This is a genomic window from Hydrogenispora ethanolica (assembly GCF_004340685.1).
GTDB lineage: Bacteria > Bacillota > UBA4882 > UBA8346 > UBA8346 > Hydrogenispora > Hydrogenispora ethanolica.
Genome location: NZ_SLUN01000038.1, coordinates 1 through 56646 on the forward strand (window position 1 = coordinate 1; position 56646 = coordinate 56646).

The window sequence follows — 56646 nt, forward strand, 5'->3', positions numbered from 1 at the left end:
TCTCTTGGTTTGGTTCGAACTTTTTTAGGTTTTTAAAAATTTTGCTTGACGTGGCACTTCCATATCAGGGATGGTCTTCATCCTTGTAAGGGATCGTATGATCCTTTCATAGGATCCTGCGATCCTTTCTTCCCGAAAGGTCATCCTAGCTTCCCGGAGCCTCGGGGAACCTTCCCCAAGGTTCCGGGATAAAGGACCAATCCTTCGGGATGCTTCCCCAAACCTCCGGGAAAGAGGACGGAGCTTTCGGGAAGCATCGACAAGCCTTGAGGAAACATCCCCGAGATTCCGGGAAGCTTCCCCGGGTTCCATCCCCGGATCGGGAGAAGATAGCCGGGTTGATTTTGAAATCTTTTCGGGAGAGGGATGCGGCAAAAAATGATACCCAAACGACCTCCGTTGATACAAAGAGAAAACAATCGTATGAAGCAGCAACCGGCAAATCTGCTGTCATAAGATTTGCCGGTTGCCGTTTCCTATCGGAATGATTCTTTGGACGTTTGCTGATCGCTTATCCCAGACTTGCGTGACTTCTATATAAGTTGAATTAAATATCTGTTATGCATCATGTCCCTAAAACCGGCCATGATGGATAAATTAAGGAATTTATTTCATCCTATCTATCAAGATTTTTCAATATCTCTTCGTAACGCTCAGTCCCCAGGTCGCTGGTTTCCCCTTTATTACAGAAAACCAACCCGGCTAACTTCTGATTCGGACGTTCCACAATCAGCTTGCCCTTCATTAGCTTGGACTCTAAAACACCAAGCGCTTCTAGAAATCTCGGGTCTTTCTTTGCCTTATCATAAAAAGACAGCACATAGACATAGAAGAAAAGGTTGTAATTGAAGAAAGGGTACGCCACTTGCATGAATAGGGTGCCGATTCCATAGTGGCAAGGTCCGAGAGGGGCACGGGTTTCCCAATGATCGAGCAAGAATTCTACCGTTTTGTCGAGAGAATCATGGGTATTGCGAAAAGGTGTAAATCGGAAGGCATCCAAAGCCGCCAGCGTGGGGCCGGGATTGGAGAATTCTGTTTCCGGGCCTCTTCCGAAGCTAAACTTATTACAACGCCAGCCGCCATCGCGATGCTGAATTTCCAAGAGGTGCTCAAAGGTTCTCTTGAGCCTGCTATCCGAAGCATAACCCAAATGACAAAGCGTTCGGGCGGCGTGAATGGTATGGCAAGGATATATTGCGCCTTGCGGGGACAGCTTAAATCGCCCGTCTTCCCGCCACGCACTGAAGATCAGCTCGGCAGTCTCTTTCAATACCGGTTCGGAACGGTCCATTCCCAGGTCTGACAGCATCAATGCGCAATCGAGGGTGGTAAATGGGCTTCCTTTCATGAGTCGCCGGTCGGGAGTGGCCCAATAATCAGCACCATTGTCATGGCGTTTTGCCAAAATCGCTTCCACATCGGATTGATACTGCTTTGCGATGGCCATTGCTATCGAACCCCTTTATCTTGCTTGTAGCTACTTTCTTCCCTTCTTCTCCAGCGCCACCTGGCAACGATTTTTCTGCAAAATGACCTTTACCACGTCCAATACCAACCGCTGATCCTCGGATTCCATCCGATCCACTTCCACCATGGCTTCAAATACTTCCGGATTGCGGACCGGGAGCGCGGCCGTTTGCTCTTCTCGCTCGGAGACCAGATATTCAATGGGCACTTGAAAGAAGTCGGCCAATTTGCGGAAGGTTTCCATGGAAGGTCTGACGCCCGATTCGACTTTGGCGATATAGTTCTCCGAGAGACCGAGCAACCTACTTAACTCCGACTGAGTCAGGTTTTGTTCCTTCCGGAGCTTTTTTAACTTGGCGCCCAAGACGTTTTGCGGCATAAAAAGATCCTTTCACAAAAACATACTTATTATTAGTATAAAATAATGGAATGTTATTGACTTATATATAAATTATTAGTATAATTTATTTGGAAATATTCTCCTGAATTTCATCAATTAACTGTATATCGCGGAATCCGGGATCAACCGGAAGAAGTATCATGCCGTTCAGAAAAAAGCGGAGCCGCCATTCATCAATAAAAGCCGGTAATATCCCTCATTCTCGATTCATTTTACCATAAACAGGATTCTGGCTCAAGGCGGAGAACCGTTCCCGCCGGAAAAGAACCGTTATATCACGGTATGTCTCCTTAATAAACCATTAAGCCAGGAGGTCCCGCCATGTTAACCGATAACAGCAAAGGCATTCAAAAATTTATCCTCCATCGTCTCTGGCAGATTCATGAGGAGATCGTCAAACTTGACCCGGAATACGGGGAGCTTGGAGAGGAACCAGGTCAATTGCTGAAACAGCTCGCCGCCAAGTTGACTCCGGAAGACCAAAAACTCCTGGACCGTTATGATTGCCGCCGGATGGATCAGATGAACCGGCAGGACGAATTGATCTATAGTGAGGGATTGATGGACGGGATGTTATTCGGGTATTGGGTCGCCATGGCGGGGCAGGGAGTGGAAAGGATCAGGGTCTGATGCAAAGGCGGTCGGCGCCGCTTCCATCGTCCCGGGTTGCGTTCTGACACGCAAATAGCGGATTTTCAAAATAGAGACAATCTATGCGTAACAGGGTTTATAATGGATTAAAGCCATCGTTGTATGCTACTTGCGAATGATGAATTCATTTTGAAAGGAAGTGCGCTTATGGATACATCAAAAAAGCCATTATTCAGTCATATTGACTGTATAGAACTCTACACTCCGGACATACAGCAGGGAATTGAATATTATTGCAACAGTCTTGGGTTGAAAGTTTTATGGAAATCCGCTTCCGAAGCGGGCCTTGGAATGAGTGAGGGAATCACCGAAATTGTCATTCAGAACCAGCGCAAAGAACAGAATATTGATATCAAAGTCGATTCCGTAATCGAAGCGGTGAAAGAAATCGAAAAGGCGGGAGGTCAAATCATCTACGGGCCTTTTGACATTCGAATCGGGAAATGCGCAGTTGTAAAAGATCCCTGGAACAATCGATATGTAATCTTAGACACTACCAAAGGCACCTATATTACTGACCATGACGGGAATATTATTGGACAGAACAAACCTTGAGTCCGTCCCTGAATCATGAGAGGATAGCCGGGTTGATTTAGGAATTCTTTTTGGGGGGAGCGAACAACCATCAAAAAACCAATTCCTGCGATCGGAACTGGTTTAGGGAAAGTGAAGATATGGAATGAGGAGAATGAGAAGTATATTTCAGGCCGGTAGGAGTTCCGGGAGTGGACTTCCCGGTTGTGGCGGGAGCTTATTCTTCCCATTCTTCTTTTCCCGCCTCGTTCATCAGCCGGGCATATATGCAATGAATCCTTGATGGATATGATTTGCGAAAATAACGAATGCTTCACCGTGGGGAACTATGAATCGGACGAAGGCGATGGAGGAAGTGAGGGTGTTGTTGGAATTTATTAGATTTAAGTATTTGTGAGACGGAAAATAATTTTAAACCAGTCCTCTTTTGATTCTTAATCACTTAACTTATCATATTTATATTTTATCCTTCGAATATCATAAACATTCACAGTTGAACATCTATAAAGGGTTTCATCAAATATCGCCAGATTATAACCATCTTTATTCATTGTACTTTGATACTCTATACCCGCAAATCCACAGCTTTTGATAAAATCACTGATATATTGAGTAGGTAGATAATCAAGCAAACTATCATGTCTACGCATGGGTTTGGCGATATCATGACTTATTTTTTGTAGATGTTTTTTATTTACTGCATGAAACTTTTTATCGCTCCCCCAAAAAGGGCTAATCTGATCCACATGTGTTAAATCAATTACCTCGATATCCTGTTTTAAAATAAACTTTCCAACCGCCACATAATCATAAATGCCTGCCCTAATTTCATTGATAGCCGTTACAGCTGTATCGGCAAGGTACAGACAACTTATACCTGCAGAATTAGCTCTTCCAGCTGTAGCTTTATCTGAGGGTGGCGCACCCATTTCATCAGTATTAAAGCCGGTCTTATCGGTACAAATTCTTGCTCTGTAAAATACTTTTCTCGTCTTATATGATTTCTTAATAAGATTACATAAACTAAAGAATTTTTCTTTATTTATACAATCCGTATGGAAACGGTTAATCGTTTTTAATCCTTCAACGAAATCCTCCCACTCGCAAGTTTTCATAATTGAATTTTCTTGAAGATATTCTTCTTGATTCAATTCCAAAATCCCAATCGGTGCATTAAACAATTCGGGATGTTCTTCATATCTCTTATGACAGATACCAACTATAGCCTTGTCTGCTAGATCACTATCGAGATTAAAAATATTCCATCGTATACAAAGTTCATCTTTTAATAAGTTCCTATCCTCGGAAGGATAGTTATTAGGCAAATCGTCATTAATAGTATAGATATCTAATAGATCATCAAACATCCCTTCTAATTGATTATTGGTATCAGTATTGTATATAAAAACATTTTCTTTTCCACATAATTCACAAGCACCAATTTGATTTAACTTTTCAATGGTAGCTCTTATTATTGTATCTTTAAAACATTCTTTACAACATATCATCACTATTCCACCTCATCAAGGTATTGTCCAATCAGCTCAATGTGGTGCATTATTGTAAGCTTTTTAATTGTTCCCAGCCCGGGATATGTTTCATTTTTAAAATGCATTAAAAGTTCCTTCAATCCCAATGTATTCATTTTATGTGTCATATCCCAATTATTGAGTTTCTTCAACGCCTCATAAAATTTTCCCGCCGGATTTGTGATATCCTCATTGGAATCAGAAACAAAATGCTTAATACGCAAACTCTTATCTTCTGCAAAATAAACGACATGTAAAGCTACGGCATAGGGTGCAAAGCCAGCTTCTAAAAAATTATCTCCTACAATAGAAAAGTCCGAAAAACCAATGAACTCATCATCTTGATAAAATAAATGATCATCGGAAAAGGGCTCATCAATTTCTGCATAATCAGTATTTCGATTCTGTTTTTCAAACTTGTCATCAAGTAAAATCCTATTGCTTTTAATTTTACGTCTAAAAACACTTTCATCGGGAATCAACGAATAACGAGGAGATTCTGTGGAAAACTCTTCTGAATAAAGATCAATAAAATCACGATTATTACATATGACCATTAAATCTTTTTTATTGAATTCTTTTATTTTTAACTGAGTAAGTTCTGACTGTGAACTGGTATTAAAAATATGAGCTTTTATTACCAGCTGGTTTCTTAATAATTCTTCATACTTTTTCGAAATTTCGCTTTTCTTTTCGTCTTTTAAATCTTTGAGGAACGAACCCACTTGAGGATTATGGATGATGGCTATTTCATTTTCATTTTGAATATACGAATTTAAAGTATTAATCAATGTTGAAGATAATTTTATCGGCTCAATAACAGGCATGACATGTTTTCCAAGACGTTTAGAATCCACTAACTCACTCAAAGCCAGCAACTCGTATTGTCGACCCCGTAAGTACGGAAAATACATATCATTAACCCCCAAACTCGTTATTCAAGAACAAATTCAGCTGTTGATACTCACCTTTTTTAAACTTCGCAAAATAAGCCAGAAATTTCAATTCATAAGGTATATTTTTGTATTCCTCAATTTCTATATTAGTTCTCTTTTTTAATTCATTCAACATATAATAATAAGATTTTTCGAGGTGAATATTCTTAAAAAGTTTATAACATTGATTATAATGATTGACTTGCGATACCACAGGGATTTCTCCATAATGAATTTTAATAATATTCTCAAATTCCGCTTTTCTCAAAAGCTTAAACATAATTTTTGAGTCTAAGCGAGAGTCATCCTTACTTGGTTCCTTTCTGAGGCTCAATGTGTTACGTTTAGTCAAAATATAAATACCAACAGGACTATTATTTAACAAATCATCTAGTTTATCAAAATTATCCTCACAAGTTACTACACATACATGATCGAAAGCCTTATAATAATCACTTAACTGATTTTCTAAACGTTCAAAACTATCTAATTCTGTCTTTATTTCATAAACAACAGCTTTTCCGTTTATTAATATGAAATCGGCCTTTGATTTGCCAATTGGCATCTCAGTTAAAGCTGTAGTTGTTTTTAAACTATGTTTAGCAAGTAATAATTTATTCAATAAAGTATTTTTATAAAAATATTCGTTTCGATAGTTATATGTCATAATTTTATAAATTTCACTTATGAGGATTCGATTGCTCTTAGTTTCGATGTCGTTTATATATCGGTTAATAACTTCAACATATGTGCGGTTAAAATTTTCTGTAAGTAGATCAGCAAATGTATTCCGGGTAAAAAATCTGTTCAAGATAATATTGTTACTTGAATTCATTTTATCACCCTCTCCCAGCAACCTAATGATACAAATTCATTTTACCACAGTCCCGCCTTTTTAAAAGACATTTATTTACAATTACCTTTTACTGCCTTACTACTAATCATCCTAATCTTCGCGTCCTCCGAGGTCACTTTCGACATTCCGGAACTCTCCCTGGCGATTATCCAAACCGCCGCTCATTTATCCCGATCTTGCCGGGATGGTTGCGAAACGCCGAGATAATCCATAAGGGCGGTTTGAAATATCTTTGAATAATTCACGCCTTGAGCTTCGGCCAGCTCTTTTAACCACGCGGGTATGGTCAGATTTGTCTTAACAGCCCGGTTATCCAACTCATTCCTTACCAAATCGGGAAAAACCGTAATGGGGGAAACAAGATATCCCGCCGCGGTTTCCGGGTCCACCTGCGGGCTTTTGGAGGGGAGCGGCAATTCGTCTCCGTCTTTTTCCATACCGTAGACATGCAGCTCTAATGCTTCAGTGGCCTGTTGCCGCGCGGCTTCAAAATCCTCGCCATAGCTCACGCAACCCGGAAGATCGGGAAAATATACGCTATACCCTGTTTCAGTGGGTTCAAATACGGCCAAATAAGTCAATTTACGCATCATCGATGGCTCTCCTTTCGCGAATGGGCTTTACTTTTTTAACCCCGCTTGCTTAAATATGCTATTCAGCGTACCGGGAGCAATATCCCCTTTACGGTTTGGCACCGTGACTTTACCGGGTTTGCCGGGTTGAATATGGGAGCCCTTGGTTCTTTCTTCAACCGGCATCCATCCATCTTGATATAAAATTTTTAGAAGCCATGTGATAAAGTCTCTCGAAACGGAAATTAGCTCATAAAAAGATTTAAAACGACTTTATCACTTGCTTCAGGCAATCGCTGTGACCCTTCCGGCTTTTTAGCCGGGTTTATCACAGCTCTTTTAGTACCTCTCTGATGGTCAATTTGCTCCCCCCTTATGTTTCTATAATACGCCTCAATTATACGCATGTCGATAAGTTGCTAAATTTCCCCAATCCGCTCCAACCATCGGCCAACTGAACGAAGGCAAATTGATGGCCCCGATCAGCAGGAATAAATGCCAATGTGTGGAAATAATTACCCTATCAAATACCCAGTCCGCAACGGCAAATAAAGTGTTGCGCTTTGCGCATGAACAACGCATCCTGAACCTACGGGAGGTATATTTTTGATCGAATTGCTTAGCCAGGAGATCCTCAGCCACGGCGATAAGTCCCGGATTCTGCCGCTCGAACGGTTGGCGGATCTGCAAAAGGATATCGCGGAATTCGAAGAACGCCAAGACCTGAACGGGTTTCAAAAATGGATTGCGGGCAGTCTCTATCAGTTTGACTCGCCTGCCGCGGATTTCGGGAGCCGTTCGCTGCTCATCATCGCCTCGCCCAACCCCGCCTATGCCAAGGTCATCTTTCACTGGCAAGGCCAAAAAGTTCCCCTGATCTGTCTGGCCCGCTCCGAGATGGGTAAGAAAGCCGCGCCGGCGAGGACCAAACAATATCTGACCCGGTTTCTGAAACCGCTGGGATACCATATTCAAGCCGCGCCCCGGCTCCCCCTGAAACGTCTGGCGGTGCGCAGCGGATTGGCGGCCTACGGCCGCAACAACATCTGTTATGTCGAGGGAATGGGCAGCTTCTTCACCCTGGTGGCCTATTTCAGCGATATCCCCTGTGACGCGGGGGACTGGCATGAGCTCCGCGTCATGGAGCATTGCCAGAGTTGCAACGCCTGCCTGAAGAACTGTCCCACCGGCGCGATCTTGCCGGAACGGTTTTTGATCGACAATGAGCGCTGCCTATCCTATTTCAACGAGAGCCCGGGGGATTTCCCGGACTGGCTGCCCCGGTCGGTCCATCATTGCCTGTATGACTGCCTGATGTGCCAGAGAATCTGCCCCCAAAACCGGGAGCGCATCGATCATGTCACCGGTCCCGTCGAATTTGACGAAGCCGAAACCGCTCTGCTGTTGTCCGGAAAAACGTTGCCGGAGTTCCCTCCCGCGCTGCGCCGGAAAGTCCGGTTTCTGGGCATGGACGAATGGCTCGGCGCCATGCCCCGGAATATCCGGGTTTTGCTGGAGAATCATCAGAGTGCCTGACCCGGATAATCTCCTCTCCCAATCCCAAAAGAATCCCCTCCCGAAATAAAAAACCGACAGTACGGTCCTCCCGTAGCTGTCGGTTTCGTTTGGCTCCGGCCCTGCCGCTACATCTTCATGGTGTCTTTCATATAGTCGTCATAGTTGCCGCCTTTTTGGCTCTTGGCGTCGGCGCGGAACCGTTCGGGCAACGCTTTCCGGTCGTCGCCGCTGACCACGGCGATCTGCCAGTCGAAGACCGTCTTATTCTCCAGCTCGCTCAAAGGGACGCTGAAATCGACGTTGTTCTTGTCCACCATCACTTCGCCGTCGATATTGCGGGTGGCGCCGGTTTTGACATTCTTGATCGAGACGGCCCACTTCCCGTCCCGGTTGATGACGCTCAGGATATAATCGGCTCCGATCTGCGGCCATTTTCCGCCGGTATTCTTATTGGAATCGGTGTCGAAGCCGACCATCCAGCCGGAGTTGGCGGCGATTGTAGCGGGGACCGGCGCCTTGGTGTTTAAGACGATCGTCACCTTTTTCTCGAAAAACATCGTGTTCAGCTTCGCCGGGATCAAATAATCGGGAAAATTCGCCGCCGCTTGGAGCGGCGCGGTCAGATACCCCGCCAGGCCCAGAATCATCGCCCCCAGAAATGATACCGCCATGAAACGCTTTTTCATTGAACCACTTTCCTTTCCATGATCGTTTTTATCGTTTATTTTGATGCCGAAACCCTCAAAGTTTCCGGCTGGCCGGTTTCCGAAGCCGTCCTCCCAATCATCCGGGACTGTCCGCGACGATTTTAGGAGGACTCCGCCGGAGCCGGGACTGCCGAGCTAGGACTCCGCTCCCACCGTCACCGGCGGCAACAGTTCATCCGGAGGATGAGCCGCCGGTTGCTGCGAACGGTTGGCGAGCGACCGTTTCCGCCACAGCAGGTAGATGGCGGGGTACACCGCCAGCTCCATCAGGAAGGAGACGAAGATCCCGCCGACCATCGGCGCGGCGATCCGCTTCATCATATCGGCGCCGGTCTCCGACAACGGCGCCCACATGATCGGCAGGAGCCCCATGAACATGACCGCCACCGTCATCATCTTCGGCCGGATCCGCTTGACCGCTCCCTCATGAATCGCAGCCTTCAGATCGGCCAGGGTCTTCATCCGGCCCTCTTTCGCCTGCGAATCATAAGCCAGGTCCAGGTAAAGGAGCATAAAGACTCCCGTCTCGGCATCCACGCCGAGCAGGGCGATGATGCCGCACCAGACGCCGATGGAGAGGTTGTATTTGAGTAAAAAGAGCGCCCAGGCCACGCCGATTAGGGAGAACGGCACCGCCAGCAGAATGATGGCCGTCTTTACATAAGAGCGGGTATTGAAATATAACAGGAAGAAGATGATCGCCAAGGTCACCGGGATGATCAGCAGCATCCGGTTCTTGACCCGTTCCATCGATTCGTACTGCCCGCTGTAGCTGATGACATAGCCGGGCGGTATCTTGACGTTCTTGGCGATGGTCGCTTTGAGTTCCGTCACATACCCGCCGATATCGCGATTGCCGGGATCCACGAAGACGTATCCGGCCAGCCGTCCGTTCTCGTCGCGGATCATGCCGGGCCCGGTGGTCAGGGTGACCTCCGCCAACTGGGAGAGCGGCACCTGGACCCCTGCCATGGTCGTGATATAGACCTGGCGGATCTTTTCCGCCGTATCCCGCAGCTCCCGCGGATAACGGAGATTGATCGGGAAACGTTCCCGGCCTTCGATGGTTTGAGTGATATTCTCGCCGCCCACCGCGTACATCAGGTTCATCTGCACTTCCTCCACGGACAGTCCGTAGCGGGCGATCTCGTCCCGCTTCAAGTTGATATCCACGAAGTAGCCGCCGGAGGTCCGCTCGGCGTAGACGCTGCGCGTGCCCCGAATCATCGGCACATGGAGCTCGATCTGTTTCCCGATTCTTTCGATCGCCGCGATGTCGTCGCCGTAGATCTTGATGCCGACCGGAGTCCGGACCCCGGTGGTCAGCATGTCGATCCGGCCCTTGATCGGCTGCGCCCACATGTTGACCTGGCCGGGGATGCGCAATTCCCGGGTCATCTGCGCCAGCAGCTCCTCATAGCTGATCCGGTCCGGCCAGAACAGGCGGAACGGGCCTTTGAGGAATTCGGGCAGCCCGCTGTACCACTGCCGCTTCTCCCGCCACTCTGCTTCGGGCTTGAGAACGATGGTCGTCTCCATCATCGAGAACGGCGCGGAGTCGGTGGAGGTCTCGGCCCGCCCCGCCTTGCCGAAGACCGTGGCCACTTCCGGGAAGGACTTGATGATCTTATCCTGCATCTGGAGGATCTTCGACGCCTCGGTCACCGAGATCCCCGGCAAGGTGGTCGGCATATACAGGATCGACCCTTCATTCAGCGGCGGCATGAATTCGCTGCCGATAAACAGGAAGACCGGCATGCTCAGGGCGAAGACCAGCGCGGCGGCGAGGATCACCCGTTTCGGGTACTTCAGAACGAAATCGATGACCGGGCCGTAGATTTTGAAAAGCGCCCGCGAGAGCGGATGATCCTCCTCGGAATGGATCGTGCCCACCAACACCTTATTCGCCATGCCGTTCAGCCAGCCCGGTTTGAGATGGAATTTCTTCACCCGGATAAACAACAGCTGAATGGCTGGCACCAGCGTGATCGCCAGCAAGGCTCCGAAGAACATCGCGAAGTTTTTGGTGAAAGCCAGGGGCCGGAAAAGCCGTCCTTCGATCCCCTCCAGGGTGAAGATGGGCAGGAAGGAGACGCCGATGACAATCAGCGAGAAGAAGGACGGACGGCCCACCTCCTGCATGGAGCCGATCAGTACCTCGCGGTAATCGCCTTTCTCCCCCCGGGCCTGCCAGAGATGGAGCTGCTTATGGCCGTTTTCGATCATTACGATCGAGGCGTCGACCATCGCGCCGATGGCGATGGCGATCCCGCCCAGGGACATGATATTCGATGTCAGCCCCAGATACTTCATGGGAATGAACGAAAAAAGCACCGCGATGGGCAAGGTGACGATCGGCACCATCGCCGACGGCACGTGCATCAGGAAGACCAGGATCACCAGGGCGACGACGATCATCTCTTCGAACAGCTTGTTGCTGAGGGTCTTGATGGAGTCTTGGATCAGCGTCGAGCGGTCGTAGACCGGGATCAGCTCCACGCCTTCCGGCAATTGAATCTCTTTGAGCTTCTCCTTGACGTTATGGATCACATTCATGGCGTTTTCGCCGTACCGCATGATCACGATCCCGCCGACGGTCTCGCCCATGCCGTTGAAGTCGGCGAGGCCGCGCCGCATGTCCGGCCCCAGGCTGATTTTGGCCACATCTTTGATCGTGACCGGGAAGCCGTTCATCGATTTGAGCACGATTGCGCCGATGTCATCCTTGCCTTTGATATAACCGCGCACCGTCACCATGAATTCCCGTCCCGCGATGTCCAGCAGCCTGGCGCCGACCTCTTCGTTGGCGGACTGCACCGCCCGGACTACGTCGCTGACGGACAATTGGTAAACAGCCAGCGCCTTCGGGTCCAGGGTGATCTGGTATTGGTTGACAAAGCCGCCGATGGACGCGACCTCAGAGACGCCCTTGACCGCCTGGAGCGCGTATTTGAGTTGCCAGTCCTGGAAACGCCGCAGGTCGGCCAGGGAGTTCCGGCCGGTCCGGTCGACCAGGGCGTACTGGTAGATCCAGCCCAAGCCGGTGGCGTCGGGCCCCAGCTCCAGCTTGACGCCCTGGGGCAGCTGCGTACTGACTTTGGAGAGATACTCCATCACCCGGGAACGGGCCCAATACACGTCGGTACCGTCCTCGAAGATGATATAAACATAGGAGAAGCCGTAATCGGAAAAGGCCCGGATATCCTTGACCTTCGGCGCGCCGAGCAACGCCGAGACGATCGGGTAGGAGACCTGGTCCTCGATGATTTGCGGCGGCCGGTCCCAACGGGCGTAGACGATCACCTGGGTGTCGGTGAGGTCCGGGATCGCATCCAGCGGGATCTGATGGATGGCCCAGATAGCCCAAAAAACGACGGCCACCACTCCGATGAAGACAAACGCCCTGTTCCTGGCGGACCATTCGATAATACGTTCGATCATGTGCAGGATCCTTTCCTGGCAGATTTTCGCGGCCCGTATCCGGGCTCCGTCAGCGAAGCCTGTTCACGGCCATCAATGGTTCATGCTCATGTTGCCGGTCGCCGCCTTGAGCTGACTCTCGGAATCGATAAAGAAATTGGCGGAGCTGACCACTTTTTCACCGAAGCGGACGCCGGAGATGACCTCGTAGTATCCTGCGGCATGGCGGCCCAGCACCAACTGGCGCGGTTCGAAATAACCGTCGCCCTGGCTGACGAAGGCAAGCTGGCGCCCGCCGCTGTCGATCACCGCCTCTTCCGGCAGGGCCACCACCGCGCCGATGGGAACCTCGATATCCACATCCACGTAGCTTTCATGCGCCAGCGGAGTGTCCGAGCCGGCCAGAATCCGCGCCCGGATGCTGCGGGTCTCCGGGTCGAGGACCGTATCCAGCGAATCGATGGTGCCGTATAAGGTTTTCCCGGCCAGCTCCGGGCCGGAGATGCGGACTTTTTGGCCTGCCTTGACATAGGGGAGATCGTTCTGGTAAATCCGGGCGTAGATCCAAACCCGGGAGGAGCTCCCCCCCTCGATCAGCGAGTCGTCGCTGCGGCCCCGGGCGATCAGCCGGTTGATCTGGGCGTTGCTGTAGCCCATGATCGCCAGCTTTTTGCGGGCCGAGTCCAGGATCACCCTGGCGCTTTCCTGGCCGTCGCCCCCGGCCAGGCTGTGATAATAACGGTTGGCGCTGATCAGCTCCTGCTGCGCCGCGTAAAGATCGGTATCGTGAGAGATCGTGCCGTAAGCCCGGATCGTCCGGCTCAGCGCCTGTCTCCCGACGACTGTGGTTTTCACGCCGATCAGCTGCTGCCGCCGGGCGTCCAGTTGAATCGGAGCGTATCCCGGCACATTCTTATCCTCCGGGGCCGACTCTCCCATAGCCATGCCGGGCATCGCGCCCATATCCATCCCGGCCATCGCCGGGCCGCTCTCATCGCCCATCTCCATGGCTGCCATCGAATCTTCCCCGCCGGCCGGACCGGCCGGTTTCAGCTGGTGGTAACCGATCAAGCCGGCCACCGCCAGGACGACGGCTACAGCCGCTCCAATCACGATTTTGCATCGGGTTTTCATGGTTTTTCCTCCCCCCGCAGCGGGCTTCCGGTATAAAACTCCAGATAAACTCGTTCCTCCATCGCCCATTGCTTGCTCTTTTCGATTCCCGACAGGGTGTCGTATACGGCCTGGAACGTCTCGATCAATTCGCTGAAACTAATCCGGCCGATTTGGTAATCCTTCAGCGCGACGTCGAAAGCCTGTTGCGTTCCGCTTTTCAGCGCCGTCTGGTAAAGGGTCAAGGCCTCGTTGGCCTTGGCCAGCGCCGCGTAACGGGCGCGAACCTGTTGCGCGATCCGGTTCTCAGCCTCCCGGCGTTCCCCGGTCGTCGCTTCGCGCATGGCCGCGGCGGCGTCGATCAACGGCGCTTGCTTGGTCTTGTAAAAGAGCGGCAAGGGAATGGCGACGCCGAGCGAATACGTCTTATCCCCGTTCTTCATCGTCTCCAGGGCGCCGCTCAGCATGAAGTCGGGCAGCGGCTCCAGCCTCATCTGCTCCGCTTCCGCCGCCATCCGCCGTTCCATCGCCCGCTTCATCCGGAGTTCCGGGAAACCGGCCAAGGCCTTGTCGACCAGCTCCGTTTCCTTGGGCAGCTGTTTGAGGGGCGCCGGATCCGCGCTGAACACGGTATCCTTGGGAATGGGCCCGCCGAGCATCGCGGCCAGATCCGCCGCCATCCGCTCCCGCTCCGCCGCCATCACCGCGCTATCCGTCCTGGCCATGGCTTTCATGTTATGAGTGCGGATATACTCGGACAGCGTGGCCTTCCCGCCGGCAAAGCGGGCCGCGATCACCGCCCCCACGGCTTCCAGCTGTTTCTGCTTCTGATATTCCACGGCCAGCCGGGCGTCCATGGCCGCGATGCCGTAGTACATCAAGGCGACATCCTTCTTCAGGTCGGCGGCTTTCATGGCGTACGTTTCCCGGGCGGCGTCGGCCTCCGCGCGCTGCCGGGCGGCGGCGGCATTCAATTTGCCGGGATAGGGAATCATCTGGCGCCACGAATATTCGAAGCCCTGGTTCTCCGCCATCGCCGAACCGAGCGGATTATTCATCGTTTCGACCATGAACTCCGGATCGGGAAGGCTGGCAGCGGGCGCCACTTTGAGCGCCGCCGCGTCGGCCTGGCGTTGCGCGGACTTCAATCCCGGATTGTGCGACAGCGCGATGGCGATTAAGGAGGCCAGCCCCTTATCGCCCGGCGCTGCAGCGGCGGCAAGGGCGGAGGCGCCGGAGCATATCAGCAGGATCACCACGCCCAATCCCGGCCAAGCATAACGGTTGCATCGTTTCCAGCAAATTGCAGCAGTTTCCAAAGTCCTGTTCACCCTCTTTTCTCTTCTGAATCAGTGAATTGCCAACCGTCATAGAGCGGGCTGCTCTCAAAGCGTTGTGATAAACCCTGTCGAAGGCCTGGGTGAATACAAAAGCTCAGCGAAGCAAGTGATAAGGTCGTTTCATAACCTTATTTGCAAGCTAATTTCCGATTCAAAAGACTTTATCGCATGGCTTCTAAAACAGAAGCTGTTGATATTCGTCAACAGCCCGGTCTCCCCGTGGGAGTCCCAAAAAAATTTGGAGAAGAATGAAAAAACTGTCCGTCTCACCGCGGCACCCCATTCTCCGCAACCCGGCGTTCCCGGGGCCGCCCGGAGGCGGAGCAAGGTTCGAATGAATCATTCGTCCTTGTTAATCCTAGAATAATTCATGGAGCTTAAACAGAAATGAAACCGACCTTAAAATAAACTGAGAGTATTGCCCCCATTAACAAAAAAATGAAGGCCGTCTGATTGCTCGGCCTTCATTGGGCATGATCCTCTTCGTTCCGGGGAAACTTGATTTCCACCCGCAGTCCCGCCGGCTGGCGGTTGGACAGTTGCAGCATCGCTTGATGATGGGCCGCGATGGAACGGGCAATCGCCAGCCCCAGGCCGGACCCGGGCGTCCCCCGGATATTGCTGGCCCGGTAAAAACGGTTTCCCACCAAAGGCAATTCGGCCTCGGGAATTCCCGGCCCGTCATCGCTGACGGATACAACCGGCTCTCCCTCATGGTTGCCGATCCACACCTCAATCCGCCCTTGGCCGGCTGTGTATTTCAGCGCGTTATCCAGCAGGATGATCAACAGTTGCTTGAGTTTGTCGGCCTCTCCCAGGACCGGCAAGCTGTCGGGCGCTTGCAGGGTGAGCCTCCGGTCCGCCGCCGGCCCGTGCAGAAAACCGGAGACCGCTTCCCGGGCAATGGCGGCCAAGTCCACCGGGAGTCGCTCGGGGTGGCTCTGCCCCTCCACCCGGGCCAGCAGCAACAATTCGTGGACCAGCCCGGCCATCCGGTCCACCTCGGCGGCGATATCCCGCAGCACCTGGCTCCGTTCGGCTTCCGGAAGCTTCGTCGCATGGTTTAAGAAGTCCAGATTGGCTTTGATCGAGGTCAGCGGGGTCCGCAGCTCATGAGATGCGTCCGCCAGAAACTTGCGCTGGGTTTCATAGGAGTCTTCGAGGGAACTCAGCATCTGGTTGAGCGCTTGGCAGAGTTCGCCAAACTCATCTCGCGCCCAGCCGAGATTGGCGATCCTCCGGCCCAGCTGGCCCGAGGCCGCGATCTGCAATGAATCCCTGGTCATCAGGTTCACCGGCCGTAAGGTACGGCCGACGAAGCTCCAGGAGATCACCGTACAGGCCGCCACCGCGACCAGCCAGCCGCTTCCCAGGAATACCGCCAACCCCGCCAGACTGGAATTCACGTGCTCCAGAGATCGTCCCACCACCCGATAGGACCGGCGGCCGTCCGGTTGGACGAGCGGGAAGAGAAAGATTCGATACCATTGATCATGGATGGCGACCGTCTCTTCGTCCCGCCGCTTTCCCCGCGGCACCCGGATCTGAGCCACCATTCGCCGGAGGCGGGCGGCAACCGCCGGGTTGAGGGAATGATCCGAAAGGGACCTGCCCTTTTCATCCAGGATCATCGAGAAGGACTCGGGCAGCATGGCGTCGGCCGCCCTGCCCGCACCGGAATTGTCCCGGTGGGGCCGCTTTTCGGGAATCCCGTAATTCTCTGCGGCCCAGGCGAGCAAGGATTCATTGACTTCGCGGTTTAAATGATACCGGAGCGCGAGATATAGCCCGCCGGTAAAAAGCAGCAATAAAACCGCCAATATGCAAGCATGCCAGGCGACCAAGCGGTTCCGGATCGGCAAAGCCATTTTCGCTACTCCTTTAAAATATAGCCCGAGCCCCGGACGGTATGGATCAAGCGGGTTGCGCCGTCCTGCTCCAGTTTGTTCCGGAGGTACCGGATATAGACTTCGACGATGTTGGATTCGCCGCCGAAATCATAGCCCCAGACGGCCTCGAGAATCATCCCTTTGGTCACTAACCGGCGTGGATTAGTCATCAGATAATATAACAGCTGGTATTCAGTGGTCGACAGGGCGATGGAGCGGCCGTTCCTGGACGCGGTGTGGGTGGCGGTATCCAGAGCCAGCTCCCCCAAGGACAATACCGGCGGCTCCGGTTGGTTGCCGTTGCGGCGCAGCAGGGCCCGGACCCGGGCCAACAGCTCCTCATAGGCGAAGGGCTTGATCAAATAATCGTCGCCGCCGCTGTCAAGCCCCGCCACCCGGTCGCCGATATCATCGCGCGCCGACAGGAAAAGGACCGGGATCGCGGTCTTGGCCTTGAGTCTCTTGCATACTTCGATGCCGGAAAGCCCCGGCATGGTCACATCCAGGATGACCAGGCCGGGCCGGAAACGGTCCACGGTCTCCAGCGCCGCGGCCCCGTCGTTGGAAACCTCGGTTTGGAATCCTTCGTAAGTCAATACCCGCTTGAGGGAATTGGCGATCATCGGATCGTCGTCGACCACCAGAATCTTGAGTCCGATCGTTGTCACCGGAACCTCCCGCAATTTTTTATCACTATCCTAGCAATTTTTTGTGATGATTTTGTGAAGAAAAGCATCGGCTGCCGGTTTTGGTTCCGCCCGGAGCACCCCTTACGTTTCAACCGGTTCCGGAATAGCCGCTCCAGTCCCGCCTGGCGGACTTTGGACCATCCATCGCGTCCACAGGGTCCGTTAGGATCATGATGCAACCGGAATAAAATGAAAAAAGGGCTGCCTCTTGTGAAGACAGCCCTCCCTGAATGCGTATTCAATCCTGAAGTTTCAATCCGCTACAATTGTTTACCAGTTACCAGCATCTCCGCCGCCGGCCCAGAGAAACGACGACATAAGCCGGCGCCGCTGCGGTGGGGCATACTCCGACCGGAGCCACCGCCGTGGGACATATTCCGACCGGTGCTACCGCCGTGGGGCATACTCCAACCGGTGCTATCGAGGTACCCCATGCGCCGCCAAATCCCACCGGGGCGATCGGGGCACCGAAGGCTCTCGGAGCAAAGGTACCGCCGAAGCCCATCATGGAACCATCGCAACCACATGACATGTTTATCACCTCTTGGATTTTGATTGGTTTTCTATTTTCTAGTAGTTATTGTATTAACCGCTGCAGTAATTGCGCACGTGCCAAAATATCATCTTTCAGGATGAAACGGGAGTTTCTGCTCCGCTTTGTTTATCGTTGCACCCAAAACCCCGGCGGATCGGCGGCGGGCTTTCACCCAGCCGGGTCAGCTCATCGGTTCCTTTCGCGCAACCGTCATCATCCTCGGCCCCAGGACCGGTTCATTCTCCAATAGCCGGGCCACCGCCAGGATGCGCTCTCTTTTGGCTTCATCCCGCCAACCATGATCCAGCTCCGGCACCAGCCACGCCGTGCCGATGACGCCGAGCGTCTTCTCATATTCCAATCCGGCTTCCCGGACTTCGTCCCGGATCTCCTCGGGCAGGTGAAAAAAGGCATTGGTAAACGTACTGATCCTGCGGGGATTGTTATTGCACAATCCGGTCAGCACTTCTTCCCGCATGACCGAGTAATAGGTCTCGTCAAACACCAGGCCGTTGGGGATGGCATAATTGATTCCGGCATACCGGGTAATAGTGAAAGCCAACAGGATTCCGCCCGGTTTCAAAATGCGCCGGGCTTCCGACAAGGTTGCCAGGCGATCGTTACGGTCCGTCAAATGATAGAGCGGGCCGTGGGAGATCACCAGATCGACGCTGCCGTCGGCGATTTCCGGGAGCACCCGCGCGTCGCCGACGCTCGCCTTGAAACGATGGGTTTTGGGAGTGGCCTGCGCTTTTTGCTCCGCCAGCGCCACATGTTTGGGTACGATATCGATCAAATGGACGGAATGCCCCAGCGCGGCCAGCCATAAGGAATAAGCGCCCGTGGCGCCGCCGGCGTCGACGATCGTCAGTCCTTCTTTCCATAAATACCGCGCGATCAGCTCCTTGGCCCGTTCCTTCTCAAGCTGACCAAATCCGCCCTCCAGCCGCTTGTCTTCGTCCATAATCTCATATTGCCCGATAATATTGGCAGCGATATTATCCATCTTTTTTGCTCCTTTTTCCGATTCCACTATAATTTCCGACCGCGATGAATAAAACCAAAGAAAACCCTTTGGGTCAATGCTAACATTTTACCATTCTTCTCCAAAAAAGTGTGTGGTTTTTCTCCCGGAGCCACCCGCAAAGGCCGGGCACTGATAAGCACCTTGTTTGGTTTCATCTTAATTGCTTCTCCAGCCTTCCTTGGCTTACCATCACCATGTTTTGCTTTTTGTTCCGGCCCATATTGGCGATTAATTTGTCAACCGAAAAGGGTTTGCCATGGGCCGGCATAATCCGCTTGGCCCCTGCGGCAATGAGCCTTTGCCAACTGCGGTAATATTCATCCAGATCGCTCACCCCGATAACGCAGTACTTTGTCCCGGCGAACCGCAGCATGTTGGCTGCCGCGTCCCCAACCAAAGTGTCCCCGTCGTCCAACAAAACCGAAAGCGAATCGATGGTATGACCCGGTGTCTTGATAATCCGGCCCTTCAAGCCGATCCCGATGGCTTCCAAACGGGTTTCGCCGGAGATTAGAATGTCGTTGGGACGCACCTCATAAGGGGGGAATTTGAGATTTCGGTTTTTCGGGACATACTTCTTTAACGTCAGCATGATGATAAAGCGTTTTAGCGTCAGTAACAAGCGAACCCGCCGGTTGATTACTCCTTTGGGGTGCGCGGCATCGTTTTCACCCCTTGCCAACAGCTCTTTGGCGCATCGCGACATCACCACCTGAATCCGGGGATTCTCTTTCACAATGAGATTCAAAAGTCCGGCATGATCATCATGATGATGGGTCAAGATGATCTGACGAAGCTGGGAAAACTCGACCCCCGCCTCTTGAAGGCGTCGACGGAACAATTCCCAATCCGCTTCATATCCGGTATCAATGAGAACATATCCCTCCTTGGTTTTGAGCAAGAAACAATGGGTCACGCTGAGTTTTAAAGTGATGATATCCATGGAGACCCTCCGATTCCTCTTACTTTTCAGTAAATACCCGATGTTTAGTTGCTAAACATGATTGCAAAAAAATTCCCCTTGATTGCTTTGATCGCTGCCAATTCCATTCAGCAATTGTTATGAGCCAACTTTATCGGAAACGTTTATCAAAAAATTCCTCGATAATATCTTGGATTTTTCCTAAAAAACTTATTTGCTCATCGGAGCAATCCGCCAACAATTGAGCGATCTCAGAATACATTTTCGCGTGATACTCCTGGTGCTTTTGATGAATTGTCAGCCCCTGTTCGGTGAGGGTTAAAGCGACCTCGTTCGTTCCCGGCGCTGCAAAAGTTTTATTCACGAAGCCTTTTTTGACCAACTTATCAATCACTTGGGAAACTGCCCCTTTGGTGATGCCTAAGAGCAGTGCCAATTCGGTAACGTTGATATTCTGATGATCGCCGATCGCGGCAATGGTATGTACTTCGGACCGGAACAACCTGTTTCCGATCCCATAGTCGTGGGCCCGTTTCTCTCCCGTACTGTATTTATTCATAATCCGGCTGAACTGCTGTGTTAACTTTTGCAATTGTTCTTGGCTGGAAATGATCATCGCCCCTTGTTTAGTAACTAAACATCAAATTAAATATAACTCTCATAGAAATCAAAGTCAAGATAAATTGAGCAACTGCTTTTCCTTGCAGACCCCCGCTTGATCGCTTAAGCACGACCTCAAGCACTTCCTTTACTCCATACTAAGGATTATCATCCTGCCTGCACCCGTCCATGGCCGGGTTTGCTTTGATCTTTTCCGAAACGGGGCGGAATAGTTTATCCACTTTCCCCAACGCATAGATAATGGTATCCGCATCTTCAGCGGATAAGCCCTGGAAATTGAAAATATCATCCAAAAACTTATTCCTATAATCGAGCAGGCTCCGGTTATTCTCCATAAACTCCGGCGACAGCGATAAATGCACCGAACGGCGATTATCCTTGGGTATCTGGCGAACGACAACGCCTTGATTCACCAGCCTATCCACAATGGAGGAAACCGTGCTTTGGGATAATCCCATTTTTTTGGTGAGTTCATTGAGCATGATATCGGGTGTTTCATACAGTATGAACACCAAATTGAGCTGCGGTAAAGTGAATCCGTAGGCTCTGAACTTTTGAGCGGCCACTTCGCGCATTTTCCGCTGGATGGACCGGAAAAGTTCTACGATTTTCTCCATTTGATCATTCGAGCACTGCTGCATGGGTCAATCCCTCCCCTTCATCCGGATGATCCCCGTTTTGAGAAGTATCTTTCTGCTTGCCCCGCATGAAGAATACCACGATGATGGCTATCGCCACGGCAACGACCGTAATGGCAATGGCATAGTCCATCGCATCCACATAAGCCTGCTTATATACCAATCCATAGATTACAGAGGTAGCGGCGCCCTGGGCTTCCGCCGTTGAAAACCGGTTTGTCGTAAACAACCCTTGAAGCTGGTTGAACATCGTTGCGGCTTGGGAATTAAAGGCCGTCACCTGTTCCGACAGCCGGGCATAATTCGTGTTGACCCGGGCATTCAGGGTCATGGTCATAATCGTAACACTGAGCGAGCCCATCACCTGACGGATCGTATTGGATAATGCCGAGGCCCTTCCTACCAGCCTTTGAGGAACGGCATTCATTCCCGAGGTATTGATCGGCATCATCGAAAGCCCGAGGCCGATTCCCCGGATGACCAGCAAGAAGCTGATGAATTCTTTGCTGGTATTGAGATTGATAAATGAAAGTTCATACGAAGCCCACGCCAAAAGAAACAGGCCCGGAACCGCCACCGGTTTGGCACCGACTTTATCAAAAATAAAACCGCTGACGGGCATCAAGATTCCCGTCGCGACGGCCGACGGCAACATGATGAGCCCGGTTTCCATGGCGGTATAACCGCGCATGTTTTGCAGAAAAACCGGGAGAATATAGGTCGCTCCCATCAGCGAAAACGTCGTAATACAACTAATCACCTGGCTGATACTGAAATCAAAGATCGTAAACACCCGTAAATCCAACAACGGATCAAGGTGGGTCAATTCATTGACGACAAACAGCATAAGACAAAATCCGCCCAATGTCAATAAAAGAGGATTCTTAATGTCGCTCCAATCAATATTGGACCCTTCACCCAGGACATAGAGGATGCTTACCAGCCCCACCGTGGAGGAGATAAAGCCAATCCAGTCAAATCCCTTGGCGGGCTTGACAACGGACGGTTTTAAGAGAATGACGGCCAAGGCGACGCAAATGATACCGATCGGCACATTGACATAGAAAATCAAACGCCAGTCCAATTTCTCAATGATATAACCGCCCAGCGTCGGCCCGATAGCCGGAGCCGCCATGGAGGCAATGCCCCAAAATCCCAAGGCCATGCCGCGTTCCGCGGGCGGAATGATCTCATAAATAATCGACATGGCCACCGGCATGATCATTCCGCCGCCCAGAGCCTGGATCACCCGGAAAACAATCATCGAGCTATTGCTCCAGGCAAATCCGCAAAAAAAGGATCCCACGGTAAACATGATCAGCGCGAAAATAAAGACCTTTTTGGTCCCCAGGATATCACCGAGATACCCGGTGAGCGGGATAATGGCTCCCAAAGCGAGAGTGTAGGCGGTCAGGATCCATTTTACGTCATCCAAAGAGACGCCAAAAACCGCCATCAATTTCGGGATGGCGATATTGACAATACTGCTGTCCAGAATCGACATAAAGGTTCCAATGACGCATACCAGCAGCGCCATCCATTTATATAAGGCACCTTGCTGCTCTTCCATATACCCATCACTCCGTTACTGAATATGAATTTTGATCACAGCGTTGGTGCCGGGCAAAAATTTCTCATGGGTCTGGTCCAGTTGAATTTTGACCGGTATTTTTTGAACCACCTTGGTAAAAGTGCCGCTAGTGGAGGCGGGCAGCAAAGAAAAGGTCGAATTGGAGGCCTGCCCAATCGATCGGACTTTACCCGTAAAGCTTTTTCCCTCAAACTGATCAATGGTGATATCCACGAACTGTCCCGGCCGGACCCGGCCGACTTGAGTCTCTTCGATATTGGCATTGACGTATAATTTTTGGGGGTCGACCATCACTGCCAGGGTTTGACCAACGATTTCAAACTCACCCACGGTACCCTGTTTCTTGAGGATAATGCCGTCGATCGGCGCCCGGATCACCGACTGCTCGATATCGGCATCCGCCAGGTTGAGCACTTCCTGCCGCCCCAAAATTTGATCCTTGATTACAGTATCGCCTTCTTCGACGTTGAATTCAAGGAGTTTGCCGGAAATTTGCGGACTCACCTTCACCAGATCTCCGGTGAGTGTGGCGTCCTCGGTGGCGATGAAATAGGTATTATTATACCAATAGTACAGCACGACGCCCGCCAGTGCGACGACCATTGCCGCTAATATTCCGATCATCAGTACCTTGCGTTTTCCATCCATATTCTTTTCTCCCTGCCTTTACTTTTTCAAAGCGATCTCGGCAAACATCCCGGGTTTCAAACCCGGATCCGCAGTCGAGAGGACCACTTTCACCAGCACATTTTTACTTAGCGAATTGACCACCGAATTGACCACGGCAATCTCGCCGTCGAATTTCTTGCCCGGGATTTCCGAAACTTTGACGATGACCCGTTGCCCCTGTTTTACCTTTCCTATCAGACTCGCGGGCAGATAAGCATCCACGCACAGGTGGTCATTATTTACAATGGAAACCAAGGCGACGCCGGGGGAGGCCAGTTCCCCCACGTTGATGTTTTTGGCGGTGACAGTCCCGGATATGGGCGCCAGGATCGTGCCGTTGCTTAATTGGGTTTTGGTGACTCCCAAAGCCGCCTGGGCCTGTTTGAGCTGGCTTTCGGAGATATTTACGGTTTCCTTGGTCTCCCCCTGTTTCAACATGTCCAATTGCTGCTGCGCCGATTTGTATTGCGCTTCAGCCGCGGCCAATTGCGTCTGGGCGGATTCAAACTGGAGGAGGGGGACCGCTTCTTGTTGATAAAGTTCTTTGATGCGATCGTAACTTTTTTTGGAATTTCGATAACTAATGGTCGCGCCTTCCAAATTGGCCTGGGCCTGGGAAATCTGATTTTCCCGGGAACCCGCCAAAATTTTGCTCAAATTGGCTTGCGCCGTCGAAACCGCGGCTTCAGCCTGCCTTAGCTGAGCCCGGATATCACTGGTATCCAAAATGATGAGCGGATCGCCCTGTTTCACCCGTGAGCCGACGTCGACATTGATTCGAGCCACCCTCGCGGTTATTTTAGCAGTGACGGCTGCTTGAGTTGTGGCATCCACTTTGCCGGCCATGATATAAACCTCTCGGGATGGCTTGGCCGGCCGGTTCTGGAGACGGGCGGCGGATTGATTGGCCTGCCCACATCCGCCGAGCAGCAAGGCTGTGAATACAACAAGCGGAATCATTCGTTTCATTTTGAACTCCTACAGTTAGTTGTTAATAAAAAATCTTGCACGAAATAATCGTATACGAACAATTTTTATGCGATATTTATTTTACTATGATGTTCCATTGTTGTCAATCATAATGGCGAATTCGAAATATCATCCTCGCAGCGCGTTTATTCCCAATAATGGTAACCGGGTTGAAACAGATTCGGTCCTTCTTCGATGCCACGATAAAAAAAGGCGGGATCATCCCGCCTCTGCAACTTGATATTGACTGATCTTCCCTCCCGCTTCAACGGAATCGGTTCCTCCGGGTCGGCCGCCTGATTATTTCTTCTCCTTTTTGGGCAGGCACATCATCACCATCATCCCGATCATCAGCAGCGGGCAAATCAATGATGCCAGCCAACTCCATTTCAATGAAACGCCGATTGCCGGCGCAAAGAAGGCGATACCGAGCGGTATCAGGCAACACAAAACCATCAATAGCATATGGCCGCGATGATCTTTGCCGGAACGCCCCTGGTGGCATGGAGGAATTTTCTTTTCGTCTACATCCTGACTCATCCGGATTCCACCTCATTTCATCAATTAAAGGTTTGTAACAGATGATTTTATCCTACACCAAACCCATGAAGTTTTTATGAAGAAATCCGCTATTATTGGGATGAGGTATTATCAACCCGGGTCCGGCTTCATTGCCTAAACACTTGTCTCCCCAAGCGGGGACTTCTTGCGGCGGTTCATCAAGTTTTCACTCAAGAAAGTCCGAACCTGTTCAACCAGGATATACACTACCGGAACGATGATCAAGGTCATCGCCATGGAGCTGGTCAACCCGCCGATCAAGGCCCAACCCAAGCCGTGTTTGAATTCGGAACCCGGCGTATTCGAGAGCGCCAGCGGCAACATGCCCAGGATCATCGTCAGGGTGGTCATCAGGATCGGCCGGATCCGTTCCTGCCCGGCCTCAAGCAATGCTTCTTTCATTCCGGCGCCGCTCCGGCGGGCCCGGTTCGCGAAATCGACCAATAAGATCGCATTCTTACTGACTAACCCGACTTGCATGATAATGCCCATGATCGAGAAGATCGACAACGAATTGGCGGTGAGCCCCAATGCCAGCAGCGCGCCGATGATCGCCAAAGGAACTGAGAAGAGGACGGCAAAAGGATCGATGAACGAATTATAAAGCGCGGTCATAATCAGATAGATGAAAATGATGCCGGCCAGCAACGCCAGGCCCAGACTGCCGAAAGCATCGTCTTGTTGTTCCAGATCACCGCTAAATTGGTACGAAACCCCGGAAGGCATATTTACCGTTTCGAGGGTCTTCGCAATATCAGCGCCGATATCGCCGCTGGCTCTGCCGACAGCTTGAGCGGAAAGGGTGATGGCATAATTACGGTCCCGCCGTTCCAACTTATTCGGGCCGGTCCCGTTGACTAACGTGGCAAACTCACTGAGCTGAACCGGTTGCCCGGAGTTGTTCAGTACGGTTAACCCGCCGACGTCGGCCGTTCTGGACCGGTCCGATGAGTCGTACATCACCCGGATAGGGTATTCATTGCCGTCTTTATCCTTGAATTTGGACTGATCGTTACCGGTAAAACCCGTCTCCAAAACGTCCCCGATATCGCTGATATTCAAACCCAGTTTGGCCATTTTCTCGCGGTCGGCTTCGATCCGGATCTCGGGTTGACCTTCCTTGGCTGAGAGCTGCAGGTCATCGATTCCCGGAATCCGCCCGATGATGCCCTGAATGCGGAGCGCGGCCTGATATGCACTCTTCCAATTGGTGCCGCTGATGACAAGCTGAATCGGAGCGCCGTCGGCGGTTCCCGTAATCGTGATTGGACTTACATGTACTTTAATTCCCGGGATTCGTTCCAGCCTGCCTTTCAACGCTTGCGAGACTTCAATGGTGGAACGGGAACGCTGCTTTTTGGGAACCAGCAGCACCTGAATCTCTGCCGTATTGCTCGGAGCCGCCGCGGCATGCATTCCGCTGGCCGTACCCACTGTGGTAAATGTCTTCACGACTTCGGGGAATTCCGCCAGGATCTGCTCGGCTTGCCGAGTCGTTTGGCTGGTCTGTTCCAGTTTGGCCCGGGTCGGCAACTCGATTTGGACGAGGAGTTCGCCACGGTCCATGGAAGGCATAAATTCGGAACCGATAAAGCCCAATGGGAGCAGCGCCACCGCCGCTACAAAGAGCACTCCGGCGACGAGCAGCGTTTTGCCGCGGTTTTCCAGACTCCAGCGTAACAGTTTGACATACTCCGCCACCAGGGCCGAATATTTCGCTTCAAACCAAATTCCAAACCGCCCCGGCAACGAACTCTTTGACAAGCTTTCCACTTTGGCGAAACGCGACGCCAGCATGGGGGTGACTGTGAACGATACCAGTAAACTCATTAAGGTTGAGATGACCACCACCAATGAAAACTGGCGCGTAATACCGCCGATGAGCCCGGTGACCAATGCCAGCGGCAGGAAGACCGCCACATCCACCATGGTGATGGACAGGGCGGTAAACCCGATCTCATTTCGCCCCTTTAGCGCGGCCACCTTCTGCTCTGCTCCTTGCTCCAAGTGATGGTGAATATTCTCCAGCACCACGATGGAATCATCCACCAGAATTCCAATCACCAGCGACATCGCCAGCAGTGTCATCATATTTAAGGTAAACCCAAAGGCCCACATTCCAATGAAGGTGGCCACCAGCGAAGTAGGAATGGCGACCATCACCATCACCGAACTCCGCAGGCTATGGAGAAAGAGCAGCATCACCAGAGCCACCAATAAAATGGCGAGACCCAGATCTTCGATCACGGCATTGGAACAATCCATGATAAATTGGGAGCCGTCAGAGATGATATCGAATTTGAGGCGAATCGCCTGATTCTGCTCCTCCAGGATCTTGAGGGCCTTCCGGACCGCCCGGCATACCTCCACTTGGTTGGCGTCCGATTGTTTCTGGATCAACAAGCCAACCGTGGTTTTTCCATTCGACCGGCTGATCGTGGTCTGATCCTTGCTGCCGTCCCGGATCTCGGCCACGTCCGACAGGACGATTTCTCCGCCGGATGCCGACTGGCCGATGATCAGGTTTTTCAATTGATCCAGTGAGTCCAGTTTACCGGCCAGACGCAGCACATATTGGCCGTCATGGTCCTTAATCTTGCCGGTGGGGTAGTCCAGGTTGGCTTTTTGAATGGCTTCGGCCACCTGTACGTTGGATAAACCGTATATTTGCAGCTTTCGGCTGTCGACGTTGATTCGAATCTCCCGCTGTTCGCCGCCGATCAGGCTGACTTGACCGACCCCCGGTTGCTTCACCAGTTGGGGAACGATAAAATCATTCAAAAACTGATAAAAAGCCTTGGATTCCATGTCGCTGGTAACGCCGAGCCGCATTACCGGGAGGTCATTAATGGAGTAAGTGGACAGAGAAGGAGTTTTGGCTCCGTCGGGAAGTGCCGCCAGGATCTGGTTCACTTTCCTTTGGGTGGCCTGCATCGCGAGCTCAATATCGGCGCCTTGCAAAAACTCAACGGTGACCACGGAAAGTCCCTCTTGGGAAGCAGCTTGAACGCTTTTCACCTTATTGATGCCGGAGACCGCTTCTTCGATCGTTTTGGTAACGGCCGATTCAACTTCGCTGGCGGAAGCTCCGGAATAGGCAGTCGCAATCGTAACACTCGGCATCGTCAAGCTCGGAAATAATTCATATTTCAGATTGACGTAGCAAAAAATCCCCATCAACGCGATGGCCAGGAAAGCGACGATGATCAGGATTGGGCGTTTAATGGCAACCTCGGTAACAGTCATTTCAATCACACCCTTACCTTAAATATTCTTGATAATTTCCACCACAGCCTCATCCTGTAAGTTATCTTGACCGCTCACCACGATGCGCTCTTTTTCTCTTAAACCCCGGACCACTTCAAACCGGCTGTCAATCTCCGCTCCGATCACGATATCGCGCAGTTTGGCAACACCTTTTTCCACCACATAGACTTGGGGATTCTTCACACTGCCGATTACCGCTTCCCGCGGGATGGCCAGGATCGGACGATCCGTTCCCAGGCGGAACGTCACCTTGCCGTAGATTCCTGACTTCAACGGATATTCTTTCTGAGCGGGAATCACGACTTCCACCGGAAAGGTCCGGGCTTCGTCGCTGGAGTCGCTGATACTTTCAATCCGTCCCATCAATGGAATACCCGGGTAAATATCGGTCACTACGCCGGCTTCATCACCGACCTTCAATTTAAACGCTTCGCCGGACCCGACATTCACCTTGACTTTGTAGCTTGACTTATCGATGATCGTAGCCACTTTCGTTCCCGGGTTGATCATGGCGCCGAGGTTCACTGGCCGGTCAGTGACGATACCGGAGATGGGCGTGGTAATCGAAGTGTTTTGATATTGGCGTTTGGCTGAACGCTGGGCTGCTTCCGCCGAGAGAAGATTATTCCGGGCCGATTCCAGTTCCGAGCTTGAGATCAGCTCTTGTTTATGCAATTCCGAGGCCCGCTCCCAATCCTTCCGGGCTTTTTCGTAATTGGTTTGGGCCGAAAGAAAATTGGCTTTGGATAACTCATCGTCCAGTTTAACGATGGACGCCCCCGCCGATAGATACGAACCGACTCCGGCATGCACTGCGATGATCTTTCCTGAAGCTTCCGAGACCACCGCGACCTCATTCCTGGCCACGATCAGACCGACCTTGGTCAGGTTTTCTTGAAGCGTTTGTGATTGTACATCCGTAACGACGACTGCTACTGCCGTATTATGAACCACCTTCGCCTTCTTTTCCACCTCGGCCTTATTGTTCAGTAGCACCCAAATCATCAATCCCACGATACCGATGATGCTTAAGGCCAATAACAGTTTTTTCATCCGAATCACCTTCCGTCTACTATTAGTCCAGTGGTTCAATACATCGAAGGAATTTTGGAAAATCGCGATGTTTAAACGCGTTTTTCAAAATTGGTATTTCCTTGTTGAACTACGGATTAATAAAATGTATTAAATCGAGATTCGAACCTTTAGAAACCGAACGTTCGGTTTAAACATTCCAAAAAAATTTATGTTTTTATTTCCTGATATAAGCCGTCCCACACAGTTAATAATGCCTCCGGCATCTCTTTGATTCTCCCTTTCATCACATTATGCATGCCGACGCCATCGCTTGTATAAATAAACAGGTTTGCAATCTGTTCATCGGTCATGGAGGAGTTGATTTCTCCTTTATCTCTGGCACTGCGGACGATTTCCTCCCAAGCTCTAAGCTCAGCTTGCAAGTTCTCGGTCACTTTATCCCGAAAACTGGGAAAAAGCTTCATCGCATCAAACATCAAAACATAGTAGTTGAAACCGCTATCCCCATCCATTCGGTTTTGCAGAAATGACATATTGGCATGATATTTTACATAGTCGTGGTAAAATTGATATAATGATTCTTTGCTCAGTTTATTGTAGTCCATGATGAATGCAGAAACAAAATAATCCACCACTTCCAGAAAAAGCTGCTCCTTGCTTTCAAAGTAATGGTAGAAAGCTCCTTTCGACATTCCCGTCTTCTCGACAATCTCTTGCATGGTTACTTCCTTGAAGTTCTTTTGCAAAAAAAGGCTGAAGGAAACATTCAAAATGTGTTCTTTGGTGTCATTCATCAATGAGTCCCCTCCTTCGATACCGACCGTTCGGTCTATTTCTAATATATCGACTCCTCTCCGATTTGTCAAGCATTGTCACTTATAAAATCATCTCCTCGGCTGGTTCTCCTTCTTCCATGCCAGTGAATCTTTTAACAAACCCTTTTCTCGCCGCTGAGTATGATTTACTTTGTTTTTCCTTACGACGATTATAGTGCTAACCCTCGGCCCGAATCTGGAAGGGGAACCACCGGACTGGTCCAGCTCAGGCACATCATACATCTTTCGGGAATGGGCGATTTCTTACAGATTATTCTCACTCTTCTCTAAGCCCTCTTTAAAGGCCTACTTCAACAGTTCGTATTATATTACACTACCGATTCAATGATTCCTCTTCCCGTAAGGCTTGTTTTAATTTTTAAGCTTTCCAACCAATCCGCCGCCGTATGCCACCGCTTGCTCCCGGGCCGCCGCGTCGGGATTCCAGAATACTTTCAATCCCTCATCCATTAATTCAAAACCCGCTTTGGTTAGCCCGTCATTGATCATGGCGACCGCTTCGCCGCTCCAGCCTTGACAGCCGAAAGCGGCGGCTTTTTTCTTTTTAAACCCCAAACCGCGGATTTCTTCCAACAATCCGGCCACGGAATGCATAATGCCCCGGTTAATCGTCGGCGAACCGACGAGAATCGCTTTCGAGCGAAAGACATCGGTGATGATGTCGTTTTTATCGAATTTGGCCGAGTTATGGATTTTGATCGTCACCGCGGGATCGGCCCTTTCAATTCCTCGGGCAATGCATTCCGCCACAATCCGGGTGCCATCCCACATGGTGTCGTAAATGATGGTGATTTGGTTTTCCTGATAGTCCGCCGCCCATTCCTGGTACTTCTGGACGATTTGCAGCGGGTTATCCCGCCAAACCACGCCGTGGCTGGTACAGATCATGTCCAACGGCAATTGCAGGCCGACAAATTCTTTAATTTTCTTGGTTACCAGCGGGTTGAACGGCGTCAGGATATTGGCGTAATATTTGATGCTTTCCGCCCATAGTTCCGCTTGATCCACCCGGTCGTTAAATAATAATTCGGTCGCGTAATGCTGTCCAAAGGCATCGTTGCTAAAGAGGATGTTCTCTCCGGTCAAATAACAGAACATGCTGTCCGGCCAGTGGAGCATCGGCGCTTCGACGAAGATCAATTCCTTTTGGCCGAGACGGACCGTATCGCCGGTTTTGACGGGATGAAAATTCCAGTCCTGATGGTAATGGCCTTTCAAGGACTTTACCCCGTTCGCCGTACAATAAATGGGAACATCCGGAATTCTGCGCATCAGTTCCGGCAGCGCGCCGCTATGATCGGGTTCGGCATGGTTGGCGATGATCAGATCGATCCGGTTTAAATCAATCTCCGCAGCCAGATTGGTGACAAATTCCTTGGCGTAAGGGCTCCAGACCGTATCGATCAATGCGACTTTGTCTTCCAACAGCAAATAGGAGTTATAGGTGGAACCGCGATGGGTGGAGTACTCCATCCCATGAAAGGTTTTGAGTTCCCAATCGGTTTTTCCGACCCAATAGACGTTGTTTTTTACCTGCTTTTTCATGGAATCTCTCCTTAAAAATCTTAGAACCCGGCTCTCAATTTCGCAAACTTGCTTCTTTTACAATCGGCAAGCTAAGTCATACACACGGTATTGTTTCCAAGAATAAACTAAAAATCGCAGGAAAAAATAAAGCCCAAGATGAAAGGCAGTTTGCTGGCGGCTTAATCACCGGCTTTTTCGTGGAATGAAATCAAGCTTTTCTTTAATGAATTGCCTTGGCTCCGCAGCGGCCTTTTCGGGGCGCTATGAATCTGGTTTTAGCCATGACTTTATTCCATACTTGAGCTATCCATTATTAAAAGCCATGTGATAAAGTCTTTCCAAACGGAAGTCAGCTTGCAAATAATATCAAACGACTTTATCACTTGCTTTTCTGAGCTTTTGTGTTCACCCTGGCCTTCGGACAGGGTTTATCACAACGCTTTTAAAACTAGCCCTTTTGTGGAAAAATAGCCAAAAGAGGTGCGGTATGGTTAAGAAGGTTGTCATCGTTGGAGCGGGGATTGCCGGGATCAATGCGATCAAAGCAATCCGCGAAAAAGATTCCGAAGTCCCGATCGACCTGGTAAGCGACGAACCGTTTTTCCCATATAACCGGATGAAGCTTTCCAAAGGTCTGTTTGAATTGGAATTATCCGACAATCTATTGCAAAAGAAAGAATGGTACGCCCAAAACCGGGTCAACCTTCTTTTGGGAGAAGCCGTCCGGAAAATCGATGTCCGGAGCCAGACGGTAACCTTACATCATGGTGCAAAACTTGAGTTTGATAAACTGCTGATCGCGACCGGCGCTCTCAATCGCGAACCCGAGTTATCAGCGGCAGGCGAACCCAGGCTCTATACGCTTCGCAAAATGAATGATGCCCGGCAGGTTCTGGCCCATATAGATCGCGCCGGACAAGTTGTGCATATCGGCGGCGGGATCCAGGGTCTGGAGACTGCGTGGGCTCTCCGGCAACACCGGAAAAAGGTGACGATTACCGAGATTCAAGCAAGATTAATGCCTTTCCAGCTCGATGAAAAAGGTTCCGATCTTTTACAGCATCTGGCGGAAGATTCGGGGGTTGAAGTTATAACCGGCTCGCCGGTCGTCGGAATGGAGCAAACTTCGGTGCAAATCGGCGCGGGCAAAAGCATTCCTTGCGACATGGCCATTTATTCCATCGGCATCATCCCGAATTTAGCGATTGTCGATGATACCGGGATTCGGACCAACCGGGGCATTCTCGTCAATGAGCGGATGGAGACCAATCTCCCCCACATTTACGCGGCCGGAGATGTCGCCGAATATGACGGCAAAATCTTCGGGTTATGGAATATCGCCGTGGAACAAGGAAAAACTGCCGGATACAACCTGATCGGCCATCCGGCATCCTACCGGCCGGTTGTTCCGGTAACGACTTTACGCGGTTTCGACATCACGCTGTTTTCCATGGGGGATGTTGATGAGAGCCATGCATCCCACAGCGTCGTTCATGAAGATATAAGCAAAAATACCTATATACGGGTTTTCATTCAAAACAACCGGATCAGCGGCGCGATCATGATCGGCGATACCGGCAAGTCTCCTTTATTAAAAAGCGCCATCGAAAAACAAACCTTATTGGAGGATATATCCTGGAACCAAATTACGGTGGAAGACCTTTTTCAAACACTAAAAACGGACCCAAAAGAAAGGGGTACTCGAATTGAACAAAATTCAGTTCTGTGAAAACAACTTTGTCCACGGCACCGGAGAAGTCGTCGACAAACTGCGCCAAAATCATCCCAACGCAACCATCGAAGTTGAGTCTTGCCTCGGCTATTGCGGCGATTGCGCCATCGGTCCCTACGCCTTGGTCGACGGCGAAATGGTTCAGGCGGATTTCGCCGATGACCTCTATGAATCGATTGTAGAGCTGATCGATGACTGAGTGTTTTGCTTCATTCTCTCCCAAACGGCAAGAGAACCGGGCAAATATCCAAAACGGAAAAGCGCTCTGAAAAATAGCGAGCAACAAGCAAACACTCCGGAGTGAAAACTCATTGGGAGTGTTTAACGTTTGTTATCTCGTCTTCATCCGGTCAGTGTTTGGAAATTGCCACCCGCCAAACCTGCGGGCCTTCCTCCAGATATTGCCAGCCGAACTTGTCGGGCATCTCCGCCATAAACTGATAACGGAGCGGCTTCGGGTCATGATCGTTGATCAATTCCATCGTTTCCCCGGGTTTCAGGTTTTCAAAAGTTTTAAAAATCGCGGGATGCTTTTCTTGCGGCGCATACTGCCGCGCATCGATGCGGGCTGCGAAATCCGGCACCTTCAATCACCCTCCTCGTCGTTTTGAGGGTATTGTAAGTAAATTCGTCCCATTTATACCCGGTAAATCATCATTCCCGAAATATCCCTCCGGTTGTATAAAAGGCTCGCGCGAGGCATACGGTATATACGAATAGCGGAGCTTTTTAAAAGAGCTGTGATAAACCCGGCTAAAAAGCCGGAAAGTTCACAGCGATTGCCTGAAGCAAGTGATAAAGTCGTTTTAAATCTTTTTATGAGCTGATTTCCGTTTCGAGAGACTTTATCACTTGCTTTTTTGAGCTTTGTGTCCACTTATCACAACGCTTTTAATGGAGAAATAGATGAAACCGGCATCAAAGGCGCTCAGCAATGAAGTCAGCTTCATTGCCAAAAATAACGGAGCGGTTTTAATCGGGACAACCCCAATTTATTGCGTTGAAAAAGCCATCGTCATCGGAACCCCTTTTCATGAAAACTGGCATTTAAGTTATTTTTTTTCGGAAGCTCGGCGCATTCGTGAAGAGTACCGGATCGCCAAGCCGTTATTAAACGGCATTCGCGAACTTTTAACCAGCGAAGGGTTTACCGTTCAAAAGAAGACGCCGCTGTCCATCTATGGCGATTTCCGGCCTCTGGCCGTGGCGGCCGGACTCGGGCATTATGGAAGAAACGGTTTGGTCATCAACAAAGACTATAGTTCAGGTTTAATCTTTTCGGCAATCTTCACCAATGCGCCGGTTGAATTCGAAGCAGAGCCCGACATTCTCAATTGCGCGGACTGCGAGTTATGCGTCCGACTGTGCCCCGCGAACGCCTTAGCGGAAGGAAGGCTCAACTATAAAAAATGTCTTCCGTATTCCCTAAGGGGCTGTTCCCAATGCATGAAAGCTTGTGGATATGCGGTAAATGAAATCGTGTGAGTGCTCATAAACTCACCTTTCGCAGATCGAATCCCCAGCAATCTTCGTCAGCCAAATTTTTCCACAACAGCTCGAGCTTATTGAGGAACTGAAAGAGATCATCTGATGAGGAACTGATCTCTTTTTGTGAATGAGCGAGCTCTCTCAGTCGCTCAGCAAGCTCATTTTGTGGATAAGAGAGCTTGTTTTGTGAATGAACAAGCTCGCTCAGTCATTCAGCAAGCTTGTTTTGTGAATAAGCGAGCTCTCTCAGTCGCTCAGCAAGCTCGTTTTGTGGATAAGTAAGCTTGTTTTGTGAATGAGAGAGCTTGCTCAGTCGTTCAGCAAGCTCGTTTTGTGGATAAGCGAGCTGTTTCTGTGGATAAACGGATCCGTTGAACATGGTTAATGATTGGGACTGTGGATAAGTCGGAGAAGTTCCGGCTAAAACGGCGTGGGGAAGCTTGGCAAAGACCGAGGAGGCTTCCCGGACCGTCGGGACAGCTTTCCTGAGGGCCATCCCGGTTTTTGGCGCTTTGAAACCGAAACCGTTTTGGGGATTGCCCGAATTGAAAAAGTTCAAAGCCAACTCGAATTACAGATCACGGATCAAATCATCTAAAAATTTGCCAATGATGATCCATTCGTCACGATGATAACGTTCGAAGAGCGCGACCATTTTTTCTCTTTTCATTTCATGAAGTTTCTTATGGATTTCGAAAACTTCTTTTCCTCGTCCCGTCAGGGCGTAATAAATTTCTCTTTATCCACAAAAACAGATCGCTGATTCACAAAACGATCTCTTTCAGCTCCTTAACAAGCTCACAACAAAACAAAGTTACTCAACTTCCACAGCGAAAAACGATGTCGAACCATGGATATATATAAGCATAAAATGAAAAATGGAAAGATGCATTGACAACCAGTCTAAACTAGATTCCTTGCCCCGATAAGGAAATGTAGGGAAAAGAATTCTTGGATCTTGTTCATTTGGACCACGGTTCCGGCGGCGGGTTACTTTTTTGGCGACGCTCCCGGCCATCCTTGGCCTCCGCTCAGTGGACTAAAAATCGCCTTTATCACTTGCTTCTCTGAGCTTTTGTGTTCACCTGGCCTTCCAGGATTTATCACAACGCTCATAAAAAGCGCTCTAATCGCTCTTCAATGGCTTTCTTCGGGAGGGCTCCGACAAACCTATCCACGATTTGGCCGTCTTTAAAAATGATCATCGTCGGTATCGACATTACGCCATACTCGGATGCCAGTCTTTGGTTTTCATCGACATTGACTTTAGCGACTTTTAAACGATCTCCTTGGTCTTGGGCGATCTGTTCCAAGATCGGTCCGACCATCCGGCAAGGTCCGCACCAGGGCGCCCAAAAATCGACCAGGACTACACCCGCATTGTTTAAAACTTCATCTTTAAAAGCATTTTCAGTCACATTCATCATCATACCCGCCTCACTTTTCTTCATCGTACTGTTCAAACTGCTCTTTCCCTTGAGAAAATGCGAATACGGCGCTTACGGTCCATTGCGAATCCTTTCTAAAGCCCGGGCCAGTTGATCGGGGCAGGAACTTTTCTTGCCGCGACAACTTATTCCTTGCAAACGATCGACCACTTCCGCGACAGTCATCCCTTCGACTAACCGGCTCAAGGCCTGTAAGTTGCCATCACAACCGGATTCAAACTGAACCTCTGGCAATCCTCCTTGTTCCATTGAGAAGCGAACCTGTTTTGAGCAAACTTCCTTGGCGTTATAGATAAATTTCTTCATTGTCGCTCTCCCGTTCTATGAATTCATTGGACTTCCAACCCAGATCATTAATGGTCTTTGAAATATCCGACACTGCGACCAGACTCGGTCGCATTCCATAACCGCGCTGCGGCGGTCCGGATCCAGCCGCACCGTTTGGCCCCCTGGCAATTGCTCCAATCCCCCCCCAATACCGGGGGTGTTCAAGGCAATTCTTCCGCTTTACGATACAAAGCTTCCTTTTCCGTTTTACCGATGAGTTGATTCAGTATGAAGGCGATCACAATAATTCCCGGAATGTCCACCGCCAGCCGGGTCCAGGCAAATTGGGGACCAAGCGACGCCATTTCAAAAAGAAACATCGGGATTTTGGTGGTCGACCAAGCGCCCATGAAAATGAGGATATTGGGAAAACTGACCCCTTTTTTCATCAATACCGCCGCTACCGGAAACGCTCCATATAACGGACCCGCCGCGGCTGAACCGATGAAGAACGCTAAAAACACTCCCAGAATTCCGGAACCGGGACCCATATATTTCACCATGGTCTCCTTGGGCACCCACACATCGAGAAACCCTAACAGGAAAAAAACCGGCGGTATCACCAGCAACATTTCCTTGAGACTAAAGTGGAAAACTTGTAAGGCCTTTATCGCTCGAACATGATCAAAAGCCGCTATCCCCAGCAAAAGCAATAAGGTAATCAAAAAAAACCGATACCGTTTGAGCAGCTGCTTCATCGGACTATCGCTCCAATCACCCAGGCTACCACGAACGAAAAAACAAAGGCCAACCCATTACGGAAGAACGTTATTTTTCGTCCGAAATATCTCATTTCCAGCGGCATCGTGACGACGCCGACCATCATTAAGGCGGATACAAACGCCCCCATCTGCATGAATCCGGCACCGCCTTTTAATAACAAAGCAGCCGTCGGAAATGCCACAAAGGGCGGAATTAAGGTGATGGCTCCGACGATAGCGGCAACAGCCACTCCCCACCAACCCGATTGATGGCCTAAAACTTTACTGATGCTGTTCGCGTCAAAGTATGCTAAGATAATTCCGACCAACACCAATACCCCTAAAAACTGCGGCAAGATATTCTCAAAAGCTCTCCAAGCCTTCGTTAATGCGGCTCTGGTTTTTTGAGGATCTTTTAGCCACGAAAAAAGCAAAACAATCCCGCAAGAAACATACAGGATTCCATTCAACATGTTGACACCGCGGGATACCCCGGTCCCAATCCTTTGAGCGCCATTTTTCCCTCCATTGTTTAGGTTTTTAAAAGTCTTCATTACTATATGTGAAAATAATCATATAGTGCTCAAAAAACTATTCCTTGTCGCATAGTTCCCGGCTGTTCTCGGCTCTTTTCATGATCACCTGATTGACACAATTGAAGAAATTGCCGATGCAAGGAATTGCCATGAAATAATAGACAAACAGCCCTTCTTTACGGCAATCAATGATTCCGACCTGCTTGAGCAAAGATAAATGCCTGGAAATATTGGACTGTTCCGCGCCCAGTCTGGACTCTAAATCCTGAACGCAGCATTCGCCATTCCTTAACTCGTCTAATATGGCTAATCGCAACGGATGTCCCAAGATTTTAAAAATTTGCGCTCTCTCTTTATTCAGGCGGCTATCATAGGAAGATGACATTGAAACCTCTGTCCCGTTTACTATATTACCTTTTTATCATATACTTTTTTTGGATGGAAATCAAGTTATTTTTTTGAAAAAGGCCTTTGACGCGACCCTCCGACGGGCGGCCATTCGAGATTGGGTAGTCTCTGAATCATCGCATCATTGCTGAAACCGCCTTTTGCCGCTTATAACAACCAATTGAACAGATACCCCGTCATCATGATCCCCAGCGCTACAACGCCGAAGAATACCGCCAATAATGTGGGTTTCAGAACTTTCCGGAGGATAATCCCTTCCGGCAACGAAAGACCGGTTACAGCCATCATGAAGGACAGGACGGTACCGATGGCCATTCCCTTATCCATTAGAACTTTGATAATTGGAATTACTCCTGCCGCATTCGAATAGAGCGGCACTCCGATCAATACGGCGATGGGGACCGCTAAAGGATTGGTCTTTCCGGCAATTTGGGTCAAGAGGTCTTGGGGTGCGTATCCATGCATCAATCCGCCAATCGCAATACCCGCCACCACATATGGCCATATCTTCGCCAGAATCTCAAACACGTATCCTTTGGCATAGCTGATCCGCTCCGGCCAACTGGAATTGGGGATTTCAGCTTCGGCCATCTGAATCTGATACACGTAATCCTCTACGTGTCTTTCCATCTTCAAACGCCCGATAACCACACCGCTGACAATGGCGATCAATACTCCGCTGACAATGTAGGTGACCGCCACCTGCCAGCCAAACATCCCCCAGAGCATAATCAATGCCACTTCATTGACCATTGGGGAGGAGACCAAGAAAGAAAACGTTACCCCCAAGGGTACGCCGGCCTCGATGAAGCCAATGAATAGCGGTACTGCCGAACAGGAGCAAAACGGGGTGACAATCCCCAGCAAAGCGGCGAGGACATTCCCGATCAACTCCGGGAATTTACTCAAGATTTTTTTGGTCCGTTCCGGCGGGAAAAAGCTACGGATGATAGCGACGCCGAATATAATCACGGACAATAGAAAGAAAATCTTGACGGTATCATAGATAAAAAAATGGAGCGCCTTCGCCAAATGATCGTTGGCGGACAGACCGAATACGGTAAAGACAAGCCAGTCAACCGTCGACTTCCACATGGTAACCTAATCCTCTCCATCCGATTTTTAACCGCAACAATTGCCGTTACAGCCGCAGGGACCGTTACCGGAACCCCCCTGTAAATACTTTTTAATCTCATCTTTGGACGGAATCCGGCCGGTACATTTCACTTTACCGTCCACGACGAGTCCAGGGGTTGACATGACTCCAAACGCCATGATTTCTTTGATATCCGTCACCTTACTAACGGTTGCCGGTAACCCTAATTCCTGAACCACTTCAGTCACCAGTTTTTCAAGCTTGATGCAATTCGCGCAACCCGAACCCAATACTTTAACTTCCATTACAATCGACTCCTTAATTAATTCGATTTTAGCTTTTGGTACAAGCCGCCAAGCCTGTTCCGATACATTTCTCCGATGGCTGCTTCCTCTTCGCCCAAAGGCCTGACCGGGACCAAGTCCACTACTTCCTTGCTCTCCAGACCGGAATCGAAGAATGTTCCCGCCATTCCTGTTGTCATGGCCTTGATACCGGCGATTAATCCGGCCTCTTCCATGCCGAAGGTTCTCCCCATCTCCATTAATGGCCGCCTCCGATAAAACCGAATGATCTCAAATGGGCACCCTCCTTTATGAATGAATATATTCATGTTCGTTCATATGCTCTACAAAAAATTTTAGCCTTTCTTGCAAGCTTCTCGAATACACATTAAACCGGCTTCACTAATCTCGGCCAATTTAGCCAAATCAGCTTGGCAGTTCTTCAACTTGGCCAACTCCTGGTCGAGCAGGATCTTCAAAAACGGAAACCCGACGAGCATCTCGCGATTCATACGGTAAAAGACAAATTGGCCGTTTTTTTCGCTATCAATCAGCCCGGCCTCTTTCAGCTTGATTAAATGACGGGAGACATTGGACTGCGTCATCCCCGACACGCTTTCGATCTCGCAGACGCAAAGTTCCCGCTGGTTGATCAGGTTCAATATTCTCAACCGATTCTCATCGGAGATAGCCTTAAGAACTTTCAGAAGGTTCATTGCCAACCTCATATGAATATATTTGCTTTCACTCATATACTAATCCTCCTTCGGTCCCCTGTCAACCATTTTATGGTGAATGGATCGTTACAGTAATTCCTTTCAAACTTTACCACCGAACCGTTTCACCACTCGGCCCGGATTTCCCACCACCACCGCGTAGCTGGGGACATCTTTGGTGACCACCGCCCCCGCTCCAATCTGCGAATGGCTGCCAATCCGTATCGGCCCCAAGATCTTAGCCCCAGCGCCTAACATCACCCCGTCGCCGACCGTGGGATGGCGTTTCCCCGATAAAGCTGCGCTAGAATTACCGAGGGTCACCTGATGATAGATCAAAACATTGCTTCCGATCTCCGCCGTCTCGCCGATGACCACTCCCTGCCCGTGGTCGATGAAGCATCCCGGACCAATCCGCGCTCCGGGATGGATCTCCACCCCGGTTAGGAACCGGCCGATCTGGGAGATCAGCCTGGGAACGAACGGTAACTTCAGTGCCTGCAACAGATGGGCCAGCCGGTGAAAAGTCATCGCCCAGACTCCGGGGTAGGTCGTCAGCTCAAGCCAGGCCAATGCCTTTCCCCGTAACGCCGGATCGCTCCGGTACGCCACGGCGACATCGTCGATCAGATAAAACAGTTCTCGAAAGGCCTCTCCCACAGTCCACCGGTATAGAGTAAGCTTCATCTTTAAACAACAAACCATCTTTAGTCCCCCTATCCATTTTAAACTTTCAATCCCCAACCCCGTTCTAGGGTATGGAAGGCCGCCAGGAAAGAAACTATGGTAAATCCGGCGGCCATCAGAGCTTGCAGCGCCAAATTTCCGTCGCTGATCCCCAAGTAGGCATAGCGGGTGATGCCGACCAGCGGGAAGATCGGATTCAAGTACTTTAGAACCGCCAAACTTCCCGTTAACCGCCCCAGCTCGAAAAAGACACCTCCAAAATAAGCTAAAGGGACGATAACGATGGTCAGGACAAAATTGAGCTTCTCGTAACCGTCAAAGAGCAAGCCGGCGATGAGCCCGAGAGCTGCGAAGATGAACGAAACCACCCCGAGTAGGAACAGAAAGCCGAACGGGTGGACGATTTGAAACCCTACGAAACAAGCGGCGGCCAGATAGGTGAGGAGCCCAATCAACACGCCACGAATGGTGCCGCCGAGGACAAACGCCAAGGTCTTCTCCAGATTGGAAATAGGGTAGCTGTTCAAATCCTGGATCGTATTTTGGAACTTCTGGGAGATCATCGAAAACGAAGGGTTCTGAAACGCGGCAAAAATCGCACCCATGGTCGCCAAACCCGGCACTAGGAAAAGTAGATAATTGGTTCCCAGCAAACCGACTTGTCTGGTTTTGAGCAGCCCCCCGAAAACGCCTAAATACAAAACGTTCGACAATAACGGAGCAAGTAAGGTTTGAACCGCGATCTTCATAAAACGGTGGATTTCACGATCGAGCAAGGTCCTAAAACCGGTTGGATTATACAATTGTAACCGTTTCATCGGGCCGCTCCTTCCCATGGTTGATCAATTTTAGGTAGACCTCTTCCAGCTTGGGTTGATCGATGTTTAAGTCGGTAAAGCTCAACCGATGTCTACTTAAGGTTTGAAAGAGATCGGCCAACCCCTCCTTTTTAACCTGTAACCGAATGAGAGCGGGTTCTTCCCGCTCCGGCCGGAACTGTTGTAAATCTTCCCAACCGGGACCGTCCGGCGTTTCTTCCAATCGGAGCCGGACATTGATCTTTCCGGCGAATCGGGCCATCAGTTCCTGCCGGGGTTCATCGGCCACGATTCGTCCCTGATCGATGATGACCACACGGTTGCAGAGTTTCTCGGCTTCCTCCAGATAATGAGTGGTGAGAATGATGGTCGTTCCCGTCCGGTGCAGGCGCAGCAGAAAATCATGAAGCGACCGGCGGAGTTGGATATCCACACCGGCTGTCGGCTCATCCAGGATCAGCAATTGGGGCCGGTGAACCAGAGCTTTGGCAATCAATAACCGTCGTTTCATCCCGCCGGAGAGATCCCGGACCCGGGAGTTTCGCTTATCCTCCAAAGCCAACTCGGCCAGGAGCCGGTCGATCCAATCCCGGTTGTTCCTTAGGCCGAAGTACCCCGATTGCAGCTTCAACACTTCGGCAACGGTGAAAACGAAGTCAAAAGCTATCTCCTGCGGGACGACTCCAATCACCCGCTTGGTGGCCAGTTCATCCCGGTCAAGGTCGAATCCGCCAAGGCTTACCCGTCCTTTTGTCTTGCGGACGTTGCCGGCCAATATATTGATCAGGGTGCTTTTCCCCCGTTCTGGCCGAGCAATGCCATGAACTCTCCTGCCTCGATGTGAAGAGTGACATCTTTTAGTGCTTCTTTTCCAGCAGGATAGTATGTCTTGGATAAGTTCTCTATGGTAAGCATCTAGGCCCCCTGTTCTCTTTCGGCAAACCCCAGCAGATCCAGGACTTTTCCCTCCACCCGCCGGTTTTGGCCGCGGTAAGGGAAGTCATGAATATGGAGGGCCGGGTTGAAATTCAACTCGATGATGCTGTAATTTCTGGCATCCGGCTTCTCCCGGAGATCACGGATGATGATGTCGGCCCCGCAAATTTTGGCTCCCACCGCCCGGGCCGCTTCGATCGCTATCCGTTTATAACCCGCTCCCGTCTCATCGGTGAAATCGATGCTGTCCCCTCCGGTGCTGATGTTGGAGTTTTCTCTCAGATAAACGACTTCACCGTCGTCCGGGACGGTCTCCGGATCTTTCCCCTGGGAAGACAGGTACGTTTCCTCCACCGGGCCAAGCCGGATCTGTTCCAAGGGCGTGACATATCCCTTCCCCCGCAACGGGTCCTTATTTTTCTCCGTTACCAGTTCAGCAATATTACGAATTCCGTCCCCGGTGACATTGGCGGGTACCCGGTGAAGGACCGCGGCCACTTCGCCACCGATCACCAGAAACCGATACTCCTTGCCGGGGATGAACTCTTCGATCAGCACCGACTGGTCATAGCGCAAAGCGTCAGCCACCGCTTTTTGAAAATCACCCGGTCGATGTTCCTCCTTTAAAACCAGAACGCCTTTACCGAAGTTGGTCGACTTTGGTTTGACCACGATAGCCTTGCCTTGAAAACGGGGGTAATCGCTCAACGCCTCAGCTACTCCGGAAACAGTCACTCCCGCCGGAACATTCAGGCCCCTCTCCCGGAGCAAGGTTTTCGTTACTTCTTTGTTCTCCATGATCAGCGGAGCGATATAACTATCCGCCGCCGTCCGGGTCGCCTGTTTGACATACTCGGTTCGCCCGTCCCGGGACAGGCGGATGAAATTATCGCCCGGGTCCAGCACTTCCACCGCCACTCCCCGGTTTATGGCTTCCTTGATCAATACCTGAGTGGAAAGTTCCATATCACGGTATTCAGCCATTTTTGTTCAACCCCATTTCCTGATATTATCAAGGTTCCGGTGACGCCCCGCCAGATCCAACCCAAACTCGGCATGACTCTCCCCATATTCAGCCATCTCTTGCAAAATCCGCGCCGCAGGCAGCAACGACAGGTCCAATACTTTCCGGTATTCGGCTTCGACCACCCTCCGGTATTTCCCATCACCGCCTCTGTCCATCAAAGAGGCCACGATGGCTAATTTCTTGAACAGCTCACTGGCCCATACCCGCAGCGCCACAGGAAAAAAACCCGAACGGTGCAACATCAAACGCGGGCGACGGCCAAGCAAGGCTGCCAAGTGGTGGTTCTGGTTAGCGTTCTGCAGCTCCCCTCTGCCCATAGGTTTGCTTTCCTCAAATAGACAAAAAGCCAGAAACACCTGTAAAAAGTAGAGTTGATCGAGGCTAATGCCGGCCTTTTCATACGGGTTCAGATCCAGGGTCCGGACTTCAAGATACTGGACTCCTTGGTCCTCCAGAGCGTCCAGTTGGCTTCGGCCCTTTCCCGCCGCTCGCTTTAACCGGATGGCCGCGTAAAATTCACTCTCCTTCTGTAGAACGTTGGCGTTTAACTGTATGGGCTGGCCGTCTCTGACCAATCCCAAACGGGCATACTCCCGGTTGTGGATAGACAGCAGGCGGCGTATATCCCCCACATATTCAGCTAAACTGTTATAGGACACCGGATATTGCCGTTGTATCGCGTCAGAATACCCAAATCGGCTTACTCTGAGAGATGTAGCGTACCGTTGGTAATGGTCGACCAGATTCCGGCATTCCGGACAGCAATCCTCCACCAGTTTCAGCTCCTGACGGATTACCGGCTGGTAGCTTATGTCGATTACCGGCGACGCGCCGAATAGATAGATAGGCAACCAACGATAACGGAGAAAGTTCCGCGCCACCCCAAAGTAAAGATTGTCGCGGAATTCCCGCTCTGTTTCCCCTTGACCCAGCCAGGTCCTGAGCAATTCCAGCAGCTCTTCACTGAATGAATAGTTATAATGAACCCCGGAGATCATCTGCATTTTTTTGCCGTAGCGAAGGGCCAACCCTTGGCGGTAAACACTCCGTTCCCGACCCTCGGGAGAATCATCGAACCGGGCGATGGGAATCTGCTCCTCCTCAGGCAATCGAGGCGGCATGCTTAACGGCCAGAGCAGCTCGGTTTCGATCCCGGCCTCCGCTTCCCGGGTGATCGCAAGCAAGCTTTCATAGGTATCTTCGATGGTCGGCAAAGCCGGGGTGATCAGTTCCAGCTGACTTTCGGCAAAGTCCGTAGTAATTTGGGGGTTGGTCAGTTTATTCCCGAAGACCGCCGGGTGATCGGTAAGGGCCAGATCGCCGGAGGAGGTGATCCGTTGCCCTTCCCTCTCCAATCCCCAGTGCCCGGCGAGTAACATGTGGCTATTCACGCCCTCGGAAAAAAGATTGCGCATCGCGTCGAATTTTGCAGCCATCCATTCCACCGCCTCGAAAGAATCAAATTCCAGTAATACAACTGTTCGTAAACCATCGAACATTCTGCCCAAAAAAAATTTACTTTAGAAGCCATGTGATAAAGTTTCGAAACGAGATCAGCATGCAAAAAGGTTTAAAAATCGACTTTATCACTTGCTTCTCTGAGCTTTTGTGTTCACCCTGGCCTTCGGACAGGGTTTATCACAACGCTTTTAGAAAGTCCCGAATGGCCTGGACCGCGTCCTGGTTGATTTTACAGCAAAAACATTGGCCGCTCCGGGTCACTGTGATCAGGCCGGCGTTTTGGAGTTCTTTGAAGTGATGGGAAACGGTGGAACGGGACAGCGGCAGGGAGCAGCAGGCTTTGGTGAAACAGCGATCCACTCCATCGTAGCAGACATACTCCTCCCCTTCGGCTTCCGAGTTCCACTGATAGAGCATCTTGAAGAGATTCAGCCGCTGCTCGTTGGAGAGAGCTTTGAAGATTTTAGCAAGTTCAACGGTTTCCATAGTTTTATGGTAGTCGAACAATCGAATCCTGTCAAGTCGAAATTATCACGCCGAAAAATTCCTTCTAAAGTCCTCGGCCACGTTTTTACCAACAAGAGCCCCCGAACGAAATACGTCTTACCGTCCCTATTATCCTTCCCTATTTTGGGATAATAGTTCTTTTCCTGCTTTGAAAGCATCCCCAAGCTTCCCGCCTAAGTTCCAATACTCCCGAATCGTGGCGCAATAGACCAACGGGTTGACTTGGACAATATCAATCATCGGACGGTTATCAACGATCCGGACTTTGTCGGAATCGATCCGGGTGTTAACAACTTTCCCAAGAACCAATCGATAATCACCTAACTCGACTTCACCGGTTACCCTGCACTCCAAGTTAAACGGGCACTCTTTGATAATCGGTGTTTGGATCTGTCTTCCCGGAATGGCTGTGAAGCCAGTTGTTTCAAACTTTTTCGTTTTGCGGCCGGAAACCAGTCCACAGTAATCTGTTTCACGGTAATGTTCGGCGCGGGGGATGTTCAGGGTGAACTCCTTGGTCTTTCGAATTAAATCGAGCGAATAGCGCCGCTGGTCAAAGGAGACTCCAACCGTCGGCGGTGTCGAACTGACCATTCCCGCCCAGGCGATCGTGGCTATATTGGGGTGTTCAATCGTGCCGCTCACGATTAAAGCCGCCGGTACCGGAAAGAAAATATCAGTCGGTCCGAGTTCGGTTTTCATGCTTAACCCTCCTTTTTAACGTTGCTTTTATTCCTCTTTCAACCAAGGCTTGTAACTTGGCCCTTATTCCTCCTCCATCAAATTTCTGCAACAATTAACGGCCGCCAACGCTTCGAGCAAAATCGTCAGGCTATCGATGACTTGCTCCCGCTTATTTTCGGGAATCGAGTCGAATACATTGGCAAAAAGGCTTCCATACTGTTCTCAATGGTTTGAAATGCTTTCCTTCCGCTTGGGGTGAGTTGAATCATGATATAGCGGCGATCCCGCGGATCAATCTCGCGGGTTGCTAAGTTATGGGTGACCAAATGATTGATGGTGCGATTCATGGTACTCTTATCAAGAGCTAAAGTCGCGGCTAAATCATTCAATGAGATACTGCCTGCCCGACCAATCTCCACCACCGCATGACACTGAGCAAAAGTTACCCCACAACAAGACGCTTCCAGTTCATCAAGCAAACCTAGCTTTCTCTCTAATCGGCGTATCACTTCACGTAAGAATTTTGAATTGGTTTGAAAATCCATGGATAATCCCTCCATGAATTATGGTACATAAAACTGTTGTAATATACAACTACTGTTTTTAGAATTCTTCTTCTATTTTGAAGCGATGATTGGAATAAAACCAGCTTAGGCGAATTCAAGGGATTTAAAATCAATCTCGCCGGAAAGCATCGGCAAATTCCCGGCGTTACGGTGTTCCCGCCCTCCATCTTTAGAAGATCCGCCGCACATACGGTTCGGAATAAAACTTTTATTCTTTAATTGGCAGAACAGCGCCATCCCTAAGAAACAGCGGTATCATCGCCAAGGGAGCGTCGCACTCCACCCATTGTCCGCCCTGATAGGACTGGCCGTTATGCGCATCCCGCCATAGGCTTCCTTGCGGCAGATAGACCTTCCGGGACCGGGCGCTTTCGTAAAGCACCGGCGCGACCAGCAGTTCCGGGCCGAACATGAACTGGTCTTCACTATTCCAAGCCTCCCGGTCAGCCGGGAAATCGTAGAATAGCGGACGCATCGGCGGAGTCCCCCGCTCATGCGCCTCCCGCATAATTCGGGTGATGTAGGGACGCAACCGTTTGCGAATGAAAAGGTACTCGGCAAAGATCGCATACGCCTCTGCCCCGTAGCTCCAGACTTCATTGGCCGCGCCGCTGGAGCACAGGCCGCCGCCGCTAACCCCAAGCGGCGCCGCGTGCGGTTCTCTGTCGCCGTGCAAGCGGAACACCGGGCAGAACGCGGCATACTGGAACCAGCGGATGACGCATTCCCGGAACGCGGGATCGTCCGGGTTACCGCCGTGAAATCCGCCGATATCAGTGGTCCACCAGGGAATGCCCGCCAACCCCATGTTCAGGCCGGCCTTGAGCTGATTCCGGAGCGAGGCGAAACTGGAATCGATGTCGCCGGACCAGACCAGCGCCCCGTAACGTTGGCTGCCCGCCCAGGCGCAACGGATCAGGTTGAGCACGTTTTGCTGGCCGGCCCCGGTCATCCCGTCAAAGAACGTCTTGGCGTACATGACCGGATAAATATTGCCAATCTCCAGATCGGTCCCCAAGTGGTAACGGTAGTTGTCATAATCGTAAACTGAATATTCCGGTTCCGCCTCGTCCAGCCAGAAGAGGCGGATCCCCTTATCGTAGTAATTGGCTTTCGCCTTTTGCCAGACAAACTGACGCGCTCCCGGGTGGGTGGCGTCAAAAAAGACGGTCTCGGCCATAAAGTCCATGCTGGTGCGGATGCCCCGCTCGGTCCGGATCAAATACCCTTTTTGCAGCATCTCCGAGTAATGGGCGCTGGTTTTATCCACCGTCGGCCAGACGGAGACCATCAGTTCGATGCCCATCGCCCGCAGTTCCCGGACCATCCCCTCGGGATCGGGCCAATAATCCGGGTCAAACCGCCATTCCCCCTGCTTGGGCCAATGGAAGAAATCGATGACAATCACCGAAATGGGCAGGCCGCGCCGCTTGTATTCCCGGGCGACCGCAAGGAGCTCCTCCTGGGTCTGGTAGCGCAGCTTGCACTGGCAGAAGCCCATGGCGTAATCCGGCATCATCGGAACGGTTCCGGTCGCCCGGGCATACGCCTCCTCGATCTCGGCCGGCGTGTCGCCGGCGGTGATCCAGTAGTCCAGCAAAGGGGTGGACCGGGCGGTCCACTCGGTGATGTTTTTGCCGAAAGTCACCCGCCCGATGGCGGGATTGTTCCATAGAAAACCGTAACCCAGGCTGGACAAGACAAAAGGGACACTGGCCTGGGAATTGCGGTGGGCCAACTCCAGGGTGCAGTTCTTGATATCGAGGAACGGCTGTTGATACTGGCCCATCCCGAAGAGCTTCTCCTCGGGCTCCGATTCAAAGCGCGCGGTCAGTTGGTAATTGCCGCCGGAAATCGCTTTGAACTCCCGGGCGTCCATATTTAAAGCGCTGCAAAATTCGCGGATGTCATTGCGGTTTCTGACGTATTCCTGCAGTAGAATCCGGCCTTGCCGATTGGAGAACGTGATCTTTCCCGCGGCCGAAATATCGGCCCGGATTTTGCCGTTGACCAGCGAAGCCGTCCGGCCGCTGCTGGAAACCTGGCAATCGCCGGCCGCCGCCGGCAACAATGCCCAGTCCGCCATGGGCATGACCGCCAGATGGGTCGCCCGGATCCGCAGACTGTCCCGGCCCCAGGGCTCCACCCATAACTGCTCGCTGTCGTATTCGCAGATTAAACGATGGCCCTCGCTTCGGAATAGATAGTCCATGAATATCCCCTTCTTAACTTGGAATGGGTTGCCGTGGTCACCCTTTGACGGCGCCAGTGGTCAATCCGGTTACAATATACTTCTGCATCAAAATGAAGATCAGCACGACCGGAAATACCGTCAGCGCCCCAAAAGCCATCACCCGGTTCCAGGAAACCCCGTATTGGCCGATGAAGTTGTAGATCCCCGCCGTCATCGGCATCAACGTCTGTTGATTCATGAAGGTGTTGGCGTAAATCAGATCGCCCCAGCCGAAAAGGAACGAGAAAACGGCGACAACGACGGCGCCGGGATAGGCGATGGGCAGCATGATCTTCCAAAATGCCATCAAGGCGTTGCAGCCGTCGACCCGGGCCGAATCATCGAGTTCTTTGGGAATGGATAAAAAATAAGTCCGCAGCATCAGGACAGAGAAAGGGATGGCGATGGTCGCATCGGCGATCATCGGTCCCCAAAAGGTATTATAGAAGTTTAACTTATTAAAAATGATAAACAGCGGCGTCAGGATCAGAGTGGCCGGCAACATCTGGGTGATCAGAAACGATAAAATCAAAATCTTCCGCCCCCGGAAGGTAAAACGGGCCAGTCCGTAGGCAGCCATGGAAGACAGAATGACGCTCAGGGCCATCGTTCCGCCGGAGATAATGCAACTGTTCAGGAAGGAGCGGAACATGTTATACTGGCCTTTGAACTGATCCAGGTAGGGGTCCAAATACAGCCGGGACGGCAACAACGAGGGAGGAGACTGAAAAATCTCCGCTTCCATCTTAAAGGAACTGGATAATAGCCAGAATAACGGGAAAAGAAAGATCAGGCCCACCAGGAGCGCCAGGATATTTAGGTACATCTGGCGGGACTGCTGATTTCGCTGGCTGGATCCCATCCTACATTCCCTCCTCTTCCCGGATCAACCGCAAATAACCCAAACTGACCATGAAAAGCACGATAAACAGGATGTTGGCTACCGCGGCCCCCTTGCTGAAGCTGAATTCCGTGAAGGATAGCCGGTATGAAAAGGTGGACAGCACCTCGGTGGCATTGACCGGGCCGCCCTTGGTCATGACATAGACCAGGTCAAACACCTTGAACGTATAGATAAATCCCAGAATCAACACCGCCTCAATCGCCGGTTTCAGCAGCGGGGCCGTCACATGGATGAATTGCTGCCAGGGACTGGCCCCGTCAATGCTGGCGCTCTCATAGACCTCCCGGGGGATCGTGCTCAAGCCGGTGATCAGCAGGATCATGTTGAACGGAATGCCAATCCAGGTATTGGTAATAATCAGCGCCCAGATGGCGGTGCTCGGCTGCAACAGCCATTCAATGGGTTTGCTCAGCCAGTGCAGGCCCAGGAGAAACTCATTGATGAGCCCGCCGTTGGTGCTGAAGATGAATTTAAAGATCAATCCGGTGATGGTCACCGGCATCAGCCAGGCGATCATGATCAGGCTCCGGATACTTTTGGCTAAACGGAACGAGCGATTAAAAAGCAGCGCCAGGGCGAATCCGATGCTGAATTGCAAAACAATGCACGCGATGGTGTAATAGAAGGTATTGGCCAACACCGTCTTGAGCAAGGGATCGCCCAGCAGCTGCAGATAATTGCGATATCCCACCCATTCCTTGACCGGATTGTTCAGCGTCATGACCCCGACATCCTGAAAGCTCAGAATCAGATTGTAAACGATCGGATAACCGATAAACGCCGCCATGAACAGCAGCGCCGGCAGAACAAACCAGAACCCGGTGAGCTGGTTTTGATCCGCGTTGCAGTCTTGTTTCATCAATATCACCGCCACGCTGTGTCTTTAAATATAGAATCTGAGTATCAAGTTTTCTCCGCAAACACCCTATGGTTCTATACCGCCAAGCGGGGAGAACCTTATTTGTCTCTTTGATATAGAATTATGATGGAAAACCGGAGCCGTTGGCGCATCACTAGCGGCATCCCCAACGGCTCCGGGCTGGAATCGAATTGGGGTTATTTCAAAACCGCGTCCACTTTGGTCTGGGCGTCCTTGGCCGCTTGCTCGGGGGTTTTCGCCTGCGTCAGGACTTCCTGCAGCGCGGTGATCATCGCGTTGGAGATCTCCGGCCATTTCGGATGCGGACCCCGGGGCATGGCGTACTTCATCTGATCCATGAACACGCTCATCACCGGATCCTCGGACCAGGTTTTGTCGCCCGCTACATCCTGCCGCGGCGGGAACATATTGAACCGCACCGAGTATTCTTTGACCAGCTTCGGGCTCCCGACAAATTGCAGGAACTTCCAGGCCGCGGCGACGTTTTTGCCGTTGACCACGCCCAGGTTTTCCCCGCCCAGGACCGAACTGTAGACCTTATCCCGGGGAATCTTCACCACGCTCCACTTTAAACCGGGAGCGTCGCGCTTCACTTCCGGAATATTCCACGGGCCGTTCACCATCATGGCTAGTTTTCCGGCGGCGAATTGCTTCTCGACGTCCGCTTGGGTCCAGTTGATGACTTCCTTGGGCATGGAGCCGTCTTTCACCAGATCCGCCAGGACGGTCAACGACTGAATCGATTGCTTGCTGCCGAGCTGGTCAATCTTGGCCCCGCTGGAAAGCAGCCAAGGCAGGTATTGAAAGGTGCCTTCCTCGGATTTGACCGCGGCCATGCCCAAGCCAAAAACGCCCGGACTGGTCAGCTTCTTGGCCGCGACCCGCAGTTGGGACCAGGTTTGCGGCGGAGTGACGCCGGCTTTCTTCAACATCTCCTGGTTGTAAAAGAGGGCCAGACAATTGCTGGTAAAGGGGATGCCATAGTTCTTGCCATTGAGGGTGGTCGATTTCCAGGGACCGGGGAAATATGCCTTTCGTTCCGGCCATTTGGCAATATACTTGGTTAAGTCGGCGAAAAGGCCCATCTGCGCATAGGCGGCATGATCCGGGTTGTCGATGACCACCAGATCCGGCAGCTTGCCCGCGACCATTCCCACTGAAAGCTGCTTTTTAAAGTCGGCGAAGGGCACATATTGCAGCACGATTTCGCTCTCGGACTGGGATTCGTTATAGGTCTTGAACATCCAGTTGAGCGTATCGATCTGTGTTTGGCCTTCCATATAGGTCCAGACCACCATTTTGGTCTTGGCGGCGGCGAAACCGCTGCAACAAACGATCGCCATCAAAAGGAGCGTGCCAATGAAAAACACCCACGTTTTTTTCATCTCGTAAACCTCCCTTATTCGAGACTGTTATACTTCTGCCTTTGGTTCCGGTGCGCACCTTGCTTTTTTACTATAGGCTAAAATCCGGCGGCCGGAAATTCTAAAGATATAAAAAAGGTGTAGAAACGTAAGATAATTTTCATACACCCTTCATTTGTCCGAAACAATGCCGGATTCGCTTCGCTCCGTGAGCCATTTCAACCGTCGCTTTTGGAGAAACACTTCTGATACTCGCCGGCCGGTATCCCGGTGACTTCCTTGAAAACGCGGCAAAAATACTTCGGATCGGCGTAACCCACCGCCCCGGCGACTTCGTAAATTTTCATGCCGGTGTGGGTCAGCAATTCCTTGGCCTTATTGATACGGTAGTTTTTGAGGTAGGCCGTGAAACTCCGGCCGACCTCTTTATCAAACAGCATGCTGAGGTACTCGGGGGTGATATGCAGCCTGGCCGCCAGTTCTTCCCGGGTGATCCCCAGGTGGTAATGCTCCTCCAGCAGCCGTAAGGCTTTGGTAACTATCAGCCCGTAATTGGAGCGGCTCGCCGCCCGGCTCCGCATCAAACGGAGCATCAGGTCATTCAATGCCGTTTTCAGCTGCTCCATGGTGAAGGCGTTTAAGACCTGCTGCATTAGCTCTTGCTGGCGAACCTGCTTGAAAAGTTCCGGATCGGTCTCTTTGATGAGGTTGGTCAGCATGGCGATGAACCGCACGAAACTGCCGATGATCTGTTCGGGCGGATAGGGCTCCCGGGTCCACCAGGCGCTGAATTCCGCGCCGATATTCAACAAATCGCCATAAAGGTTGCGGGAGACGGCCGTCACCGCCTGTTTCTCCAGGTCATCGGGGTAAACCAGCGGCTTGGTCGCGCAGCGGGCCACTTTGGCCGGGGTAAGGATCTCCCCCGTGCCGAAGATCAGCGTCCAGCGAAAAAGCTCCCGCAACTGTTGCAGTTTGGAATGGAGTTCCTCCGGATACTGAACCGCCACCCAGCCCAGCGCCAAGTCGGGCAGGGCATAGCGGCCGATCTCCACCCTCAGCTCCGATTCCAAAAAAGCGGCCACCGCCGCCGGATCCCGCCCGGTGAGAACCAGCAGGGTCAGGCCGGCAATCTCCACATCAAACAGCAGGAACTGAAACCGGGACTGGCGGGTGAACAATTCATGGAAGGCCTGACGCAACCCGGCGTGCCCCCGGGCCCGGTTGCGGTCCCGTTCCCCAGCCGGGCCGTCGGCCGGAGGCCCGCTACAGGCCCCGATCAAAACGAACGGCCGGGAGCAATCGAACCCGCTTTCACCGTTCGAATACCGTTGCAGCTCCTGGCCGCCGCCGGCCTTGCCCAGCAGCAGATCCTGAAAGATATTTTTCAGCGTCAAAAAACGCGACGATTGATCTTTTTGGCTCTCCTCCCCGAGTTCCCGGTCGATCGCCGCCAGGGCCCGCTGGAGTTTCTCGGCGCTCACCGGCTTCAGCAAATACTCGGAGACTCCGAGCGTGATCGCCTGCTGGGCGAAGGAAAAATCGGAATAGGCGCTCAAGATGACGGCCTTATGCCGCAGGCCCCGTTCTTTCAGGATCTGCAGCATTTCCAGGCCGCTCATTTCGGGCATTCGGATATCCACGATGACCAGGTCCGGCCGGGTATCCCCCATCACCCGGATACCGTCCCGGCCGTTGGCCGCCTCACCAACCACCTGATAGGACGGGCTGATTTTTTGGATCAAATTGACGATGCCGCGCCGGATCTTGGGCCCGTCCTCCACCACCACAATGCGCATCAAAACCACCTCGCCGCTTCACAAAAGTCCATGATCGTCAACCCGCCGGAATCCACAGAGTAACCAGGGTCCCCGCGCCGGGCCGGCTCTCGAAACTTAACCCGGCGGCCGCGCCGTAGTAGGTCCGCAGGCGGCGGGCCACGTTGCGGATACCGATGCCGTTGAAATTGCAGGGTTCCTGAAGCTCCCGGTCGATGGCGTCCAAAATTTCCGCCGGAATTCCCCGGCCATTATCCTGAATGGTAATTTTCAGGAATCCCTCGCTCAACCCGGCGCAGATCGTCATCACCCCTCCCGCGGTGTACCCTTTAAACCCGTGAACAATGGCGTTTTCAACCAGCGGTTGCAGGAGCAGCTTGTATATCCGGCAGTCCAGGGCGGCCGGTTCGATGCGGAGGATGCTTTCGAACGAATTTTCGAAATGGTTTTGCTGTAAAAAGAGATACTGTTGCAACCAGTCGATCTCTTCGCGGAGCGAGACCTCCCAACTGCTGTCATTGGTGCTGTAACGCAGAATATTGGCCAGGCTCTCAATCATCCGGCTGATCGCGTGCTCGTCTTTTTCAATGGCCATCCAATTGATCGAATCCAGCATATTATAGAGAAAATGCGGATTGATCTGCGCGGCCAAGGCCCGGATCTCGGCCTCCTTTTGCCGGCCGGTGGCGACTTTCACCTCTTCCAGCAGTTGCTGCAACCGGGCCATCATCTGATTGAAATGGGAACCGATCATGGCGATCTCATCTTTGGTGTCCAAGTTGACCTGGACCGACAACTCCCCTTCTCTGGCGCTCTGCATCGCGGCGACGATCTTTTTGATCGAATGCGTCAAGGCGCTGGTCACATAGGTGATGATCAACACCGAGAACAAGACCGTCAGGATGCCGAAGAGGATGGTCAGCCGCTGCATCCAGTACATCTGCTTGAACAGATAATCCCGGTCAATGGCATTGACGATGGTCCACCCTTGCTTCTGATCCTGAAAGCGGTTGATGATCAGGTTGCGCTCCCCGAAGACCCCCGCCCGCCGGATAAACCGGGCCAGCAATCCGTCCCGCGCCGCGCCGGAGATCCGGCCCGGCCGAAACAGCGGCCGGCCCAGATATTGCTTGAGCGGGAAGGCGATCAACCGTCCCCGCCGGTCATAAACGAAATTAAAACTACTGTCGCGGTTCGGGTCGTCGAACGGCCGGTTGCAGGAGTTGTAGAGATACGCTTCGTCGACGCTCAAAACGATCACGCCGAGGCTTGCGTCGCTGTAACTGTTCCAGTCGACCAGCCGCAGCGCGATATTGACGTAATGGTAATCCTTGCCCCGGTACCGGTCGGAATCGGGCGCCGTCAGCACCCAACTGTCACTGCGCAGGGCGCTGCGGTAGACCTCGGTTTGGGTCACATCCGGGTATTTGCTCCAGATGTTCTGAATCCCCGAGTTGTTGACCCGGTCGTACCAGGCCACCTGGCCGGAAGCGGCCAGGATCGAGATACAGCGCACCCCGGGCTTGGAAAGGGAGATGATGCTGAACTTCCGCCTGATCTCCACCCGGGCCAGCAGCTGTTCTACATCCGAGCCGGAATTCAGTTTCTTCACTTGTTCGATGATGTTTTCGTCGGAAAAGATCTGAATGACCAGATCTTCATAGGAGGTCAGCGTCGTATCCAGATTTTTGGCGGTTTGGACCAGATTGAAATGGATCAGATCGTTGATCTTCTTCTGCATCGAGACCGTGGAATTATAGTAGGAAAGCGTCTGCGCCAGCAGAATGGGGATGATGGAGACGAAGATAAAGGAGATCAGCAGTTTATTTCTCAGGCTAAGCTGTTCGAACCGTTTAAAGGGCAGGCTGCCCCGGATCAGTCCCGGCAATCCTTGCTTTGAAAGTCCCATCATCGCGTCACCTTTTAGCCTGTATTGATATATAAGTTGAATTAAATTTCTATGATGCATCATGTCCCGTAAGCCTTCCATGATGGATAAATTAAGGAATTTAATTCAACTTATTACCGCTGTTATAGGATGAAATAAATTCCGTTTTGATTCCATTTACATTCGGCCTTCTATGCAAACGGCTTTGTTAAAAGTCGTTTGCATTAGGAATGCAAATCTTATTTAAGAAATTTATTTCAACCTATCCCGGCGAAGCCGGAACCAAAAAGGTTTTGGGAGATCAATAGAGAGATAAAGCAAGCCCAAAAGCGACCTCTCCCCGGTCCCCTCCCCGG

At 51.3% G+C, this 56646-nt stretch carries 57 protein-coding genes; 6 read left to right on the forward strand and 51 right to left on the reverse strand.

Going from position 1 to position 56646, the window contains the following annotated elements; genetic code table 11:
- Window positions 1–616 precede the first annotated feature (616 nt).
- Both EDC14_RS21975 and EDC14_RS21980 read right to left on the reverse strand, forming a co-directional pair.
- Window positions 617–1450, reverse strand: a complete 834-nt coding sequence (locus tag EDC14_RS21975) for a prenyltransferase (RefSeq protein WP_132016473.1) — start codon at window positions 1448–1450, stop codon at window positions 617–619.
- Between the two features lie 30 nt (window positions 1451–1480).
- Window positions 1481–1849: a helix-turn-helix domain-containing protein gene (locus tag EDC14_RS21980; protein WP_132016474.1), complete on the reverse strand. Its 369-nt coding sequence runs from the start codon at window positions 1847–1849 to the stop codon at window positions 1481–1483.
- 342 nt (window positions 1850–2191) lie between these two features.
- Between EDC14_RS21980 and EDC14_RS21985 the strand changes: the two genes are divergently transcribed.
- Window positions 2192–2500, forward strand: a complete 309-nt coding sequence (locus EDC14_RS21985) for a hypothetical protein (RefSeq protein ID WP_132016475.1) — start codon at window positions 2192–2194, stop codon at window positions 2498–2500.
- 168 nt (window positions 2501–2668) lie between these two features.
- Window positions 2669–3076 carry a VOC family protein gene (locus tag EDC14_RS21990; RefSeq protein WP_132016476.1) on the forward strand — a complete coding sequence of 136 codons (408 nt, stop codon included), beginning with the start codon at window positions 2669–2671 and terminating at the stop codon, window positions 3074–3076.
- A 413-nt stretch (window positions 3077–3489) separates the two neighbouring features.
- Here EDC14_RS21990 and EDC14_RS21995 read toward each other — a convergent pair whose 3' ends face one another.
- From EDC14_RS21995 to EDC14_RS22015, 5 genes are all read right to left on the reverse strand, one after another.
- A complete protein-coding gene (locus tag EDC14_RS21995) occupies window positions 3490–4563 on the reverse strand; it encodes an RES family NAD+ phosphorylase (protein WP_132016477.1) in 1074 nt (357 codons plus the stop codon).
- A 2-nt stretch (window positions 4564–4565) separates the two neighbouring features.
- Window positions 4566–5498 (reverse strand): sce7725 family protein, encoded by a 933-nt coding sequence (locus EDC14_RS22000; RefSeq protein WP_132016478.1) that lies wholly within the window; start codon window positions 5496–5498, stop codon window positions 4566–4568.
- Between the two features lie 4 nt (window positions 5499–5502).
- Window positions 5503–6354, reverse strand: coding sequence for a sce7726 family protein (locus tag EDC14_RS22005; RefSeq protein WP_132016479.1), 852 nt, complete (start codon window positions 6352–6354; stop codon window positions 5503–5505).
- A 182-nt stretch (window positions 6355–6536) separates the two neighbouring features.
- Window positions 6537–6965, reverse strand: coding sequence for a type II toxin-antitoxin system HicB family antitoxin (locus EDC14_RS22010; protein ID WP_132016539.1), 429 nt, complete (start codon window positions 6963–6965; stop codon window positions 6537–6539).
- Window positions 6966–6995: 30 nt separating this feature from the next.
- Window positions 6996–7193 carry a type II toxin-antitoxin system HicA family toxin gene (locus EDC14_RS22015; protein ID WP_424337427.1) on the reverse strand — a complete coding sequence of 66 codons (198 nt, stop codon included), beginning with the start codon at window positions 7191–7193 and terminating at the stop codon, window positions 6996–6998.
- A gap of 360 nt (window positions 7194–7553) precedes the next feature.
- Here EDC14_RS22015 and EDC14_RS22020 point away from each other — a divergent pair, with 360 nt between their 5' ends.
- A complete protein-coding gene (locus EDC14_RS22020; protein WP_132016481.1) occupies window positions 7554–8483 on the forward strand; it encodes a 4Fe-4S double cluster binding domain-containing protein in 930 nt (309 codons plus the stop codon).
- 107 nt (window positions 8484–8590) lie between these two features.
- Here the strand turns inward: EDC14_RS22020 and EDC14_RS22025 are convergent, their stop codons facing one another.
- The 18 genes from EDC14_RS22025 to EDC14_RS22110 form a co-directional block, all read right to left on the reverse strand.
- Window positions 8591–9151 (reverse strand): hypothetical protein, encoded by a 561-nt coding sequence (locus EDC14_RS22025; protein WP_132016482.1) that lies wholly within the window; start codon window positions 9149–9151, stop codon window positions 8591–8593.
- Window positions 9152–9307: 156 nt separating this feature from the next.
- Window positions 9308–12613 carry an efflux RND transporter permease subunit gene (locus tag EDC14_RS22030; RefSeq protein ID WP_132016483.1) on the reverse strand — a complete coding sequence of 1102 codons (3306 nt, stop codon included), beginning with the start codon at window positions 12611–12613 and terminating at the stop codon, window positions 9308–9310.
- A 72-nt stretch (window positions 12614–12685) separates the two neighbouring features.
- Complete coding sequence (locus tag EDC14_RS22035; protein WP_165908228.1) at window positions 12686–13726, reverse strand: efflux RND transporter periplasmic adaptor subunit; 1041 nt, start codon at window positions 13724–13726, stop codon at window positions 12686–12688.
- Window positions 13723–15036 (reverse strand): TolC family protein, encoded by a 1314-nt coding sequence (locus EDC14_RS22040; protein WP_132016485.1) that lies wholly within the window; start codon window positions 15034–15036, stop codon window positions 13723–13725. Before EDC14_RS22040 ends, EDC14_RS22035 begins: the two co-directional genes overlap by 4 nt.
- Window positions 15037–15509: 473 nt before the next feature.
- On the reverse strand, window positions 15510–16913 hold the full coding sequence (locus EDC14_RS22045; protein WP_132016486.1) for a sensor histidine kinase: 1404 nt from the start codon (window positions 16911–16913) through the stop codon (window positions 15510–15512).
- A 5-nt stretch (window positions 16914–16918) separates the two neighbouring features.
- Window positions 16919–17593 (reverse strand): response regulator transcription factor, encoded by a 675-nt coding sequence (locus tag EDC14_RS22050; protein WP_132016541.1) that lies wholly within the window; start codon window positions 17591–17593, stop codon window positions 16919–16921.
- A gap of 746 nt (window positions 17594–18339) precedes the next feature.
- The gene (locus EDC14_RS22055) at window positions 18340–19164 is read right to left on the reverse strand and encodes a class I SAM-dependent methyltransferase (protein WP_132016487.1); all 825 of its coding nucleotides are present in this window, start codon (window positions 19162–19164) and stop codon (window positions 18340–18342) included.
- Window positions 19165–19336: 172 nt separating this feature from the next.
- A complete protein-coding gene (locus tag EDC14_RS22060) occupies window positions 19337–20128 on the reverse strand; it encodes an MBL fold metallo-hydrolase (RefSeq protein ID WP_132016488.1) in 792 nt (263 codons plus the stop codon).
- A 130-nt stretch (window positions 20129–20258) separates the two neighbouring features.
- Window positions 20259–20723: a MarR family winged helix-turn-helix transcriptional regulator gene (locus EDC14_RS22065; RefSeq protein ID WP_132016489.1), complete on the reverse strand. Its 465-nt coding sequence runs from the start codon at window positions 20721–20723 to the stop codon at window positions 20259–20261.
- Window positions 20724–20865: 142 nt separating this feature from the next.
- On the reverse strand, window positions 20866–21303 hold the full coding sequence (locus EDC14_RS22070) for a MarR family winged helix-turn-helix transcriptional regulator (protein ID WP_165908229.1): 438 nt from the start codon (window positions 21301–21303) through the stop codon (window positions 20866–20868).
- Window positions 21304–21349: 46 nt separating this feature from the next.
- Window positions 21350–22936 carry a DHA2 family efflux MFS transporter permease subunit gene (locus EDC14_RS22075; RefSeq protein ID WP_132016491.1) on the reverse strand — a complete coding sequence of 529 codons (1587 nt, stop codon included), beginning with the start codon at window positions 22934–22936 and terminating at the stop codon, window positions 21350–21352.
- A 15-nt stretch (window positions 22937–22951) separates the two neighbouring features.
- Window positions 22952–23605 (reverse strand): HlyD family secretion protein, encoded by a 654-nt coding sequence (locus EDC14_RS22080; protein WP_132016492.1) that lies wholly within the window; start codon window positions 23603–23605, stop codon window positions 22952–22954.
- An 18-nt stretch (window positions 23606–23623) separates the two neighbouring features.
- Window positions 23624–24595, reverse strand: a complete 972-nt coding sequence (locus EDC14_RS22085; protein WP_132016493.1) for an HlyD family secretion protein — start codon at window positions 24593–24595, stop codon at window positions 23624–23626.
- 300 nt (window positions 24596–24895) lie between these two features.
- Window positions 24896–25135 (reverse strand): hypothetical protein, encoded by a 240-nt coding sequence (locus tag EDC14_RS22090; RefSeq protein ID WP_132016494.1) that lies wholly within the window; start codon window positions 25133–25135, stop codon window positions 24896–24898.
- A gap of 135 nt (window positions 25136–25270) precedes the next feature.
- Complete coding sequence (locus tag EDC14_RS22095) at window positions 25271–28402, reverse strand: efflux RND transporter permease subunit (protein ID WP_132016495.1); 3132 nt, start codon at window positions 28400–28402, stop codon at window positions 25271–25273.
- Window positions 28403–28420: 18 nt separating this feature from the next.
- Entirely contained in the window at window positions 28421–29476 is a 1056-nt protein-coding gene (locus EDC14_RS22100) for an efflux RND transporter periplasmic adaptor subunit (protein ID WP_132016496.1), read from the reverse strand.
- Window positions 29477–29664: 188 nt separating this feature from the next.
- Entirely contained in the window at window positions 29665–30252 is a 588-nt protein-coding gene (locus EDC14_RS22105) for a TetR/AcrR family transcriptional regulator (RefSeq protein WP_132016497.1), read from the reverse strand.
- A gap of 393 nt (window positions 30253–30645) precedes the next feature.
- Window positions 30646–31839, reverse strand: a complete 1194-nt coding sequence (locus EDC14_RS22110) for an anaerobic nitric oxide reductase flavorubredoxin (protein WP_132016498.1) — start codon at window positions 31837–31839, stop codon at window positions 30646–30648.
- A gap of 469 nt (window positions 31840–32308) precedes the next feature.
- On the opposite strand from EDC14_RS22110, the gene EDC14_RS22115 reads away from it, so the two are divergent.
- The gene (locus EDC14_RS22115) at window positions 32309–33550 is read left to right on the forward strand and encodes an NAD(P)/FAD-dependent oxidoreductase (protein ID WP_132016499.1); all 1242 of its coding nucleotides are present in this window, start codon (window positions 32309–32311) and stop codon (window positions 33548–33550) included.
- Window positions 33528–33752, forward strand: coding sequence for a YuzB family protein (locus EDC14_RS22120; RefSeq protein ID WP_132016500.1), 225 nt, complete (start codon window positions 33528–33530; stop codon window positions 33750–33752). The genes EDC14_RS22115 and EDC14_RS22120 overlap by 23 nt, the downstream gene beginning before the upstream one ends.
- A 151-nt stretch (window positions 33753–33903) precedes the next feature.
- Here EDC14_RS22120 and EDC14_RS22125 read toward each other — a convergent pair whose 3' ends face one another.
- Window positions 33904–34137, reverse strand: a complete 234-nt coding sequence (locus tag EDC14_RS22125) for a DUF2249 domain-containing protein (RefSeq protein ID WP_132016501.1) — start codon at window positions 34135–34137, stop codon at window positions 33904–33906.
- 322 nt (window positions 34138–34459) lie between these two features.
- Here EDC14_RS22125 and EDC14_RS22130 point away from each other — a divergent pair, with 322 nt between their 5' ends.
- Complete coding sequence (locus EDC14_RS22130; protein ID WP_132016502.1) at window positions 34460–35038, forward strand: 4Fe-4S ferredoxin; 579 nt, start codon at window positions 34460–34462, stop codon at window positions 35036–35038.
- A 211-nt stretch (window positions 35039–35249) separates the two neighbouring features.
- Here the strand turns inward: EDC14_RS22130 and EDC14_RS22135 are convergent, their stop codons facing one another.
- The 25 genes from EDC14_RS22135 to EDC14_RS22250 all read right to left on the reverse strand — a co-directional run bounded on the left by EDC14_RS22135 (window position 35250) and on the right by EDC14_RS22250 (window position 56311).
- The gene (locus EDC14_RS22135; RefSeq protein ID WP_132016504.1) at window positions 35250–35600 is read right to left on the reverse strand and encodes a hypothetical protein; all 351 of its coding nucleotides are present in this window, start codon (window positions 35598–35600) and stop codon (window positions 35250–35252) included.
- Window positions 35601–36153: 553 nt separating this feature from the next.
- Complete coding sequence (gene trxA / locus EDC14_RS22140) at window positions 36154–36471, reverse strand: thioredoxin (protein WP_132016543.1); 318 nt, start codon at window positions 36469–36471, stop codon at window positions 36154–36156.
- Window positions 36472–36540: 69 nt separating this feature from the next.
- Window positions 36541–36795 (reverse strand): TIGR03905 family TSCPD domain-containing protein, encoded by a 255-nt coding sequence (locus EDC14_RS22145; RefSeq protein WP_132016506.1) that lies wholly within the window; start codon window positions 36793–36795, stop codon window positions 36541–36543.
- A 182-nt stretch (window positions 36796–36977) separates the two neighbouring features.
- Entirely contained in the window at window positions 36978–37514 is a 537-nt protein-coding gene (locus tag EDC14_RS22150) for a permease (RefSeq protein WP_132016508.1), read from the reverse strand.
- Complete coding sequence (locus EDC14_RS22155; protein ID WP_132016510.1) at window positions 37511–37990, reverse strand: permease; 480 nt, start codon at window positions 37988–37990, stop codon at window positions 37511–37513. The genes EDC14_RS22150 and EDC14_RS22155 overlap by 4 nt, the downstream gene beginning before the upstream one ends.
- 118 nt (window positions 37991–38108) lie before the next feature.
- On the reverse strand, window positions 38109–38438 hold the full coding sequence (locus EDC14_RS22160) for an ArsR/SmtB family transcription factor (RefSeq protein WP_132016512.1): 330 nt from the start codon (window positions 38436–38438) through the stop codon (window positions 38109–38111).
- 170 nt (window positions 38439–38608) lie between these two features.
- Complete coding sequence (locus tag EDC14_RS22165; protein ID WP_132016514.1) at window positions 38609–39556, reverse strand: permease; 948 nt, start codon at window positions 39554–39556, stop codon at window positions 38609–38611.
- A 27-nt stretch (window positions 39557–39583) separates the two neighbouring features.
- The gene (locus EDC14_RS22170; protein ID WP_132016516.1) at window positions 39584–39862 is read right to left on the reverse strand and encodes a thioredoxin family protein; all 279 of its coding nucleotides are present in this window, start codon (window positions 39860–39862) and stop codon (window positions 39584–39586) included.
- Between the two features lie 17 nt (window positions 39863–39879).
- Entirely contained in the window at window positions 39880–40101 is a 222-nt protein-coding gene (locus tag EDC14_RS22175) for a hypothetical protein (RefSeq protein WP_132016517.1), read from the reverse strand.
- Between the two features lie 96 nt (window positions 40102–40197).
- Window positions 40198–40593, reverse strand: a complete 396-nt coding sequence (locus EDC14_RS22180; RefSeq protein WP_243663075.1) for an ArsR/SmtB family transcription factor — start codon at window positions 40591–40593, stop codon at window positions 40198–40200.
- A 66-nt stretch (window positions 40594–40659) separates the two neighbouring features.
- Window positions 40660–41262, reverse strand: coding sequence for a serine O-acetyltransferase EpsC (epsC, locus tag EDC14_RS22185; RefSeq protein ID WP_424337426.1), 603 nt, complete (start codon window positions 41260–41262; stop codon window positions 40660–40662).
- Between the two features lie 20 nt (window positions 41263–41282).
- Entirely contained in the window at window positions 41283–42062 is a 780-nt protein-coding gene (locus EDC14_RS22190) for an ABC transporter permease (protein WP_132016519.1), read from the reverse strand.
- Complete coding sequence (locus EDC14_RS22195) at window positions 42040–42837, reverse strand: ABC transporter ATP-binding protein (RefSeq protein ID WP_243663076.1); 798 nt, start codon at window positions 42835–42837, stop codon at window positions 42040–42042. Before EDC14_RS22195 ends, EDC14_RS22190 begins: the two co-directional genes overlap by 23 nt.
- An 8-nt stretch (window positions 42838–42845) precedes the next feature.
- Window positions 42846–42977, reverse strand: a complete 132-nt coding sequence (locus tag EDC14_RS27610; protein ID WP_279388788.1) for a hypothetical protein — start codon at window positions 42975–42977, stop codon at window positions 42846–42848.
- On the reverse strand, window positions 42978–43982 hold the full coding sequence (gshAB, locus tag EDC14_RS22200; RefSeq protein WP_132016521.1) for a bifunctional glutamate--cysteine ligase GshA/glutathione synthetase GshB: 1005 nt from the start codon (window positions 43980–43982) through the stop codon (window positions 42978–42980).
- Between the two features lie 6 nt (window positions 43983–43988).
- Window positions 43989–45461 carry a glutamate--cysteine ligase gene (gene gshA, locus EDC14_RS22205; RefSeq protein WP_132016523.1) on the reverse strand — a complete coding sequence of 491 codons (1473 nt, stop codon included), beginning with the start codon at window positions 45459–45461 and terminating at the stop codon, window positions 43989–43991.
- A 202-nt stretch (window positions 45462–45663) separates the two neighbouring features.
- Window positions 45664–45993, reverse strand: a complete 330-nt coding sequence (locus EDC14_RS22210; protein ID WP_243663077.1) for an ArsR/SmtB family transcription factor — start codon at window positions 45991–45993, stop codon at window positions 45664–45666.
- A gap of 108 nt (window positions 45994–46101) precedes the next feature.
- Window positions 46102–46695 carry a flavin reductase family protein gene (locus EDC14_RS22215; RefSeq protein WP_132016525.1) on the reverse strand — a complete coding sequence of 198 codons (594 nt, stop codon included), beginning with the start codon at window positions 46693–46695 and terminating at the stop codon, window positions 46102–46104.
- A 125-nt stretch (window positions 46696–46820) separates the two neighbouring features.
- The gene (locus EDC14_RS22220; RefSeq protein ID WP_341540184.1) at window positions 46821–47222 is read right to left on the reverse strand and encodes a MarR family winged helix-turn-helix transcriptional regulator; all 402 of its coding nucleotides are present in this window, start codon (window positions 47220–47222) and stop codon (window positions 46821–46823) included.
- 229 nt (window positions 47223–47451) lie between these two features.
- Entirely contained in the window at window positions 47452–49455 is a 2004-nt protein-coding gene (locus EDC14_RS22225) for a glycoside hydrolase family 31 protein (RefSeq protein WP_132016527.1), read from the reverse strand.
- A gap of 37 nt (window positions 49456–49492) precedes the next feature.
- On the reverse strand, window positions 49493–50338 hold the full coding sequence (locus EDC14_RS22230; protein WP_132016529.1) for a carbohydrate ABC transporter permease: 846 nt from the start codon (window positions 50336–50338) through the stop codon (window positions 49493–49495).
- Window position 50339: 1 nt separating this feature from the next.
- A complete protein-coding gene (locus EDC14_RS22235) occupies window positions 50340–51239 on the reverse strand; it encodes a carbohydrate ABC transporter permease (protein ID WP_132016531.1) in 900 nt (299 codons plus the stop codon).
- Between the two features lie 197 nt (window positions 51240–51436).
- Window positions 51437–52645 (reverse strand): sugar ABC transporter substrate-binding protein, encoded by a 1209-nt coding sequence (locus EDC14_RS22240; RefSeq protein ID WP_132016533.1) that lies wholly within the window; start codon window positions 52643–52645, stop codon window positions 51437–51439.
- 197 nt (window positions 52646–52842) lie between these two features.
- A complete protein-coding gene (locus tag EDC14_RS22245; RefSeq protein ID WP_132016535.1) occupies window positions 52843–54423 on the reverse strand; it encodes a response regulator in 1581 nt (526 codons plus the stop codon).
- 37 nt (window positions 54424–54460) lie between these two features.
- The gene (locus EDC14_RS22250; protein ID WP_207930774.1) at window positions 54461–56311 is read right to left on the reverse strand and encodes a cache domain-containing sensor histidine kinase; all 1851 of its coding nucleotides are present in this window, start codon (window positions 56309–56311) and stop codon (window positions 54461–54463) included.
- Window positions 56312–56646 lie beyond the last annotated feature (335 nt).

Bases quoted from the DNA above. Each gene is read 5' to 3' on its own strand.
- EDC14_RS21975 (WP_132016473.1), bottom strand. From the start codon at position 1,450: ATGGCCATCGCAAAGCAGTATCAATCCGATGTGGAAGCGATTTTGGCA.
- EDC14_RS21980 (WP_132016474.1), bottom strand. From the start codon at position 1,849: ATGCCGCAAAACGTCTTGGGCGCCAAGTTAAAAAAGCTCCGGAAGGAA.
- EDC14_RS21985 (WP_132016475.1), top strand. From the start codon at position 2,192: ATGTTAACCGATAACAGCAAAGGCATTCAAAAATTTATCCTCCATCGT.
- EDC14_RS21990 (WP_132016476.1), top strand. From the start codon at position 2,669: ATGGATACATCAAAAAAGCCATTATTCAGTCATATTGACTGTATAGAA.
- EDC14_RS21995 (WP_132016477.1), bottom strand. From the start codon at position 4,563: ATGATATGTTGTAAAGAATGTTTTAAAGATACAATAATAAGAGCTACC.
- EDC14_RS22000 (WP_132016478.1), bottom strand. From the start codon at position 5,498: ATGTATTTTCCGTACTTACGGGGTCGACAATACGAGTTGCTGGCTTTG.
- EDC14_RS22005 (WP_132016479.1), bottom strand. From the start codon at position 6,354: ATGAATTCAAGTAACAATATTATCTTGAACAGATTTTTTACCCGGAAT.
- EDC14_RS22010 (WP_132016539.1), bottom strand. From the start codon at position 6,965: ATGCGTAAATTGACTTATTTGGCCGTATTTGAACCCACTGAAACAGGG.
- EDC14_RS22025 (WP_132016482.1), bottom strand. From the start codon at position 9,151: ATGAAAAAGCGTTTCATGGCGGTATCATTTCTGGGGGCGATGATTCTG.
- EDC14_RS22030 (WP_132016483.1), bottom strand. From the start codon at position 12,613: ATGATCGAACGTATTATCGAATGGTCCGCCAGGAACAGGGCGTTTGTC.
- EDC14_RS22035 (WP_165908228.1), bottom strand. From the start codon at position 13,726: ATGAAAACCCGATGCAAAATCGTGATTGGAGCGGCTGTAGCCGTCGTC.
- EDC14_RS22045 (WP_132016486.1), bottom strand. From the start codon at position 16,913: ATGGCTTTGCCGATCCGGAACCGCTTGGTCGCCTGGCATGCTTGCATA.
- EDC14_RS22055 (WP_132016487.1), bottom strand. From the start codon at position 19,164: ATGGATAATATCGCTGCCAATATTATCGGGCAATATGAGATTATGGAC.
- EDC14_RS22060 (WP_132016488.1), bottom strand. From the start codon at position 20,128: ATGGATATCATCACTTTAAAACTCAGCGTGACCCATTGTTTCTTGCTC.
- EDC14_RS22065 (WP_132016489.1), bottom strand. From the start codon at position 20,723: ATGATCATTTCCAGCCAAGAACAATTGCAAAAGTTAACACAGCAGTTC.
- EDC14_RS22070 (WP_165908229.1), bottom strand. From the start codon at position 21,303: ATGCGCGAAGTGGCCGCTCAAAAGTTCAGAGCCTACGGATTCACTTTA.
- EDC14_RS22075 (WP_132016491.1), bottom strand. From the start codon at position 22,936: ATGGAAGAGCAGCAAGGTGCCTTATATAAATGGATGGCGCTGCTGGTA.
- EDC14_RS22080 (WP_132016492.1), bottom strand. From the start codon at position 23,605: ATGGATGGAAAACGCAAGGTACTGATGATCGGAATATTAGCGGCAATG.
- EDC14_RS22085 (WP_132016493.1), bottom strand. From the start codon at position 24,595: ATGAAACGAATGATTCCGCTTGTTGTATTCACAGCCTTGCTGCTCGGC.
- EDC14_RS22090 (WP_132016494.1), bottom strand. From the start codon at position 25,135: ATGAGTCAGGATGTAGACGAAAAGAAAATTCCTCCATGCCACCAGGGG.
- EDC14_RS22095 (WP_132016495.1), bottom strand. From the start codon at position 28,402: ATGACTGTTACCGAGGTTGCCATTAAACGCCCAATCCTGATCATCGTC.
- EDC14_RS22100 (WP_132016496.1), bottom strand. From the start codon at position 29,476: ATGAAAAAACTGTTATTGGCCTTAAGCATCATCGGTATCGTGGGATTG.
- EDC14_RS22105 (WP_132016497.1), bottom strand. From the start codon at position 30,252: ATGAATGACACCAAAGAACACATTTTGAATGTTTCCTTCAGCCTTTTT.
- EDC14_RS22110 (WP_132016498.1), bottom strand. From the start codon at position 31,839: ATGAAAAAGCAGGTAAAAAACAACGTCTATTGGGTCGGAAAAACCGAT.
- EDC14_RS22115 (WP_132016499.1), top strand. From the start codon at position 32,309: ATGGTTAAGAAGGTTGTCATCGTTGGAGCGGGGATTGCCGGGATCAAT.
- EDC14_RS22130 (WP_132016502.1), top strand. From the start codon at position 34,460: ATGAAACCGGCATCAAAGGCGCTCAGCAATGAAGTCAGCTTCATTGCC.
- trxA (WP_132016543.1), bottom strand. From the start codon at position 36,471: ATGATGATGAATGTGACTGAAAATGCTTTTAAAGATGAAGTTTTAAAC.
- EDC14_RS22145 (WP_132016506.1), bottom strand. From the start codon at position 36,795: ATGAAGAAATTTATCTATAACGCCAAGGAAGTTTGCTCAAAACAGGTT.
- EDC14_RS22150 (WP_132016508.1), bottom strand. From the start codon at position 37,514: ATGAAGCAGCTGCTCAAACGGTATCGGTTTTTTTTGATTACCTTATTG.
- EDC14_RS22155 (WP_132016510.1), bottom strand. From the start codon at position 37,990: ATGTTGAATGGAATCCTGTATGTTTCTTGCGGGATTGTTTTGCTTTTT.
- EDC14_RS22160 (WP_132016512.1), bottom strand. From the start codon at position 38,438: ATGTCATCTTCCTATGATAGCCGCCTGAATAAAGAGAGAGCGCAAATT.
- EDC14_RS22165 (WP_132016514.1), bottom strand. From the start codon at position 39,556: ATGTGGAAGTCGACGGTTGACTGGCTTGTCTTTACCGTATTCGGTCTG.
- EDC14_RS22170 (WP_132016516.1), bottom strand. From the start codon at position 39,862: ATGGAAGTTAAAGTATTGGGTTCGGGTTGCGCGAATTGCATCAAGCTT.
- EDC14_RS22175 (WP_132016517.1), bottom strand. From the start codon at position 40,101: ATGGAGATGGGGAGAACCTTCGGCATGGAAGAGGCCGGATTAATCGCC.
- EDC14_RS22180 (WP_243663075.1), bottom strand. From the start codon at position 40,593: ATGAGTGAAAGCAAATATATTCATATGAGGTTGGCAATGAACCTTCTG.
- epsC (WP_424337426.1), bottom strand. From the start codon at position 41,262: ATGGTTTGTTGTTTAAAGATGAAGCTTACTCTATACCGGTGGACTGTG.
- EDC14_RS22190 (WP_132016519.1), bottom strand. From the start codon at position 42,062: ATGAAACGGTTACAATTGTATAATCCAACCGGTTTTAGGACCTTGCTC.
- EDC14_RS27610 (WP_279388788.1), bottom strand. From the start codon at position 42,977: ATGCTTACCATAGAGAACTTATCCAAGACATACTATCCTGCTGGAAAA.
- gshAB (WP_132016521.1), bottom strand. From the start codon at position 43,982: ATGGCTGAATACCGTGATATGGAACTTTCCACTCAGGTATTGATCAAG.
- gshA (WP_132016523.1), bottom strand. From the start codon at position 45,461: ATGGCTGCAAAATTCGACGCGATGCGCAATCTTTTTTCCGAGGGCGTG.
- EDC14_RS22215 (WP_132016525.1), bottom strand. From the start codon at position 46,695: ATGAAAACCGAACTCGGACCGACTGATATTTTCTTTCCGGTACCGGCG.
- EDC14_RS22220 (WP_341540184.1), bottom strand. From the start codon at position 47,222: ATGGATTTTCAAACCAATTCAAAATTCTTACGTGAAGTGATACGCCGA.
- EDC14_RS22225 (WP_132016527.1), bottom strand. From the start codon at position 49,455: ATGGACTATCTATTCCGAAGCGAGGGCCATCGTTTAATCTGCGAATAC.
- EDC14_RS22230 (WP_132016529.1), bottom strand. From the start codon at position 50,338: ATGGGATCCAGCCAGCGAAATCAGCAGTCCCGCCAGATGTACCTAAAT.
- EDC14_RS22235 (WP_132016531.1), bottom strand. From the start codon at position 51,239: ATGAAACAAGACTGCAACGCGGATCAAAACCAGCTCACCGGGTTCTGG.
- EDC14_RS22240 (WP_132016533.1), bottom strand. From the start codon at position 52,645: ATGAAAAAAACGTGGGTGTTTTTCATTGGCACGCTCCTTTTGATGGCG.
- EDC14_RS22245 (WP_132016535.1), bottom strand. From the start codon at position 54,423: ATGCGCATTGTGGTGGTGGAGGACGGGCCCAAGATCCGGCGCGGCATC.
- EDC14_RS22250 (WP_207930774.1), bottom strand. From the start codon at position 56,311: ATGGGACTTTCAAAGCAAGGATTGCCGGGACTGATCCGGGGCAGCCTG.